Origin of the sequence: uncultured Sphingopyxis sp., from assembly GCF_900078365.1 — a bacterium.
In the GTDB taxonomy this organism is placed as follows: domain Bacteria; phylum Pseudomonadota; class Alphaproteobacteria; order Sphingomonadales; family Sphingomonadaceae; genus Sphingopyxis.
Genome location: NZ_LT598653.1, coordinates 3,811,646 through 3,864,616, shown reverse-complemented (window position 1 = coordinate 3,864,616; position 52,971 = coordinate 3,811,646). Strand labels below are relative to the sequence as shown.

Here is a 52,971-nt window from a genome sequence, read left to right as displayed (position 1 = left end):
TCGCTTAACTATCCGTCCACGACCAATCGGGTGTCGAGTCATCTCTACGTATTAGTCAGGCATCGCCCGGATATATATCACCGCACGAAATCCCTATAGCTTTCGTTATATATCGAAATGCCTTATAAAATCGGCCAGTCTTGACTTCCGTCGATGGTAGAACGGCGGCAGAGCGACGCTCGAACGCACCGCCACCGGGCGATGGCAACCACTTGCCGCGGAGTCAGTGACCCAGGCGCTTCGGCTTGCAGAAACGGGTCATCATCCGGACCCGGGCTCGATCAAGGGGATTCGCCACTCGACGCGCAAGCCTTTGCCCGAAGCAAAGGCGAGCGAGCCATTATGGATGCCGTTGACGGCGGCAACAAATGCGAGGCCCATGCCAAGACCCGGCATGGCCGCGGCCGCGGGCGCGCGATAGAAGCGTTGCAGAACGAGGTCGTGCAATTCGGCCGGGATACCGGGGCCCGTGTCCGAAAGGAGAATGAGGATGTCGCGGCCCGCGGCGCGAGCCTCCAGCGAAACGGCTCCGCCTCCCGGCGTATATTTCATCGCATTGTCGAGCAGGTTGCACGCCGATCGAAACAGGAGCCCGGCGCTTCCGCGGGCGTGGAGGCCGGCGTCGATACGCAGGTCGAACCGCAGATTTCGCTCTTCGGCGATGCCGGCGTAGAGATCGGCCGCGTCGGCGAGAATTTGCGACATATCGACCTCGCGCAGCGTTATCGCGCCGCTGCCCGATTCGAGTTGGGTGACGGTCAGCACCGTATCGAACATGGCCGCGAGGCGCTCGACCTCGTTCAATGCCCGGGCGATGCTGCCGGGCGAAGGCGATTCGCTGGCCGCCATGTCCTCGAGGTGCGACTGCAGCCGCGCCAGCGGCGTTCGCAATTCGTGCGCCACGCTGTCCGATGTGCGCCGAAGCGCGTCCGCCGCGACTTCCAGTCGCCGCAGCATGGCGTTCAGGGTGGCTGCCAGGCGGTCGAGGTCGTCATTCTTTCCGGCGAGAGGAATCCGGTCCGAAAGCGTGCTGCCCATGATCCGCCGGGCGGCCGAATCGAGCGCCTCTATCCTTCGCCCGACGGACCAGCTGATGAGCGCCCCGCCGGCGATAGCCAGCGTCGCGGCGATCGGCAGGAACGAGGCGGCCGCCTGTCCGACCTGTTCCTCGAGGTCGTCCAGATCCTCGATGTTGCGGCCGATGAGAAGCCTGGCGCCATCGCCCAGCCGGTGGTCGAGGATCAGCGCCTCGCGGTCTTCCTCCTGGCCGTCGAGGTGCAGGTCGGCTTCGATCCGAAGCCAGTCTTGCGAGGATCTGGCAGGCCAGCTGGGCAGGTTGCTGGTGACCACGGCTCCGCGCGCGTCGATCAGCGCGTCGAACGGATAGCGCTCGGCCTCCTTGTGCCGCCGCGCCTCGAGCGCCCGGCTTGCCGCCACGATGCCGCCGCGTTCGTAGACAACCGATAATTCGGCGGCTTCCCGATGAAGCTGATTCTTGATGTTATCGGTCGGAGATACAACGTGAAAATAATGAAAGAAATATAGAGATACGACAATCAACGAGCAAAAATATATAGAATATAATAGCGTCAATCTAAATGTCAGGCTGTGGACCAGCTTCATCATTCATTCCAGAGGCCATATCCGGCACCTCTGACGGTATGGATATATTTCTCTCCATTATCCGGGTCGATCTTTTTCCTGATTCTGCGGATATATTGATCGATGACATTGGTATGCGGATCGAAATTATAATCCCAGACCGCTTCCAATATCATCGAACGGGTCACCACCCGTCCCTTGTTCCGCATCAGATATTCGAGCACCCGAAACTCGCGCGACGTAAGCTCGATGGGGACGCCGCCCTTGCGGACCTTATGCGCCGCCAGATCCATGACCAGGTCGCCCACGCCAAGTTCGGTGACGCTTTTCTCGGCCGGTCCTCTCCGCTTGAGCACTTCCAGCCGCGCGACGAGTTCGGAGATCGCGAAAGGTTTGGTCACATAATCGTCGCCGCCCGCTCTGAGACCGGCGACCTTGTCCTCGATCGAACCGAGCGCGCTGAGGATCAGAACGGGAGTCTGGTCGCCGGTGGCGCGAAGCGTATGCAATATCTTCAGGCCATCGACGTTCGGCAGCATACGATCGAGAATGATCGCATGATAAAGTTCGGAGGACGCTCTGATCAGGCCGGCCCGCCCGTCAACCTGGTGATCGACGATATGACCCTGCTGGCGCAGAGCCTTTTGAATATAGGCGCCGAGCGTCGCATCATCTTCGATAAGAAGGATCTGCATTTTGCCCCTCTATCGGCTTTCTGATCGAGCCTTGCAGATGACAATATTTAAATGCGCCGGAAATGCCAATGAAATGTCGGAAGTGCATCAATTCGGTACGACGGACCAAACAAACGTCGACCGGGTCGCGCATTGTCATTCTGTGGGGGGGAAGATGCGTGGAACATTGTTTTTTGGTCGCGGACGAGGGCGTTCTCTGTCGCGAAGGCCTGGTGGCGCTTCTGCAACGGATCAGGCGCAATGTCCGCGTCGTGCAGGCGAATTCGCTCGCCGGGGTGATTGAAATCCTGTCGGATGACCGGTCGGTCGACGTGGCGATCGTCGATCTCGGCCTGTCCGGCCTCGGCGGCATCGACGGAGTTCGCCATCTCCGCACCCATTTCCCGCAAGTGCGCATCGTCGTGACCGCGACGGCGTTGCGGCGGGATTTGATTGTCGATTGCCTCAGGGCCGGCGTTCATGGGTATATTTCCAAGACAATGCCCGCCGAGGAGATTGTGGAGGCGCTGGAAACCATCGACAGCAAAAGGATCTTCGTGCCCTCCGTAATGTCCGAAGAGGGAGAGGAAGTTGGCTTTCGTGAGCCCCCGCGACCTTTGTCGGAGCGTCAACGCGAAGTCCTCGCCGCGCTCGCGACGGGCAAATCGAACAAGGAAATCGCATGGCAGCTGAGGATCTCGGAGGGTACGGTGAAAGTGCATGTCCATGCACTTTTCAGGGCCTTGGGCGTGCATAACCGGGTCGGCGCCGTCGCCGCCTTCATGGATATCGAATCCGCCCCCGCGGCATTGGAACCACCGCTGCCGGGTCTGCTGCATGCCCGCCAGCAAGTCGGACACCGTCGAATCTAAGAGACGGGGACAGGCATTGATTCCGCGGCGCTTCGAAGATGCGCTGACTTAACCGATGCGCCGGGATCAGGAAAAGCACTCCGCGCGCCGCGTGATAGCGGCAAGACGCTCATGTTCCGCAAGCCGCTCCCCACCCCGATGCCGCCATCCTATCGCCCGACCTTGCCTTGCCGCCCTCAATGACTAAGCAGGAGCGAATGGCCGCCACCGCTCCCCGACCCGCCAACAGCAACACCGCCGCGCACGCCGCCCCCGTGGCCGCGACGCCGATGATGGCGCAATATTGGTCGCTGAAGGACAAGGCGGGCGACTGCCTGCTTTTCTATCGCATGGGCGATTTTTTCGAGCTTTTCTTCGACGATGCGAAGGCGGCTGCCTCGACGCTCGACATCGCGCTGACCTCGCGCGGCGAGCATGACGGTGCGCCGGTTCCGATGTGCGGCGTGCCCGTCCATTCGGCCGAATCCTATCTCGCGCGCCTGATCCGCGCCGGGCACCGCGTCGCGATCGCCGAACAGGTCGAAACCCCGGCCGAGGCGAAAGCGCGCGGCGGGTCGAAGGCGCTCGTCGCGCGCGACATCGTGCGTTTCGTAACGGCAGGGACGCTCACCGAAGAAAGCCTGCTCGAAGGGCGCAGCGCGAACCGGCTCGCGGCGCTGGCGCAGGTCGGCAGCGAGGGCGAGATCGCGATCGCCGCCGCCGACATCTCGACCGGGCGCTTCGAGGTCGTCGCCGTACCGGCGGCGGCGGTCGACGCCGAACTCGCGCGGCTCGCCCCGTCGGAGCTGCTGCTGAGCGAAAGCGCCGACGAGCTGCCGATCACCTCGGCGCGGCAGGTCGTGCGCCGGCCTGCATCGGACTTTGCGAGCACGGGCGCGCAAAAGCGGCTCGAAGCCTTCTTCGGCGTCCAGACGCTCGACGGTTTCGGCCAGTTTTCGCGCGGCGAGGTCGCCGCGATGGGCGCGCTCGTCGCCTATCTCGACCATGTCGGCACCGGCGGGCCGACCTTCCTCCAGCCGCCGCTGCGCCATCTCGCCTCGGGGCGGATGGCGATCGACGCGGCGACGCGCGAAAGCCTCGAACTCGTCCGCACGATGACGGGCGCGCGCGACGGCAGCCTGCTCGGCACGATCGACCGCACGGTGACGGCGGCGGGCGCGCGGCTGCTCGCCGACGATCTCGCGAGCCCGCTGACCGACAAGGCGGCGATCCTCGACCGACTCGACCTCGTCGACGCGCTCGCGCGCGACGCCTTGTGGCGCGGCGAGCTGCGCGCGGCGCTCCGCGCGCTGCCCGACGCCGGGCGCGCATTGGGCCGCCTCGTCGCTGGGCGCGGCGGGCCGCGCGATCTCGCGCAGCTGCGCGACGCGCTCGGCGGCGCGCGGCTGCTGCGCGAACATCTGGCACGGCGCGCCGATCTGCCGCCTTTGCTCATGCGCCTGCTGCCGGGGCTAGACGGTCACGGCGCGCTCGTCGACGAATTGACGCGCGCGCTGATCGAAACGCCGCCGGTCGATGCCGCGCAGGGCGGCTATGTCGCCGAAGGCTATGACCATGCGCTCGACGCACTGCGCGAAACCGCGCGCGACGGACGCAAGGCGATCGCCGCGCTCGAAGCGCAATATCGCGAGCGCACCGGCATCGCGTCGCTCAAGATCCGCCACAATGGCGTGCTCGGCTATCATGTCGAGGTGCCCGCGAAGCATGCCGACGCGCTGATGGCGCCCGAATCGGGCTTCACCCACCGCCAGACGCTCGCGGGCGTCGTGCGCTTCAACTCTGCGGACCTCCACGAAGCCGCGAGCCGGGTGACGCAGGCGGGCGTCCATGCGATCGCCGCCGAGGCGGCGCATCTCGAAGCTCTCACCGATGCCGCGATCGGCCGCCGCGAAGCGATTGCCGCCTCGTGCGACGTGCTCGCGCGCATCGACGTCGCCGCCGCGCTCGCCGACCATGCGATGAGCCACAATTGGTGCCGTCCCGACCTTGCCGACACCCCGTGTCTCGACGTCACCGGCGGCCGCCATCCGGTGGTCGAAGCCGCGCTCGCGAAAGCGGGCGAACGCTTCGTCCCCAACGATGTGTCGCTGTCGGAAACCGACCGGCTCTGGCTCGTCACCGGCCCCAACATGGGCGGTAAATCGACCTTCCTGCGCCAGAATGCGCTGATCGTCGTGCTCGCACAAGCCGGCGGCTTCGTCCCCGCCGCGGCGGCGAAGCTCGGGCTCGTCGACCGGCTGTTCAGCCGCGTCGGCGCCAGCGACAATCTCGCGCGCGGGCGCTCGACCTTCATGGTCGAGATGGTCGAAACCGCCGCGATCCTCGCACAGGCGACACCGCAAAGCTTTGTCATATTGGACGAGGTCGGGCGCGGCACCTCGACCTATGACGGGCTCGCGCTCGCCTGGTCGGTGGTCGAGGCGGTGCATGAGGTCAACAAGTGCCGCTGCCTGTTCGCGACGCATTATCACGAGCTGACGCGGCTCGCCGAAACGCTGAACGCGCTCTCGCTCCACCATGTCCGCGCGCGCGAGTGGCAGGGCGATCTGGTGCTGCTCCACGAAGTCGCCGAGGGGCCCGCAGACCGCAGCTACGGCCTCGCCGTCGCGCGCCTCGCGGGGGTGCCCGCGCCCGTCGTCAAGCGCGCCGAAGCGGTGCTCGCGAAACTCGAAGCGGGGCGCGAGGCGACGGGCGGGCTCGCCGCGGGGCTCGACGACCTGCCGCTCTTCGCCGCGACCCTCGCCGCCGAGCCCGCCGCCGCGAAGGACGCGCTGCGCGAGGCGCTCGCCGCCATCGATCCCGACGCGCTCGCGCCGCGCGAGGCGCTGGAGGCGCTCTACGCGCTCAAGCGGCTGCTGGCGGACGAGGGGTAGATGACGATTCCACCTTCCTTATTCCTCACCATCGTGCCCCTGCGAAGGCAGGGGCCCATCTCCTGCCGTGGCGATACGCCACCGGCGGCGATGGAGAACGGCAGCGTAGGTGATAGGCCCCTGCCTTCGCAGGGGCACGGCGGATGAGCGGTCTGTTCGACAGCCTCGACCAGCGCCGCGCGATTATCGACCGGCGCGATCTCGCGGCGCGGCTCGATGCGATCGCCGCCGAAAGCAGCGATTCGGGCACGCGCCGCCGCGCGATGGTCGCGCTGCTTCGGGCGGCGCTCGACGCCGGTCGCGCCGAGGTCGAGCGCCGCCTGCTCGAACGCCCCTCCGCGGGGCGCGTCGCCGCCAATGCGACCGCCTTCCTGATCGACCAGATCATTCGCCTCAGCCATGATTTCACGACCGGCCATCTCTATCCCTCGGCCAACCGCTCGGCGGGCGAGCGCATCACGCTGATCGCGGTCGGCGGCTATGGCCGCGGCGAGATGGCGCCGCACAGCGACATCGACATCGGCTTTTTGACCCCGTTCAAGCAGACGAGCTGGACCGAACAGGTGATCGAGGCGCAGCTTTACACCTTGTGGGATCTCGGGCTGAAGGTCGGCCATTCGTCGCGTTCGCTCGACGAGATGGTGCGCGCGGCGAGGGACGACCTCACGATCCGCACCGCGCTCCTCGAAGGCCGCTTCATCTGGGGCGACCGCGACCTCTACGACCAGGCGTCGGCGCGCTTCGATGCCGAGGTCGTCGCGGGCAATGCGCGGGCGTTCGTGGCCGAAAAGCTCGCCGAGCGCGACGAGCGGCACAAGCGCATGGGTGATTCGCGCTATGTCGTCGAGCCCAATGTGAAGGAAGGGAAGGGGGGGCTGCGCGATCTCCACACGCTGTTCTGGATCGGCAAGTTCATTCACCGCGTGCGCACCGTGCCCGAACTCGTCGATGCGGGGCTGATGTCGGCGCGCGAGCTTCGCCAGTTCGAGCGCGCCGAAAATTTCCTGCTCGCGGTGCGCTGCCATCTCCATATCCTCGCGGCGCGCGCCGAGGACCGGCTGACCTTCGATTTCCAGCGCGAGATCGCGAGCCGCATGAAATTCGCCGACCGCCCCGGCAAGCGCGCGGTCGAACGCTTCATGCAGCTCTATTTCCTCCACGCGAAAAGCGTCGGCGACGTCACCGGCACCTTCCTCGCGCATCTCGACGACCAGATGGCGGCGCGCGGGCGGCGCTTCCTGCCGACGATCCGGCGGCAGCCGGGCAAGCTGCACGGCTTCGTCCTCGACCGCGGCCGCCTCGCGCTGCCGGCGGAGGATTTCTTCGCGAAGGACCCGGTTCGGCTGGTCGAGATTTTCGCGCTCGCCGACAAGCACGGCCTCGAAATCCATCCGCAGGCGATGCGCCAGGCGCGTCACGACGCGAAGCTGATCGAGACGCAGAGCGTGCGGCGCGACCCGCGCGCCAACGCGCTGTTCCTCGACGTGCTGACGTCCCCGCGCGATCCCGAAACGGTGCTGCGCTGGATGAACGAGGCGGGGGTGTTCGGCCGTTTCGTGCCCGATTTCGGCCGCGTCGTCGCGCAGATGCAGTTCGACATGTATCATCATTATACGGTCGACGAGCATACGATCCGCGCGATCGGCCTCCTCGCCGACATCGAACAGGACCGGCTCAAGGACGACCATCCGCTGTCGACGATGATCATGGACCAGATCCATTCGCGCCGCGTCATTTATGTCGCGGTGCTGCTCCACGACATCGCCAAGGGCCGCGGCGGCGACCATAGCGTGCTCGGCGCCGAACTGGCTTTACGAGTATGCCCGCGGCTCGGGCTCAGCGAGGCCGAGACCGAGACGGTGTCGTGGCTCGTGCGCTATCACCTCCTGATGTCGGCGACCGCGTTCAAGCGCGACCTTGCCGATTTCAAGACGATCCTCGACTTCGCGCAGATCGTGCAGAGCCCCGAGCGCCTGCGCCTGCTCCTCGTCCTCACCGTCGTCGATATCCGCGCGGTCGGCCCCGGCGTCTGGAACAGCTGGAAGCGCCAGCTGCTCACCGAACTCTTCGATGCCGCCGAGGAAGTGCTGCGCCTCGGCCACAAGCAGAAGGGACGCGAGGCGCGGATCGCGGCGAAGAAGGACGCCGTCGCCGGGCTGCTCGGGCTCGAGGACAAGGCTCTGGCAAAGCTTATCAAGCGCCTCCCCGAAAGCTATTGGATCGCCGAGCCGGTCGAGGTGATCGCGGCCAATCTGCGCCACATCCAGGCCGCGGGCGACGCGCCGCTCCATATCGCCGCCGTGCCCGACGCGGATCGCGGCGCGACGCTGGTGATGGTGCTCGCCGCCGACCATCCGGGGCTCTTCTACCGCATGGCGGGGGGCATCCACCTTGCCGGCGGCAACATCATCGACGCGCGCATCCACACGACGCGCGATGGGCTCGCGCTCGACAATTTCCTCGTCCAGGACCCGCTCGGCCGGCCTTTTGCCGAGGCTGGGCAGATCGACCGCCTGACCCGCGCGATCGAGGATGCGCTCGCCAACCGCCAGAAGCTGCTACCGAAGCTCGAAGCGCGCGCGCTGCCGCGCACCCGTGCCGAGGCATTCCGCATTGCGCCGAGCGTCTTCGTCGACAACAAGGCCTCCAATCGGTTCACGGTGATCGAGGTCAATGCGCAGGACCGCCCGGCGCTGCTCAACCAGCTCGCCTATGCGCTGTTCCAGTCGAAGGTGACGGTGCATTCGGCGCATGTCGCGACCTATGGCGAGCGCGCGGTCGACACCTTCTATGTCACCGATCTGATCGGCGACAAGATCGACAGCGCGGCGCGCGTGAAATCGCTGGAGAAGCGCCTGCTCGAAGCCGCGGCGAGCCGCAGCGAGGAAGCGGTGGCGGCCTAGGACCTAGAAGTCGAACCCCTGCTGGACCGGAGGAAGCGGCACGCCCTCGAGGTCGAGCATCCGCACCTTCGATTGCGAGCCGCCCGGCGCGGAGAAGCCGCCGATCGCGCCGCCCGACGCCAAGACCCGGTGGCAGGGGATGATCAGCGGCACGGGATTCATCGCCATCGCCTGCCCGACGGCGCGGGCATGTTCGGGACCTGCACCCAGCGCGCGTGCGACCGCGCCATAAGTGGTCGTCTGGCCCCAGCCGAGCGTGCGCACATGGTCATAGACGCGGGAAAAGAAGGGCGGCTGATCGCCGGGATCGACCTCTACCGCGAAAAATTCGGTGCGTTCGCCGGCGAAATAGCGAATTGCCGCGCCGATGACCGCCGCGATTTCAGCCGGTGGCTCGGCCCGGATCGCGCCGGGCAGGCGGCGCAAGATCGAATATTCGGTTTCGGACGCCGCCGGCGCCGGCAGGCGAAGCGCCGTGACGCCCGCGCCCGTCCAGCCGATCGCTGCAACCCCGGCCGCGGTTTCGAAAAGCTGATACTGGCTTTGGCCGGCCATGCCCGTTCTCCATCCGTGCCGGAGATATAGGATGGCATTTTTTCAAAACCATATCGCCGTCCCGCGCCCCGCTCGCTCGCCACCGGCGTGCAACATTGCCGGTTACATTTTGGCGAGGCGGCGCTAGGGGAAATATTCGGGCGCGCATCTTGTGGAAATTTCGAGAGGACAAAGAATGGACAGCGGCAGCAAGGTGCAATTTTCGGATCGCGAGGCCCTGCTTTATCACGAATATGGCCGGCCCGGAAAAATCGAGATCGTCGCGTCGAAGCCGATGGCGACGCAGCGCGACCTCAGCCTTGCCTATTCGCCCGGCGTCGCGGTCCCGGTGAACGCGATCGCCGAGGACCCCGCCAAAGCCTATGATTATACGGTAAAGGGCAACCTCGTTGCGGTGATCTCGAACGGCACCGCGATCCTCGGCCTCGGCAATCTCGGCGCGCTCGCCTCGAAGCCGGTGATGGAAGGCAAGGCGGTGCTGTTCAAGCGCTTCGCCGACGTCGATTCGATCGACCTCGAGGTCGACACCGAAGATCCGCAGCGTTTCATCGAGGCGGTCGAGCTGCTCGCGCCGAGCTTCGGCGGCATCAACCTCGAAGACATCGCCGCGCCCAACTGCTTCATCATCGAAGCCGCGCTGAAGGAACGCATGAACATCCCGGTGTTCCATGACGACCAGCATGGCACCGCGATCATCACCGCCGCCGGGCTGATCAACGCCTGTTATCTGACCGGGCGCGACCTTTCGTCGGTGAAGGTCGTCGTCAACGGCGCGGGTGCCGCGGCGATCGCCTGCACCGAACTGATCAAGGCGATGGGCGTCCGCCACGAAAATGTCATCATGTGCGACCGCAAGGGCACCATTTACCAAGGCCGCACCGAAAGCATGGACCAGTGGAAGTCGGCGCACGCGGTGCCGACCGAAGCACGCAACCTGACCGAAGCACTCGCCGGCGCCGATGTGTTCCTTGGCCTCTCGGCCGCCGGCGCGCTCAAGCCCGAGATGGTCAAGGACATGGCGCCCGCGCCGATCATCTTCGCGATGGCGAACCCCGATCCCGAAATCTCGCCGCCCGACGCGCGCGCGGCGCGGCCCGATGCGATCATCGCGACGGGGCGCTCGGACTATCCCAATCAGGTCAACAACGTCCTCTGCTTCCCCTTCATCTTCCGCGGCGCGCTCGACGTCCATGCCACCGCGATCAACGAGGAAATGAAGATCGCGGCGGCCTATGCGATTGCCGATCTCGCGCGCCAGCAGGTGCCCGAGGAAGTCGCGGCCGCTTACGGGGGACGCGCGTCGAGCTTCGGCCCCGAATATATCATCCCCTCGCCCTTCGACCCGCGCCTGATGGAAATCGTTCCCGCCGCGGTCGCCAAGGCGGCGATGGACACGGGCGTCGCGCAGCGGCCGATCGAGGATCTGGGCGATTATCGCACTCAGCTGCGCGCGCGGCTCAACCCGACGACTTCGGTCCTGACGCTCGCCTATGAGGCCGCGCGCAACAATCCGAAGCGCGTCGTCTTTGCCGAAGGCGAGGAAGAGGTGGTGCTGCGTGCGGCGATCCAGTTCCGCGACGGCGGTTACGGCATTCCGGTTCTCGTCGGGCGCGAAGGGCTGCACGACAAGCTCCGCGCGATGGGCGTCGCCGACGCCGAAAGCTTCGAAGTCCACAACAGCGTCAATTCGCCGCATGTGCCGCAGATGGTCGACATGCTCTACGAGCGGCTCCAACGCCGCGGCTACCTCCGCCGCGATGTCGAGCGCATGGTCAATCGCGACCGCAACATCTTCGGCTCGCTGCTGCTCAAAATGGGGCTCGGCGATGCGATGATCACCGGCACGACGCGCACCTATTCGCAGACGATGCGCGAAATCCGGCGCGTGATCGACCATGCCGAGGGCAAGACGCCGTTCGGCATCCACGTCCTCGTCGATCAGCATCACACGATCTTCATGGCCGACACGACGGTCAACGAGCGGCCGACCGCCGAGATGCTCGCCGACATCGCCGAACGCACCGCGCAGGTCGCGCGGCGCATGGGGCACGAACCGCGCGTCGCCTTCCTCTCCTATTCGACCTTCGGCAATCCCGAGGGGAGCTGGCTCGACAGCATCCGCGAATCGGTGTCGATCCTCGACCGGCGTCAGCCCGGCTTCGAATATGAAGGCGAGATGGCGCCCGACGTCGCGCTTAACGAGAAGGTGATGAAAAACTATCCCTTCTGCCGCCTGTCGGGACCGGCGAACGTGCTGATCATGCCGGGGCTGCAGTCGGCGAACCTGTCGGCGAAGCTGCTACGTGAGCTCGGCGGCGGCGCGGTGATCGGCCCGATGCTCGTCGGCATGGAACATCCGGTGCAGGTCGCGACGATGGCGTCGAGCGCGTCGGATCTCGTCACGCTGGCAGTGCTCGCGGCGGGCGGGATCGCGCAGTAAGGACAGCCCGACAAATAGCCGTCGCCCCCGCGAAGGCGGGGGCCGCCGGCACCCTTGCACGAACCCGATAGCGGCCCCCGCCTTCGCGGGGGCGACGATCGCTTTACCGCCCGCCGGGCGCGCCGGCACCCGGCGCGCCGACCGCGCCGATATTGCCGAAAATATCCTCGAAGAAGCTGCGCTCGCGGCCGAGCGTCGGGGTCTTGTCGCCGTTGGGGCTGATCTTGCGCACCAGTTCGAGCCCGGTGCGATCGACCGCGGCGACATTGCCCGCCTCATCGAAGCGGACGCGCAGCACCTGCTGGTCGATCGGACGCGGCCGCGCGAAGGCGAGCTGGCGCGTTTCGCGCGAGACATAATAATATTCGTCTGTACCGAACTGGCCGACGAAGGTCGGGCGGCCAAGCGTCTTTTCGACCGACTCGCGGTTGTCGACGCCGGGGGTGATCGCTTCGGTCAGCGTCGGATCGACGACATAGCCCTGCCGCCCCTTGAGCTGCGCGCAGCCGCTGGTGGCGAGCAGAACGGCGAGGCCGAGCATGACAAGGCGCGCGCGCGGTGCGGGAAGCGAAAGGATCGAATGCGGCATCAAATATCTCCGTTGCGCCCGTCCGCCGCTGTCCCGGCGGTCGGCGCTGGCTCTCGCGCCTCTTAACCGCAAGCGGTGAGCGCACACAAGCCGCTTGTGCCGCGGCAAAGCTTGCCACAAGCTGACCGAGGCCCCTTTTCGGGCGGGTCGAATGAGCCTAAGCGAATCGCCATGTTTTCTTCGCTCCGCAAATTGTTCCAATCCGAACCCGATCCGCGTGAGGCGCGCCGTCCGCTGTGGGACGCCGTCGTCGCCACCGCGCGCGCGCCGCACTGGTATGCGCAGGGCACGGTGCCCGACACGCTCGACGGCCGCTTCGACATGGTCAGCCTCATACTCGCGCTCGTGCTCCACCGGATCGACGAACACCCCGGACAGGCGCTCGCCGGCGTCCAGCTCACCGAATTGTTCGTGAACGACATGGACGGGCAGATGCGCCAGATCGGTTTCGGCGACATGGTCGTCGGCAAGCAGGTCGGGCGGATGATGAGCGCGCTCGGCGGCCGTCTCGGCGCCTATCGCGCCGCCGACGGATCGGCGGAATTGCGCGAGGCGCTGATCCGCAACCTGTGGCGCGGCAATGCCCCCTCCGAAGCAGGGCTGGCGCATGTACTGGCCGAAGTCGCGGCGCTCCGCGCGGCGCTCGCGGCGACGCCGGTGTCCGAACTGGTCGTCGCCGGCCGGCTGGACGGAGCGCGGGCATGACCGCCCCCGAATTCTCGCTGATCGTGACGCTCGCCGATGCCGCGCATGGCCGGACGATCGCGGTGGAAGCCGACGCCGGCGCGCGCGAAGCCGTCGCCCGCCGGCTCGGCCTTGTCGCGCTCGACCGCTTCGTCCTCGCTGCCGAAGTGCGTGCGATCGCGGGCGGGATCGCGGCCAAGGGCGAAGTGACCGCCGACGTCGTGCAGGCGTGTGCCGCGACCGACCTGCCCGTCCCCGCGACGATCGCCGAACCCTTCGACCTGCGCTTCCTGCGCGACGTCGATGCGCCGGCGAGCGAGGAGGAAGAGATTGAGATCGGCAGCGACGACCTCGACCTGCTGCCGCTCGAAGGCGACCGGATCGATTTGGGCGAAGCAGCAGTGCAGACGCTGTCGCTCGCGCTCGATCCCTTTCCGCGCCACCCCGACGCCGACCGCATCCTCACCGAAAAGGGCGTGCTCAGCGAAGAGTCCGCAGGGCCGTTCGCCGCGCTGGCAAAGCTGCGCGGCAAGCCCGGCGCCTAGCGGCTCTCGTCGGGCGCGGGTTTCGCCTCGTCCTCGACCAGATCGGCGACGGCGGCGTCGAGCCCCGACTCCTCTTTCGCTTCCGGCGTTTCGGCAGCGGATTCCTCGGCCGCCTTTTCGTCGCGCGTCGGGGGCAGTGCGCCGCCGAGCGCATTCGCCAGGCCTACGAGTTGTTCGCCGATCACCTTGTCGACCGCGGGCGCGATCTCGGCGACCTTGAAGCGCATATAGCCGCCGACGACATAGTCGAAGCGCAGCGCGCTGCCGGTCGGGGTTTCCTTGATCTGGATCGTCAGCGTGGCGTCGAGCGCCTCGCCCTGCAGCGGGCCGAAGGCGCCCGACAGGCGCAGCAGCTCGTTCGGCTTGGCGAAGAGTATCCGCGCGTGCTGAACGCTGCCGACGCCCGACCCGGTGTCGGGCAGTTTCTCGCAAAAGCAGCCGCCGGCCTGCGAATCGAGCCAGAAGTTGGCGGCGTCGCCCGACCAGCTGTGATCCTTCGACCACCAGTTCTGCGGCATGCGGAGCATTTTCCACACGTCTGCCGGGGTTGCGGGGACCTGTGCGGTGTGCGCGACGGTGAAGCCGATCTCGCCCTGATCGATGACCTTGGCGTGCGCCGGCGCGGCGCAAAGGGCAGCAGGAAGCAGTGTGGTCAGCAGACCGGTCTTGAGAGTCATGGCTCGTCCCCCTTGCCGCCGGCCGGCTTCGTCGTTGCGAGCGAAGCGAAGCAATCCAGGGCGGCGTTGCACCGCTCTGGATTGCCACGCGCCCTTGGCGCTCGCAATGACGATTATCGTCGAGGGAAGAGCCGTTAGCCGGCTGTCGCGAGGATCGTTTCGATCGCGTCGTTGACCTGGTCGATCGGCGCCATGCCATCGACGTGCGTCACGATGCCGCGCGCTTCGTATATCGGCAGGATCGGCGCGGTCTTGGCGCGATATTCGGCCATGCGCGTGCGCACCGTTTCCTCATTGTCGTCGGGGCGGCGCTTGAATTCATCGCTGCCGCAAACGTCGCAGACATTCTCCACCTTCGGGAGCTTGTAGCGGTCATGATAGCCGGCGCCGCATTTGGCGCAGCTGAAGCGGCCGGTGATGCGGTCGACGAGCGCGTCTTCCTCGACCTGCAGCTCGATCACATGGTCGAGCTTGCGGCCGCGGTCCGACAAAATGACGTCGAGCGCGTCGGCCTGCGCCGCGGTGCGCGGATAGCCGTCGAAGATCACCGAGACGTCGGGGCCGAGCGCGTCGAGCCGCTCGCCGATCAGGCCCGAGACGATCGCGTCGGAAACGAGCTCGCCCGCGTCCATCACCGCCTTCGCCTGAAGGCCGATCGGGGTTCCCGCCTTGACCGCGGCGCGCAGCATGTCGCCGGTCGAGAGCTGGACCATGCCATGCTCGTCCTCGAGCCGCGAAGCCTGCGTACCCTTGCCCGCTCCCGGCGGACCAAGCAGAATGATGTTCAGCGTCATGGGGACCCCTGTTTGCCCTACCGTGTCGCGAGTGCCGTAGCGGGCGCCTTAGCGCCGCGCAACGCCGCCTTTCAATTTCGCCTTCTTGATGAGGTCGCCATATTGATGCGCGAGCATGTGGCTCTGGATCTGGCTGATCGTGTCGATCGTGACGTTGACGACGATCAGAAGGCTGGTGCCGCCCAGTTGGAAGGGCAGCCCCGACTGCGCGATGAAATATTCGGGCACCAGACAGATGATCGCGAGATAGGCCGCGCCGATGACGGTGATGCGCGTCAGCACGAAGTCGAGATAGGTCGCGGTGTTCTTGCCCGGGCGGATGCCGGGGATGAAGCCGTTCTGCTTCTTGAGATTGTCGGCGGTTTCTTCGGGATTGAAGACGACCGCGACGTAGAAGAAGCAGAAGAAGATGATGCCCGCGGCATAGAGCGCCATATAGAGCGGCTGACCGTGCGCGAGATACTGGTTCAGCGTGATCAGGAAATCGCCGGTCGCGGTGTCGCCCTGGACATTCTGGCCCATCATCTGCGTCACCGTCAGTGGCATCAGCAGCAGCGACGAGGCGAAGATCGGCGGGATGACGCCGGCGGTGTTGACCTTCAAGGGCAGGTGGCTGCGATCGGCCTGCATCACGCCGCGCTGCGTCGCGCGCTTCGGATATTGAACGAGGACGCGGCGCTGCGCGCGTTCCATGAAGCTGATGAAGGCGATGATGACGACCGCGCCGCCGATGACGGCGAAGATCGTGCCGCCGCCCATCGAGCCTTCGCGGACCTGCGTGAACATCTGCGCGAAGCTGCGCGGCAGCTGCGCGAGAATGCCCGCCATGATGATCAGCGAGACGCCGTTGCCGATGCCGCGGCTGGTGATCTGCTCGCCGAGCCACATCAGGAACAGCGTGCCGCCGACGATGCTGATGACCGCGCCGATGCGGAACATCATGCCGGGGTCGACGACCGCGGCGATGCCCTGGCTCGCACCGAGCGTTTCGAGCCCGACGGCGATGAAATAGCCCTGGATCGCGGTCAGCGCGACGGTGCCGTAGCGCGTGTACTGGTTGAGCTTCTTGCGCCCGCTCTCGCCCTCTTTCTTGAGCGCGGCGAGGCTGGGCGACAGCGCCGCCGCCAGCTGCACGACGATCGACGCGGTGATATAGGGCATGACGCCGAGCGCGATGATGCTCATGCGCTCGAGGCTGCCGCCCGAGAAAGTGTTGAAGATGTCGAGGACGCCGCCCGACGCCGCCTGCGAATAGAGGTTCGACAGCGCGACCGGATCGACCCCGGGCAGCGGCACGAACGACAGGAAGCGGAAAACGATCAGCGCGCCGATCGTGAACCAGATGCGGTTCTTGAGTTCGGTCGCTTGACCGAACTTCGAAAAGTTCAGGTTGGATGCAAGCTGGTCGGCGCGAGAGGCCATGGGTGTTTTCCTCGGATAGTCCGGACCGCGCCCCCCGCGACCCGGCGCCTATGTGCGTTCGACGGTCGCGAAGCGCAAGGGGAAAGGCCTATTATGAGGTGGGGCGGAGGCGATCGGGCCTTTCGCTCACCTGAAGCCCCTCCCCTTCAGGGGAGGGGTTGGGGTGGGGGCTGTCGCCCTTGCGCAAGGCCGATGGCCCCACCCCGCTCGACTAAGGCCCGGCTACGCCGGACCAAGTCTCACTGCCCCTCCCCTGAAGGGGAGGGGTTTAGGAGATTATTCCGCCTTCGCTTCAGCCGGAGCCGCGGGCAGCTCGACCTTGCCGCCGGCCTTTTCGACCGCTTCGATCGCGCCCTTCGACGCGCCGGCGACCGCGAAGCTGACCTTCGCGGTCAGTTCGCCCTTGGCGAGGAGGCGGACGCCGTCCTTGCCGCCGCGGGCGACGCCAGCGGCCTTGAGCGCGGCGTGATCGACGGTCTTCTTGGCGTCGAGCTTCTTTTCGTCGATCAGCTTCTGGATCTGGCCCAGATTCACGATCGCGAAGTCCTTCGCGAAGATGTTGTTGAAGCCGCGCTTCGGGATGCGCATGTGGAGCGGCATCTGGCCGCCCTCGAAGCCATTGATCGAAACGCCCGAGCGGCTCTTCTGGCCCTTCTGGCCGCGGCCGGCGGTCTTGCCCTTGCCCGAGCCGATGCCGCGTCCGACGCGCATGCGGCCCTTGCGGGCGCCATTGTTGTCACGAAGTTCGTTAAGCTTGATAGTCATGTCTTGCACTCGCTTTCGCTGTGTTCGCGCTATGGACCGAAAGCCACTTTGTCTTTTGGCCTAGTCCGGTTCGATTTCACTCGACGGCAGAAAGCCGGGATAGGGCCCGGCCTTCTCCATCACGATGGCCTGGGCGACATAGCCGCGGCCATCGACACTGGTGATCGAGGGGCTGCCGTGAAGCTGCCATCCCCGGTTGAGCAGCCCCTCGACCCGCGCGCAAAAGGCGGCGTCGTCGGGACCGGTCAACAGGCGATAGAGCTTCACTGCCGTTCAGCCCTCGACGACTTCCACCATGTGGGGAAGCTTGCGGATCATGCCGCGCACTTCCGGGGTGTCGACCAGTTCGACCTCGCGGTGCATCTTGCCCAGGCCGAGGCCGGTCAGGATGGCGCGCTGGCTCTTGGGACGACGGATCGGCGAACCGATCTGGCGGATCTTGATCTTCTTGTCGGCCATGGTCTTACTCCGTCACCGCCGCGGCTTCGGCCTCGGCTGCGCGGTCGGACGCACCGCCACGCTTGATCAGGTCCGAAACCTTCTTGCCGCGACGCTGCGCGACCGACTTCGGGCTGGTCTGTTCGCCGAGCGCTTCGAAGGTCGCGCGGATCATGTTGTAGGGGTTCGAGGTACCGACCGACTTGGTCACCACATCGGCAACGCCCAGCGATTCGAACACGGCGCGCATCGGGCCACCGGCGATGATGCCGGTACCGGCGGGCGCCGAACGCAGCGTCACATTGCCCGCGCCGAACACGCCGCGACCGTCGTGGTGCAGCGTGCGGCCGTCGCGCAGCGGAACGCGGATCATCGCCTTCTTCGCGGCAGCGGTCGCCTTCGAAATGGCTTCGGGCACTTCGCGCGCCTTGCCATGGCCGAAACCGGCGCGGCCCTTGCCATCGCCGACGACGACGAGCGCGGCGAAACCGAAGCGCTTGCCGCCCTTCACCGTCTTCGAAACGCGGTTGATGTGGACGAGCTTTTCGATGAGCTCCTCGCCGCCATCCTCGTCGCGCGGGCGACGGTCGTCGCGGCGGCCACGGCCACCGTCACGTCCGCCACGACCGCCATCGCGGCCACCGCCACGGCCGCGGCGCGGAGCCTGGCCTTCGGTCGGGGTCGGCGCCTCGGGGGCGGCGCCTTCGGCGTTCTGAATTTCGTCTGCCATGATTAGAACTCCAATCCGCCTTCGCGAGCCGCGTCGGCCAGCGCCTTGATGCGCCCGTGGAACAGGAAGCCGCCACGGTCGAACACGACCTGCGTCACGCCCGCCTTCTTGGCGGCGGCGGCGAGGCGCTTGCCAACGTCGGCAGCGGCCGCCGTGGTCGCGCCGGTCTTGCCGCGAACATCCTTGTCGAGCGTCGAGGCCGAAGCGAGCGTCTGCCCGGCAGCGTCATCGATGAGCTGTGCGTAGATGTGACGGCCCGAACGATGCACCGACAGGCGGGCACGGCCAGCGGCGCGCTGGCGGAGGGCGGTACGAACGCGCTGACGGCGTTTTTGGAAAGGGGTAAGATGTGCCATGGCTTACTTCTTCTTGCCTTCTTTGCGGAAGATGTACTCGCCGCGATATTTGATGCCCTTGCCCTTATAGGGTTCGGGCTTGCGCCAACGGCGGATTTCCGCCGCGACCTGGCCGACCTTCTGCTTGTCGATGCCGCTGATCTCGATCGTCGTATTGTCCGGCGTCTTAATCTCGATGCCTTCGGGCACCGCGAAATCGACATCGTGGCTGTAGCCGAGCTGCAGCTTCAGATTCTTGCCCTGTGCGTTGGCGCGATAGCCGACACCGGTGATTTCGAGCACCTTGGTGAAGCCCTCGGTCACGCCCGTGATCAGGTTCTGGACCAGCGTGCGCTGCATGCCCCAGAAAGCGCGCGCTTCACGCGTGTCGTTCGCGGGCTGAACCGAGATGCTGCCTTCGCCGACTTCATAGTTGATGAGGTCGGACAGCGGCATCGCCAGCGTGCCCTTCGGACCCTTCACCGACAGCTCGCCGCCGTCGATCGCGGCGGTGACACCGCCGGGGATCGTGACTGCCTTTTTACCGATGCGCGACATCAGAACACCTCCGCCAGCACTTCGCCGCCGACATTATGCTCGCGGGCTTCGGCGTCCGAGAGAACGCCGCGCGGGGTCGACACGATGGTGATGCCGAGGCCGTTGCGCACGATCGGCAGTTCTTTCGAACCCGAATAGATGCGGCGGCCCGGCTTCGAGACGCGGGCCACGTGGCGGATCGCCGGCTGGCCTTCGAAATATTTGAGCTCGATGCGGATGCCCTTGTGCTGGCCCTTCGCGCCCAGCGCTTCTTCGCTGTAGCCGCGGATATAGCCTTCGCGCTGGAGAACATCGAGAACGCGGACGCGCAGGGTCGAGGCGGGAGTCAGGACGCTGTCCTTCTTCGCCTGCTGGCCGTTGCGGATGCGGGTGAGCATATCACCCAGGGGATCGGTCATTGCCATCTTGTCAGTCCCTTACCAGCTCGACTTCACAACACCGGGGATCAGGCCCTTGTTAGCCAGATCGCGGAGCTGGATACGGCACAGCCGGAATTTGCGATAATAGGCGCGCGGGCGGCCCGTCAGCTCGCACCGGTTGCGGATGCGGGTCGGGTTACCATTGCGCGGGATTTCCGCCATCTTGAGGCGCGCGATCAGACGCTCGCCATCGTCGAGCGACGTGTCCGCCGCAATCGCCTTCAGCTTCGCGTAACGGCCGGCATATTTCTTCACCAGCTGCTTGCGACGCTCGTTCTTGTTCACCGAACTCAGTTTCGCCATGACTTAAGTTCTCTTTCCTTCTTGAAAGAGCCTGCCTGGTCCCGAAGGATCAGGCGGCTTCCTTTTCCTGCGCTTCGATCGGGAAGGGGAAGCCGAACAGCTTGAGCAGTTCGCGGGCTTCTTCGTCCGTACGGGCGGTGGTGGTGACGATCACGTCCATGCCGCGCACCTGGTCGATGCGGTCATAGTTGATCTCGGGGAAGATGATCTGCTCTTTCAGGCCCATGGCATAGTTGCCACGGCCGTCGAAGCTGGTCGCCGACACGCCGCGAAAGTCGCGGATGCGCGGCATCGCGATCGTGATCAGGCGATCGAGGAATTCATACATGCGTTCGCGGCGCAGGGTGACCTTGCAACCGATCGGCATGCCTTCGCGCAGCTTGAACTGGGCGATCGACTTCTTCGCCTTGGTCACGACGGGCTTCTGACCGGCGATCAGTTCCATCTCGGCAGCGGCCGCTTCGACCTTCTTCTTGTCCTGCGTGGCTTCGCCGACGCCCATGTTGAGCGTGATCTTCTCGATCTTCGGCACTTCCATCGCATTCTTGTAACCGAATTTCTCGGTCATCGCCTTGACGATCACATCGTCGTAGCGCTTGCGCATGCGCGGGGTGTAATTGTCAGCCATTGATCGTCTCCCCGGACTTCACGGCCACGCGGACCTTCTTGCCGTCCTTGGTTTCAAAACGAACGCGCGTCGGCTTGCCGGTCTTGGGATCGGCGAGCGCGACCTTGCTTGCGAACAGCGGCGCTTCCTTGCGTTCCAGGCCGCCCTGCGGGTTGGTCTGGCTCGGCTTGCGGTGGCGCGTGATGACATTGACGCCCGCGACGACGACCTTGCCGTCCTTCGGCAGGCTCTGCGTCACTTCGCCGGTCTTGCCCTTGTCCTTGCCGGACAGGATGACGACCGTGTCGCCCTTCTTGATCTTGTTCGCCATGGTCAGAGCACCTCCGGCGCCAGGCTGATGATCTTCATATAGCCGCGGCCGCGCAGTTCGCGGACGACGGGGCCGAAGATACGGGTGCCGATCGGCTCTTCGTTCTTGTTGACGAGCACGGCGGCGTTGCTGTCGAAACGGATCACCGAGCCATCGGCGCGGCGCACGTCCTTCGCGGTGCGGACGATGACGGCGCGATGCACGTCGCCCTTCTTCACCTTGCCGCGCGGCTGGGCTTCCTTGATCGACACGACGATCACGTCGCCGACGCCGGCGGTGCGACGCTTCGAGCCGCCGAGCACCTTGATGCACTGGACGCGCTTCGCGCCGCTGTTGTCGGCGACTTCCAATTGTGACTGCATCTGAATCATCGATGCATTTCCTTCTTCCTTGGCCTACCGGGATGCCCCGGCGGTTCCGTGAAAATCCAGACCCGCCCTGTTTCGAGAGCGGCCCCCGCCTGCGCGGGGGCTCCGGTCGCCTGCGCTTACGCTTCGGCGACCTTCGGCTTGCTGTGGGTGTCGACCTTGTCGAGCACCTTCCAGGTCTTCAGCTTCGAAATCGGCTTCGTTTCCTCGATGCGGACGGTTTCGCCAGCCTTGACGGCATTGTCCTCATCGTGGGCGTGATATTTTTTCGAGCGGCGGATGATCTTGCCGTACAGAGGGTGCTTCACCTTCCGTTCGACCTTCACCACGACGGTCTTGTCGCCCTTGTCGGACACCACCGTGCCGGTCAGAATGCGCTTCGGCATCGATAGTCTCCTTACTTCGCGGCCGAGCGCGCGCGCTCGGTCTGCTGCGTCTTGATGCGGGCGATCGAGCGCCGCACTTCCTTGACGCGCGAGGCCTTTTCAAGCTGGCCGGTGGCCGCCTGGAAGCGGAGGTTGAACGCCTCGCGCTTCAGTTCGCCAAGCTGTTCGGCGAGCTGGTCGTCGGTCTTGGCCTTGAAATCTTCGGTCTTAGCCATGTCCTTAGCCCTCCAGGTGCGAGGTGTCGCCGAGGCGGGCGATCACCTTCGTCTTGATCGGCAGCTTCATCGCGGCGCGTTCGAACGCCAGCGCGGCCACGGGGCCCGGAACGCCGTCGAGTTCGAACAGGATGCGGCCCGGCTTCACCCGCGCGGCCCAGAATTCCGGCGAACCCTTGCCCTTACCCATACGGACTTCGGCAGGCTTCGACGACACGGGGACGTCGGGGAAGATGCGGATCCACAAACGGCCCTGACGCTTGATCGCACGGCTGATCGCGCGGCGGGCCGCTTCGATCTGGCGCGCGGTGATGCGCTCGGGTTCCATCGCCTTCAGCCCGTAGGAGCCGAAGTTCAGGCTGGTACCGCCCTTGGCATTGCCATGGATGCGGCCCTTGAAGGCCTTGCGGAACTTGGTTTTTTTCGGTTGCAGCATGTCAGCAGTCCTTAGCGGCGATCTTCACGGGCCGGACGGACACCGGTCGTCTGCGCATCGAGCATCAGACGGTCGGTCGCCATCGGGTCGTGACCAAGGATCTCGCCCTTGAAAATCCAGACCTTGATGCCGCAGACACCGTAAGCGGTGTGCGCTTCGGCCTCGGCATAGTCGACATTGGCGCGCAGCGTGTGCAGCGGCACCCGGCCTTCGCGATACCATTCGGTGCGCGCGATTTCCGCGCCGCCCAGACGGCCGGCGCAGTTGATGCGGATGCCCTCGGCGCCGAGACGCATCGCCGACTGAACGGCGCGCTTCATGGCGCGGCGGAACGCGACGCGGCGTTCGAGCTGGTCGGCAATGCCCTGGCCGACGAGCTTGGCGTCGACTTCGGGCTTGCGGATCTCGACGATGTTCAGCGACACGTCGCTGCCCGTCATCTCACCCAGCTTCTTGCGCAGCTTTTCGATGTCCGCGCCCTTCTTGCCGATGATGACGCCCGGACGGGCGGCATAGATCGACACGCGGCACAGCTTCGCCGGACGTTCGATCACGACCTTCGAGATCGCTGCCTGCGGCAGGGTCTTGAACACATATTTGCGGATCTTGAGATCCTCGACAAGCATGCGGCCATAGTCCTGGCCCTCGGCGAACCAGCGGCTGTCCCAGGTGCGGTTGACCTGCAGGCGCAGGCCGATCGGATTGCTCTTCTGGCCCATCTTACGCCTCTTCTTCCTGTTCGCGCACGACGATGCGGATGCGGCTGAACGGCTTGACGATCCGGGTCGACTTGCCGCGGCCACGCGCGTGCCAGCGCTTCATCGAGAGCGACTTGCCGACGCTCGCTTCCTTGACGACGAGCGCGTCGACGTCGAGGTTGTGGTTGTTTTCCGCGTTGGCGACGGCGCTGGCGAGAACCTTGCGCACATCGACGGCCATCGCCTTCTTCGAGAAAGCGAGAACGTTCATCGCGTCTTCGACCTTGCGGCCGCGGATCAGCGCGGCAACGAGGTTCAGCTTCTGCGCCGAGCCGCGAATCTGCGTGCCGACCGAGAGCGCCTCATTGTCCGCAACGCGGCGGGGGGACTTTTCCTTGCCCATTAGCGTTTGCCCTTCTTGTCAGCCGCGTGGCCGGGGAAGAAGCGCGTCGGCGCGAATTCACCCAGCTTCATGCCGACCATGTCTTCATTGACCGACACCGGCACGAACTTGCGGCCGTTGTAGACGTTGAAGGTCAGCCCGACGAACTGCGGCAGGATGGTGGACCGGCGCGACCAGGTCTTGATCGGGGCAGTGCTGCCGCCGTCCTGGGCCGTTTCGGCTTTCTTGAGGAGATGGAGGTCCACGAACGGACCCTTCCAGACCGAGCGAGCCATGGCTTACCTCTTCTTCTTCGCGTGACGCGACCGGATGATCATCTTGTCGGTCGACTTGTTGTGACGGGTACGGGCACCCTTGGTCGGCTTGCCCCACGGGGTCACCGGATGACGGCCACCCGAGGTGCGGCCTTCACCACCGCCGTGCGGGTGGTCGACCGGGTTCTTCGCGACACCGCGAGTCAGCGGACGCTTGCCGAGCCAGCGGTTGCGGCCGGCCTTGCCCAGGTTGGTGTTCTGGTTGTCGGGGTTCGACACCGCACCGACCGTGCCCATGCACTCGCCGCGGATGTAACGCTGTTCGCCCGAACCGAGACGCACGATGACGAGGCCGCGGTCACGACCGACGACCTGTGCATAGGTGCCCGCCGAACGGGCGATCTGACCGCCCTTGCCCGGCTTCATCTCGATATTGTGGACGATCGTGCCGACCGGCATCTGCGACAATTCCATCGCATTGCCCGGCTTCACGTCGGTCTTCTTGCCCGCGACGACGGTGTCGCCGACACCCAGGCGCTGCGGCGCGAGAATGTAGGCGAGTTCGCCGTCTTCATATTTCACGAGCGCGATGAACGCCGTGCGGTTCGGGTCATATTCCAGACGCTCGACGGTGGCCGGCATGTCCCACTTGCGACGCTTGAAGTCGATGAAGCGGTACTTCTGCTTGTGGCCGCCGGCGATACCGCGCGAGGTCACATGGCCCTTGTTGTTGCGGCCACCGGTCTTGCGCTTGCCTTCGGTCAGCGCCTTGACGGGCTTGCCCTTCCAAAGCGACGATTTGTCGACGAGGATCAGGCCGCGCTGCGCGGGGCTGGTCGGATTATAGGATTTAAGTGCCATTTTTTCTGCCTCTTCCTACAATCAGACGCCCGTGGTGACGTCGATCGACTGGCCTTCGGCCAGGCGAACGATCGCCTTCTTCACGTCGCTGCGGGTGTAGGGCTTGCCCTTCCAGCGCTTGGTCTTGCCCTTGGTGACGAGCGTGTTCACGCTCAATACCTTGACATCGAACAGCGCCTCGACGGCGGCCTTGATGGCGGGCTTGGTCGCGTCGTTCGCGACCTTGAACACCACCGCGTCATTTTCGCTGAGCAGCGTCGACTTTTCGGTGATCACCGGAGCGAGGATCACGTCATAGTGACGCGCGTCGATGGTTTTTGCCTTAGCCATTGCAGCGGGCCTCCAGCTTTTCGACCGCCGCGCGGGTCAGGACCAGCGTGTCGGCACGGATGATGTCATAGACGTTGGCGCCAATGGCGGGCAGCGCGTCGACACCGATGAGGTTGGCCGAAGCCATGGCGAAGCTTTCATGCACCGCGTCGCCGTCGATGAAGAGCGCGCGATTGCCGAGTTCGAGCTTGCCGAGCTTGCCGGCGAGCGCCTTGGTCTTCGCGTCCTTGAGCTCGAGCGTGTCGAGAACGACGAGCTTGCCGCCCTTCGCCTTGTCGCTCAGCGCCATCTTCAGACCGAGGGTACGGATTTTCTTGTTCAGCGAGTGACCGAAGGTGCGGGCCCGGGGACCATGCGCCTTGCCACCGCCGATGAAGATCGGCGCCTTGCGATCGCCGTGACGGGCGGTACCGCCGCCCTTCTGGCGACCGAACTTCTTGCCGGTGCGGGCAACGTCGCTGCGCTCGCGCGCGGCGCGGGCGGGGCCGCGGCGCTTTTCGAGCTGCCAGGCGACGACGCGGTGCAGGATGTCGGCACGCGCATCGACGCCGAAGACGTCGTCGTTAAGATCGATGTCGGCGCCAGCCTTGCCATCGAGGGTCTGAACCTTGACCTTCATGATCAGGACTCCTGTGCGCCGTCGGTGGCCGCGGTGTCGACGACGGTTTCTTCGACCGGCGTTTCGACCGGCGCGTCAGCCGGGGCTTCGTTGCTGTTGGCCGCGCTCTTGATGCCCGCCGGATAGGGGGCCTCGGGGTGGCGCGGCAGCTTCACCGCATCGCGGACGAGCAGCCAGCCGCCCTTCGAGCCAGGGACCGAGCCCTTGACGAAGAGAAGGCCGCGCTCGACGTCGGTGCGGACGATTTCGAGATTCTGCTGGGTGCGGTTGCGCGCGCCCATGTGGCCGGCCATCTTCTTGTTCTTGAAGACGCGGCCCGGATCCTGGCGGTTACCGGTCGAACCATGCGCACGGTGGCTGATCGAAACACCGTGGGTCGCGCGCATACCGCCGAAACCCCAGCGCTTCATCGCACCGGCAAAGCCCTTGCCCTGCGTCACGCCCTGGATGTCGACGATCTGGCCGGCGACGAAGTGGTCGGCCGACAGTTCGGCGCCGACGTCGAGCGTCGCGTCGTCGGCGACGCGGAATTCGACGAGCTTCGCCTTCGGCTCGACTTCGGCCTTGCCATAAGCGCCGCGCTGCGGCTTGGCGACGTTCTTGGCCTTGGCCGAACCGGCACCCAGTTGAACGGCCACATAGCCGTCGCGTTCTTTATCGCGCACGGAGACGACCTGGCAGCCTTCGAGGCTCAGGACGGTGACGGGCACGTGGCGGCCGTCGTCCTGAAACAGGCGGGTCATCCCCATTTTCTTCGCGATCACGCCTGTACGCATGATCCATACTCCTAAACAGAGGCCGGGCGGACCATTCCGCACGGCTTGCGGGACCCGTTGAGGCAATGCCCCAATGGAACCCTCCCAGCCCAAAATTTCGATGCTTCGCCCCGTCCGGGCTGAGGTGCCGCCACCCCGAAGGAGAGCGGCGAGACGGGGGACGCAGCCCGGACCATGATGCTTCGGAAAGAAGCCGTCCGGCGGTATCCACCCTATCGCGATGCAGGCGCCGAAGCGTCCTGCCGATAGAGACCCCCGCTTTCGCGGGGGCTGCGTTGGCCTTAGGCCAACTTGATTTCGACGTTCACGCCCGCGGCGAGGTCGAGCTTCATCAGCGCATCGACCGTCTGCGGGGTGGGCTGCACGATGTCGAGCAGCCGCTTGTGGGTGCGCACCTCGAACTGCTCGCGCGACTTCTTGTCGACATGCGGACCGCGGTTCACGGTGAATTTTTCAATACGCGTCGGAAGCGGGATCGGACCGCGAATGAGAGCGCCCGTGCGACGTGCCGTATCGGCGATGTCGGTGGTGGCCTGATCGAGCACGCGGTGATCAAAGGCCTTCAGGCGAATGCGAATATTCTGCGTTTCCATGACTGTTCCAGTCGAATCCCGTCTAACGATGCGAAAGAGCCGAAATGGCCTGCTCCGACTTCCGCACGGAAGCCGGATCGGCCATCAAAAACCTTTAAGCTACGAGCCGCGCGAATCGGTCCGAATCGCGCGGCTCGCGGCCCTATATTACTTTGTGACGGTCGCCACAACCCCTGCGCCGACCGTGCGGCCGCCTTCGCGAATCGCGAAGCGGAGACCCGGGTCCATGGCGATCGGAGCGATCAGCTTGACCGACAGCTGGACGTTGTCGCCCGGCATGACCATCTCGGTGCCCTCGGGAAGGATGACCTCGCCGGTGACGTCGGTGGTGCGGAAGTAGAACTGCGGACGATAGCCGTTGAAGAACGGCGTATGACGGCCACCTTGCTGGCGCCGATCGCCATGGAAGAAGGCGTGCGGAAGTAGAACTGCGGACGATAGTTCGCGAAGAACGGCGTGTGACGGCCGCCTTCGTCCTTCGACAGGACGTACACTTCCGAGGTGAACTCGGTGTGCGGCGTGATCGAGCCGGGCTTCGCCAGAACCTGGCCGCGCTCGACTTCCTCACGGCCGACGCCGCGGATCAGCGCACCGATGTTGTCGCCGGCCTGGCCCTGGTCGAGCAGCTTGCGGAACATTTCGACGCCGGTGACGACGGTCTTCTTGGTGTCCTTGATGCCGACGATTTCGACTTCTTCACCCACCTTGACGATGCCGGTCTCGACGCGGCCGGTGACGACGGTGCCACGGCCCGAGATCGAGAACACGTCTTCGATCGGCATCAGGAAGGGCTTGTCGAGCGGACGCTCGGGCTGCGGAATCCATTCGTCGACGGCGGCCATCAGCTTCAGGATCGCGTCCTTGCCGATGTTGTCGTCGCGGCTTTCGAGCGCGGCGAGCGCCGAGCCAGCGATGATCGGAATATTGTCGCCGTCGAAGTCGCGCTTCGAAAGCTCTTCGCGGATTTCGAGTTCGACGAGTTCGAGCAGCTCGGGATCGTCGAGCTGATCGACCTTGTTGAGGAAGACGACCATGGTCGGAACGCCGACCTGCTTCGCGAGCAGGATGTGCTCCTTGGTCTGCGGCATCGGGCCGTCAGCGGCCGACACGACGAGGATCGCGCCGTCCATCTGGGCGGCACCGGTGATCATGTTCTTCACATAGTCGGCGTGGCCCGGGCAATCGACGTGCGCATAGTGGCGGCCGTCGGTTTCATATTCGACGTGCGCGGTCGAAATGGTGATGCCGCGTTCGCGCTCTTCGGGCGCCTTGTCGATGTTCGCGAAGTCGACGGCGGCGTTGCCCGCGATGTTTTCGGCGAGCACCTTGGTGATCGCTGCGGTCAGCGAGGTCTTGCCATGGTCGACGTGACCGATGGTGCCGATGTTGCAGTGCGGCTTCGTCCGCTCAAATTTAGCCTTAGCCATGATATGGAACCTTCTTGTTCATGTGTTTGCGTTGATCAGTCCTGGACGAGCCTGCTGAATCAGGCGCCGCCCTTAGAGGGTCTTGCCGCGCGGTGCAAGCCCGCGCGGCTTCGACCTTATCAGGCCATCTTGGCCTTCACTTCTTCCGCCACGTTGTTCGGCACTTCTTCATAGTGCGAGAACTGCATGGAATATTGCGCGCGGCCCTGGGTGAAGGAACGCAGCTGGTTGACGTAGCCGAACATATTGGCAAGCGGAACCATCGCTTCAACCACCTGGGCGTTGCCCCGGCTGTCGGTGCCCTGGATCTGGCCGCGGCGGCTGTTGAGGTCGCCGATGACGTCGCCCATGAACTCTTCGGGGGTGACGACTTCGACCTTCATCACCGGTTCGAGCAGCTTGATGCCGGCCTTCGCCGCCACTTCGCGCATGGCCGCACGGCCCGCGATTTCGAACGCCAGCGCCGACGAGTCGACGTCGTGGTAGGCGCCGTCGGTCAGACGGATTTCGAAATCGATGATCGGGAAGCCGATCATGTGACCGTTTTCGGCCGACTCGCGCATGCCCTTTTCGACCGACGGGATATATTCGCGCGGAATATTGCCGCCCTTGATCTCGTCGACGAAGGTGATGCCCGACCCGCGCTCGCCCGGGGCGACGCTGACCTTGACGCGGCCGAACTGGCCCGAGCCGCCCGACTGCTTCTTGTGGGTGTAGTCGACGTCGACCGGCTTCGCGAGCGATTCGCGGTACGCCACCTGCGGCGCGCCGACGTTCGCCTCGACCTTGAACTCGCGCTTCATGCGATCGACGAGGATGTCGAGGTGAAGCTCGCCCATGCCCTTGATGATCGTCTGGCCCGATTCATGGTCGGTCGACACGCGGAACGAGGGATCCTCGGCAGCCAGGCGGCTGAGGGCGATGCCCATCTTTTCCTGGTCGGCCTTGGTCTTCGGTTCCACCGACAGCTCGATGACCGGCTCGGGGAATTCCATCCGCTCGAGGATGATCGGCGCATTGTTGGCGCAGAGCGTATCCCCGGTGGTGGTTTCCTTGAGGCCGGCGAGCGCGACGATGTCGCCCGCGAATGCTTCCTCGATGTCTTCACGCGAGTTCGCGTGCATCAGGAGCATACGGCCGATCTTTTCCTTCTTGTCCTTGACCGAGTTCAGATAGCTGCCCTTGGTCAGCGTACCCGAATAGATGCGGGCGAAGGTGAGCGAGCCGACGAACGGGTCATTCATGATCTTGAACGCAAGCATCGACAGCGGCGCCGAGTCCGACGTCGCACGCGAATCGGGTTCGTCGGTGTCGGGGTTGATGCCCTGGACGTCTTCGATGTCGAGCGGCGACGGCAGATAGTCGACGACCGCGTCGAGCAGCGCCTGCACGCCCTTGTTCTTGAACGACGAGCCGCACAGCACAGGGACGAACGACTGGTTCAGCGTGCCCTTGCGGATCAGCGCCTTCAGCGTCGCGACGTCGGGCAGCGTGCCTTCGAGATAGGCTTCCATCGCCTCATCGTCCTGTTCGACGGCAAGTTCGACGAGCTTTTCGCGATATTCGGCGGCCTTGTCCTTGAGATCGGCGGGGATCTCTTCATAGAAGAATTCGGCGCCCAGGCTTTCGTCCTTCCAGATGATCGCGCGCTCGTTGACGAGGTCGACGAGGCCCACGAAGTCGCTTTCGGCGCCGATGGGCAGGTACAGGACCGCCGGCGTCGCGCCGAGGCGATCGATGATCGTCTGCACGCAATAATAGAAATTGGCGCCGGTGCGATCGAGCTTGTTGATGTAGCACATCCGCGGAACTTTATACTTGTCCGCCTGGCGCCACACGGTTTCCGACTGCGGCTCGACGCCGGCCACGCCGTCGAACGCGGTGATCGCGCCGTCGAGGACGCGAAGCGAGCGTTCGACTTCGATCGTGAAGTCGACGTGTCCGGGGGTGTCGATGATGTTCAGGCGATGCTCGGGACCCTTGCCCTCATCGGCCTTCCACAGGCAGGTGGTGGCGGCCGACGTGATCGTGATGCCGCGTTCCTGTTCCTGCTCCATCCAGTCCATCGTCGCGGCGCCGTCATGGACTTCGCCGATCTTGTAGGACTTGCCGGTGTAATAGAGGATGCGCTCGGTCGTCGTGGTCTTGCCGGCGTCGATGTGCGCCATGATACCGAAATTGCGATAGCGTTCGAGCGGATGGCTGCGTGCCATGGTCTTTTCCTTGGATTTGGGGGGAGGCCGTTTGGGCCACCCCCGATATAGGAACGATTGTTACGATTGCGAGGCGAGCTCTTACAAGAGGGGGCCGCCCCGCCGGCGCTTACCAGCGGTAGTGGCTGAAAGCGCGGTTCGCTTCGGCCATGCGGTGCGTGTCTTCGCGCTTCTTGACCGCGTTGCCGCGGTTGTTCGACGCGTCGAGCAGTTCGCCCGACAGGCGCGCGGCCATCGTGGTTTCGCTGCGGTTGCGCGCGGCGGTGATCAGCCAGCGGATCGCGAGCGCCTGCGCGCGGTCCGGACGGACTTCGACCGGAACCTGATAGGTCGCACCGCCGACGCGGCGGCTGCGGACTTCGATGTTCGGACGGATGTTCGCCAGTGCTTCGTGGAACACGCCGAGCGGTTCCTTCTTGGCGCGGGCTTCGACCGATTCGAGCGCACCGTAAACGATGCTTTCGGCGACGGACTTCTTCCCGTCCAGCATGACGCTGTTCATGAATTTCGACAGCACGACATCCCCGAAACGGGGATCGGGCAGGATTTCGCGGCGTTCAGGACGACGACGACGAGCCATAGGATATTCCTTTACAACAGCATCCCGGCGCAAAGGCAGCGCGGGATGATCAAATAGCCGAAAAAGCGGTCCTTACTTGGGACGCTTCGCGCCGTACTTCGAACGGCTCTGCTTGCGGTCCTTCACACCCTGCGTGTCGAGCACGCCGCGCAGGACGTGGTAACGCACACCGGGAAGGTCGCGCACACGGCCGCCGCGGATCAGCACGACGCTGTGTTCCTGGAGGTTGTGGCCTTCGCCGGGGATGTAGGTGATGACTTCGCGGGCATTGGTCAGGCGGACCTTCGCAACCTTGCGGAGCGCCGAGTTCGGCTTTTTCGGAGTCGTCGTATAGACACGGGTGCAAACGCCGCGCTTTTGCGGGTTTGCTTCCATCGCCGGGACCTTGGACTTCACCTTCTGGAGAGTCCGGCCCTTGCGGACCAGCTGGTTGATCGTGGGCATGAATGCTTCACCTTTATGTGTCCGCCCATCAAAGCGAACGGTTACTGTACCGCGGTGGATGAAGCTCCGGCCGCTAACCCGCCCAAATTGGCGGAAAACGGCCGACCTGATAACAGCAAAAGACCCCGGCAGATCGGACTGATCTTCCGGAGGCTCCATCCGCGCCAGCAATGTTCAAGCGCTGTTGCAACTGAAAGAGGCAGCAAACCGCCCTTTTCGGTCGAGCGCGCCCCTAGACCCGATTCCCCCGATGGTCAAGGGGTGGCCGGTCAAGAGGCAGGCAATATTGTTGCGCAAGGCGGAGCGGGCTATCGCGGGCCATGCCCACCGTCCGCCACACCAGCTTCGCCCCGCATGTCGCGCCCGACACGCGGTTGCTGATTTTGGGAAGCCTGCCCGGCGCGCGCTCGCTGGCCGCGCGGCAATATTATGCGCACCCGACCAACCAGTTCTGGCGCCTGCTGGGCGAGGTGGTGGGCCGACCGCTCGCCGATATGCCCTATGACGACAGGCTGGCCGCCCTGCGCGAAGCGAAGGTCGGCCTCTGGGATGTGATCCGCAGCGCCGAACGCCACACGAGCAGCGACAGCCATATCCGTGAAGCCGAAGCCCACGACCTCGCGGCGCTGGTCGCGGGGCTGCCCGATTTGCGCATGATCGCCTTCAACGGCGGCAAGGCCGCGTCGATCGGGCGGAAACAGCTTCTGCCGATCGAGGGCGTCGCGCTCGTCGATCTGCCGTCGAGCAGCGCCGCGCATACGTGTGGCTACCCGGTAAAGCTGGAGCATTGGTTGCGATTACGCGTGGCATTGGCGAAGTAGAATCCTCCCTGCCGCAAAGCAGTGGGGAGGGGGACCATCCGAAGGATGGTGGAGGGGCAGCAACGCAAACCATAGCCCCTCCGTCAGCGCTTCGCGCTGCCACCTCCCCATCGCTACGCGACAGGGAGGATCAGATTCAGTCGACCACTTCGCCGCGCGCCATCACGAAATCGACCTTCTTGAGCACGCGCACGTCGGCGACGGGGTCGCTCGCCACCGCGATGATGTCGGCGCTCTTGCCCGGCGCGATGGTGCCGATCTGGTCCGACAGGCCGAGCAAGTCGGCGGCGTTCACCGTCGCGGCCTTGATCGCCTCAACCGGCGTCATGCCGTGCTGGACCATCAGTTCGAACTCGTCGCCGTTGCGGCCGTGCTTCGAGACACCGGCGTCGGTGCCGAAGGCGATGCGCACACCCTTGGGCACGAGCGTTTCGAGGCTTTTGCCGGTGATCGAGATGCGCCATTTGATCTTCGCCAGCACGTCGGGTTCGTAAGCGTCGGGATTGGCGGCGAGGCGTTCCTTGTAGCCGTTCACGGTCGAGAGCGTCGGGATATAATAGGTTTTCGATTTCGCCCACGCCGCGATCGTCACATCGTCGAGGATCGTGCCATGTTCGATCGAATCGGCGCCGGCGTCGATCGCGAGGCGGATGCCGTCGGCGCCGTGCGCATGCACCGCGACCTTCTTGCCGAACAGATGCGCGGTTTCGACGATCGCCCGCGCCTCGTCGTCGAACATCTGCTTGCCGAGCCCCGCCCCGATGCGGCTGTTGACCCCGCCGGTCGAGGCGAATTTGATCACATCGGCGCCGCGCCCGATCTGGAGCCGCACCGCGCGGCGGCAATCATCGGCGCCGTTGCAGGTGTTGCCCGCGCCCGCGAAGAAGGGGCGAAGCTCGTCGCGATAGCCCAAGGAGCCGTCCATATGCCCCGCGCTGCCCGAGATGCTGGCACCGGCATCGACGATGCGCGGCCCCTGCACCTTGCCCGCGAGGATCGCGTCGCGGAGCGCCAGCGTCGCCCCGTCGCCGTCGCCGAGGTTGCGCACGGTGGTGAAGCCCGCGCGCAGCGTCTTCATGCCGTTGACCTCGGCATTGAAGGCCTGTGCGGCGGGGCTGAGCGTGATTTCCTCGAGTTGGCCGGCGATGCCGCCCGCATCGCTGGTCAGATGGACATGGCTGTCGATGAGGCCGGGGAGGACATATTTGTCCTTGAGGTCGATCAGCGTCGCGCCGGGGTCGGCCGGCTGGAAACCGTCGGCGATGCTCACGATCCTGCTGCCCTCGACAATGATCGTCGAAGCGCCGCGCGCGGGCTTGCCCGGTTCGGCGAGCAGGTGGCCGGCGTGGATCACGGTGCGCGCGGGCGCCTGCGCAGCGACAGGAGCGGCAAGCATTGTGCCGAGCAATAGGAGCGGGAGGAAAGTCGTCGGTTTCATTTGGCATCCCCTTTTTGATCCGTTCGTCCTGAGCCTGTCGAAGGGCCGTTCTTATCTGCGACGTTAAAGAGGAAGAACGGTGCTTCGACAAGCTCGGCACGAACGGATTTGAGGGGTAGTCTGCCTTGCCCATCGCCGACGACGCCGGTAAGCGCCGCCCCATGCCCGCCCCGCTCGACCATATCGACAGCTGGATCTTCGATCTCGACAACACGCTTTATGCGCCCTCGGCGAAGCTGTTCGACCTGATCGACGAGCGCATGGGCGCCTTCATCATGCGGCTGCTGAATGTCGACGCGGTCGAGGCGCGGCGGGTGCAGAAGCGATATTTCCACGATCATGGCACGACGATGGCGGGGCTGATGCGCCACCACGGCGTCGATCCCGAGGATTTCCTCGTCGACGTCCACGACATCGCTCTCGATCGGCTGAGCGTCGATCCGCGCCTCCGCGCCGGGCTCGAGCGGCTACCGGGACGCAAGCTGGTCTTCACCAACGCCGACGCCGATTATGCCGCGCGCGTGCTCGATGCGCGCGGGATCGCCGACCTGTTCGACGGCATCTGCGACATCCGCGCCACGCGCTATACGCCCAAGCCCGACGCAGCCGCCTATGACATGATGGTCGCGCACCTCGGCGTCGATCCGGCGAAGAGCCTGTTCGTCGAGGATATGGCACGCAACCTGACCCCGGCGAAGCGGCTGGGGATGACGACCGTGTGGCTGGACAATGGCAGCGAAAGCGGCCATCGGGACCACCTGCCGGACCATGTCGATTTCCACGCGACCGACATCGCCGACTGGCTCGATACCTTGCCTTCATCTTGGGGAATTTCATGACGACCGACCTGCAGAGCACGATCGAAGCCGCGTGGGACGCGCGCGAAACGCTGGGGCTGACCACGACCGGCGCGGTGCGCGAGGCGGTCGAGAGTGCGCTGGCGGGGCTCGACGACGGTAGCTATCGCGTCGCCGAGCGCGACGCGGGCGGCACGTGGCAGGTCAACCAGTGGCTGAAGAAGGCGGTGCTGCTGTCGTTCCGCCTCAACGATATGGAAATCATCGAGGGCGGCGCCGGCGGCGCGACCTGGTGGGACAAGGTGCCGTCGAAATTCGCCGGCTGGGGCGAGAACCGTTTCCGCGACGCGGGTTTCCGCGCCGTGCCCGGATCGATCGTCCGCCGCGGCGCCTTCATCAGCAAGGGCGCGGTGCTGATGCCGAGCTTCGTCAACATCGGCGCCTATGTCGGCGAAGGGTCGATGGTCGACGCCTGGGCGACGGTCGGCAGCTGCGCGCAGATCGGCGCCAACGTCCATCTGTCGGGCGGCGCGGGGATCGGCGGCGTATTGGAGCCGCTGCAGGCCGGACCGGTGGTGATCGAGGACGGCGCCTTCATCGGCGCGCGCGCCGAGGTCGCCGAGGGCGTGATCGTGCGCGAGGGCGCGGTGCTGTCGATGGGCGTCTATCTCGGCGCGTCGACCAAGATCGTCGACCGTGCGACGGGCGAAGTCTTCATCGGCGAAGTGCCCGCTTACTCGGTCGTCGTACCGGGGTCGCTGCCGGGCAAGCCCTTGCCCGACGGGACGCCGGGGCCGTCGCTTTACTGCGCCGTCATCGTCAAGCGCGTCGATGCGCAGACGCGCGCCAAGACCGGGATCAACGAGCTTCTGCGCGACTGATAGCAGCGGGCGACAGGCAAGGAACCTTGTCGGCGGTCCAGTCGATATCATAGGTGGCGGGCACGACCCGGCTGGCGGGATCGTGCGGCTTCGCGACCTCGGGCTTGTAGGACACCCACGCCATGCTGTTGTCGAAACCCGCGATCCGACCGTTGTCGCGCCGCGCGCTGGCGGCGTCGATTTCGGGCTGTTCGACGCGCAGGCCGCGAACCATGCGGATCGCACCGTCGCGAAGATCGAAGGCGCGGTAATAATTCTTGCCGAAAATGCGCGTGTCATATCCCGATTTGAACGACCAGTTCGCCGCGTTCGTCGTCGCCGGCAGCCGCAGCGTCGTCACCTGGCAGTCGAATTCGGGGGCGCTGTAATAGGGCAGATCCTGATCCTGGTCTGCGGCGCGGGCGCGCCGTTCGGGCGGGCTGAAACCGCCGCCGGGCAACGCATAGGATTTGTCGCCATCGCCGTCATCGTCCCAATCGACCGTCCAGGTGCCGGTGACGGTCAGGATGCTGGCCTCCGCTTTCTGATCATAGCGCCATGTGACGTCGTCGACCGTTTCCCACGTCGCGCCGATCAGCTGCTGGCGCATGCCGTCGCGCAGCTGGTCGGGAGTCAGCCCGGACAGCTGGACCTGCTGCACGAGTCCGGGCAGGCCGCGGACAATCATCTTGTTCGTCACCTTCGCGGGCTTGTCGAAGCCGGCGCGCGCGTCGATCTCGTACAGCGTGATTTCGTTCGGCCGGCTCGCCATCCGCCATTCGATATTCTTGAGCGCGCTGCCCCGTTCGGTGAGCGGCAGGACCCAGCGATAGGCGATCACGGGCGTCGTACCGGGCCCGGCCACCGGCGGCAGCGTGCCGTCGAGCCAATAGGTGGTGCCATCGATCCGCGCGCGCACGAGGACATGGTCGAACATCCCGGGATTGGGCAGCCGCTCGTCGAGGCCGTCGTCGCCGCCGCTGTTGTTGGCGAGCACAGCCTCGGCCTCGATCCCGAGCCGCGCGAGCAGCGCCAGAAGCAGCGCGGTCTTGCCCTTGCAATCGCCATAGCGGCGCTGCCACGTCTCCTCGGCCGTCGCAGGGGTCAGATTGCCGTTGCCGAGGCCGACGTAGATGTACCGCACATCCCGCTGGACGAGCCCCAGCGCCGCGCGGGCGCGATCGAGGGGCTCGGCGTGCGCCGCTGCGATGCGCGCGGCCTCCCGGTCGAGCGCCGATCCGTCGTCGATCCGCGCCGCCTTGGCGAACAGCGGGGCGAAATGGCGCGAAATCGTCGCCCAGTCGGCAAAGTCGGTGAATTCGACGATGCGTTGCCACTGATAGCGCCCCGGCGCATCTTTCGGCGGCGTCAGCATCGCCGGATTGTCGAAGCTGAAATCGACTCCGTCGGCGCGCGGCCGGGCGACCGGCGCCATGTCCGGGGTCATCCGGATGTTCGGTTTCAGCCCCTTGTCCCAGCTCAATCCCAGCCGGTATCGGCCGGGCGCGGGGCTGGGGCCGAGGAAAAGCAGGCCCGAATCATTCTTGCCCAAGGTGGGATCGGCGTGCCGGGTCGTCAGGCCGACCTCAAGCTCGTCGCCGACGCGCAGGTCGGGAACGCGAAGCACCGCGGTCAGGATGCCGTCGAGCATCGCGGCCTCGAGCTGGTCCTCGCGGCGCAAAATCTCGAACGACGATTTTTCCAGAACGTCGATCGTCTCGCCGTCGCGGTGAACCTTGATGAAATGCACGACCGGGGCCCCCGATGCGGGATTCCAGGCGGTCTGGATATTGCCCATCTGCAGTGCGTTGGGATGGAGGATGCGGATGCGATAGCCGAGATATTGCGCCTGGCCCTCCGCATCGAGATGGATCAGCGCGTCCTGGCGCCGCACGAAAATCAGCCCGCTGGCATCGGCGGGAACGGGCATCAGTTCGGACGGAGTCGCCCAGTCGGGGACCGGTCCCCGCTCGATTCGTTCGTCTTGAGCCTGAACCTGAGCCTGCGCCAAAGCGGCGCCCAACATCATCGAGACAAATATCCGCACCATAACCCCCCGTTATCGGGAGCAATCATGTCGCGAATTGCGCGCGATGCAAGCAAAGACGATACCGTTCCCGAAGTATCGGGATCGCCCGGCGACCGCGAGAGTCGTGTCGCGGCCCTGCAGGCGCGCGATCAGCGTTCGCTGAGATAATAGCGTTCGCGCGCCGACAGATCGTCATTGAGGTCATAGACGATCGGCTGGCCGGTCGGGATTTCGAGGCCGGTGATGTCGGCGTCCGAAATGCCCGAGAGATGCTTGACGAGCGCGCGCAGGCTGTTGCCGTGCGCCGAGATCAGCACCGTCTTGCCCGCGGCGAGTTCGGGGACGATCGCGGCTTCATAATAAGGAAGCACGCGCTCGATCGTGTCTTTGAGGCTTTCGGCCGAGGGGATCGCGATGCCGGCGTAGCGCGGGTCGGCCGACAGGTCCCATTCGGAACCGGCTTCGAGCGGCGGCGGCGGGATGTCGAAGCTGCGGCGCCAGATCTTCACCTGTTCGTCGCCGTGCTTCGCCGCGGTCTCGGCCTTGTCGAGCCCGGTGAGCCCGCCATAGTGACGCTCGTTGAGGCGCCAGTCCTTGGTGACGGGGAGCCAGAGCCGGCCCATCGCTTCGAGCGCAAGGTTCAATGTCTTGATCGCGCGCGTCTGGACCGAGGTGAAACTGGTGTCTGGGGCGATGCCCTTCGCCTTCATCAATTCGCCAGCGGCGACGGCCTCGGCCGCGCCCTTCTCGGTGACATCGACATCCCACCAGCCGGTGAAGCGGTTTTCGAGATTCCACTGCGACTGGCCGTGACGGATGAGGATGAGCTGGGGCATTTCGGATCCTTGCGCTGGAGGAGGTGTGCCGCCCTTTAGCGCGGCTTTCCACCGAACGCCAACCGCCCCCTTGAAATGGTTTCGGCCGCACCCAGATTCGCCTCATCCGGCCGCCGAAACGGGGCCGGGTAGCGATCGCGGCGCGCGCCGCGGTCCCTTCGCTTCGCTTTCACAAGGAAGGAATGACTCATGCGTAACAGCTTCGACTGGACCCCCTATCGCCGTTCGACCGTCGGGTTCGACCGATTGTTCGATTTCCTCGAAACCGGTGGTTCGGGCGCCGAAAATTATCCGCCCTTCGACATCGAAAGGCTTGCCGACGATCATTTCCGCATCACCGTGGCGGTCGCGGGATTCAAGTCCGACGAGATCGACATCACCGCGCAGCAGAATATGCTGACCGTCAGCGGGCGCAAGGCGCCCGTCGCCGAAGGCGAGGAGCGCCAGCTCCTTTACAGCGGCATCGCGACCCGCGCGTTCGAACGCCGCTTCCAGCTCGCGGACTTCGTGCGCGTGAGCGCGGCGGACCTCGCCGACGGGTTGCTGACGATCGACCTGGTGCGCGAAGTGCCCGAAGCGATGAAGCCGCACAAGATCACGATCGGTGGCGCCACGCCGGTGATCGAGGACAAGAAGGCGGCATAAGCACCGGCCGATTTGGCTTGATGATGCGGGGTCCGGAGTCCCTTCCGGACTCCGTTTTCGTTTCTAGAGCGCGCGCGTCATGAAGCGGCTGAACGGATCGGGCTTGTAGCCGGCGAAGGGCGCGCACTCCTCGAAACCATGGCGCCGGTAGAGCGCCAGCGCGGGTTCGAACGCCGGGCTCGATCCGGTTTCGAGGCTGAGGCGGTCGAGGCCGCGGGCGCGCGCTTCGGCGAGGATATGCGCGAGCATGCGCACCGCAACGCCCTGCCGCAGGAAGGCGTCGGCGGTGCGCATCGACTTGATTTCGCCGTGACGGCCGTCGAGCCGCTTGAGCGCGCCGCAGCCCGCGAGGTCATCGCCGCGGTGGATCGACCAGAAGGTCACCTCGCCCGCGCGCAGCCCGTCGAAATCAAGGAAATGACAGCTTTCGGCGGGCGAATTGGCGAGCATGCCCGCGAAATGCTGCTCGAGCAGCGCGCGGATCGGGCCGCCCGACAGATCGTCCTCGACGATCCGCCAGGCGTCGCTCACAATAGCTGGTCCAGCGTCTGGAGGCAGGCATGCGCGAGCAGCTTCGAGCGTTCGGGCGACCAGCCGCGCGCCGGGTCGGGCAGGTCGCGATTGTCCTTGAACGGCATTTCGAGCGTCATCGACACCGCACCGAAACGCTCGGCGAGCTGCGTCGTCGACATCGAGAGATTCGCCTGTCCCGGCGCCGATTCCTCATAGCCGAGATCGACCTGGAAATCGGGGGTGTTCGCCGCGAGCGCGGCCTCGAACGCCTTATACTTCTCGGTCTGTTCCGGCTTAAGCGACGGAATGCCCTCGAACCCCGCGAGGAAGACCGCGGGGATCGCTTCGTCGCCGTGGACGTCCATTGCCCAGTCGACGCCGGTTTCGTCCATCGCGCCCCGGACGGCGAGCACTTCGGGGCTGCGCTCGGCGGTCGGATTGTCCCATTCGCGGTTGAGGTTCACCCCGGCAAAATTGGTGCGAAGATGGCCGCGGCGCGAGCCGTCGGGATTCATGTTCGGGACGATATGGAAGCGGCATTTCTGGAGCAGCGAGCGCGCGTGCGGATCCGCCGGATCGGTGAGCTTTTCGAGCGCGCCTTCCATCCACCATTCGGCCATCGATTCGCCCGGATGCTGGCGCGCATAGAGCCAGACCTGCGTGTCGCCGCTGCCCATTTCGAGGCAATCGATCGGCTGGCCTTCGAGGCTGGTGCCGAGGCAGCGATAGGTGACGCCTTCACATTCGGCGATCTGGGCGATCAGGTCGTGGTGGCGTTCCATCGAATAGGGCGCGAAATAGGCGATGTAGAGGATCGGACTTTCGGCGGTGTGCTGGATCGTCAGCGTGCCGGCATCATAGCTCGTGTCGAGGCGGAACCAGGTTTCGCGGTCGCTGCTCGCGCAGGCGGCGTAGCCCGGCCAGCCATCGGGATAGGCCGATGTGGCAAGTCCCGTGATCGCGAGCTCGAGCGCGTCGCCGACCGCGCACGACACGCGGAAGTGGAACCATTGGAAAAAGTCCGATTCACGATCCTTGCGAATCGAAAGGCGCGCCGACGTGCCGTCGACATTTTCCACGACGATATTGCCGCTGTCGAAAGCGGCGTTGATGGTGATGGTCATTTGACGCTGATAGTGCGTCCCGATTCGCCGGGGAAGTCCTTGAATAGGGCTTCAGCCAATTTCGCCGCGGCGAGGCTCGGCTGGTTGGCGGGCGCCTTGACCGGAACCGCGGTCAACGCGCGGCCTTCCCACAGTGCCTTGCCGGAGGCGGCATCGTCGATGCGGACGAACAGCTGGAGATCGGCCATCCGCTTCGGACCACCGCCGAGATTGATGCCGATCCCGAGCCCGACCCCCGAACCGTAGCTGCCGGTCGAACCGCCGACTCCGACCGACACGGGCGAGCGGCGACCCTCCGGCAGCTGTTCGGCGCGATCGAAGGAAATGCGGACAAGAAGCGGCGCGCGTTCGCCCGCGCCCGCCGCGACCAGCCCCTGGCGCCCGAGCTGCTGCTCGACCGCGGTGCGATAACTGTTCCATTCGAGCGAGGGCATCGCCGCACTAGGAGCCGCGCCATCCGCCGCCGGACCATCGAGCGGCGCGGTCGCGATGGCATAGCGCGTGCCCGGCGCCCAGCCGGCGACCGCATTGGTATGGAAACGGGTGACTTCGACCGGCGGCACCGCCGTCGCACAGCCAGCCATGGCGAACGCCGCTGCGACAGGCAGGGCGACGGAAAGAGGACGCGTCATCGGCGCATCATGCGCCAGCATTTATGGCTTGGCAATGAACGGGATGGGGCCGATCCTCCCCGCGGCGAAGCCGTGGGGAGGGGGACCGCCGCCGCAGGCGGTGGTGGAGAGCGCCACCAGCCCCTCCGTCAGCCCTACGGGCTGCCACCTCCCCATCGCTTCGCGACAGGGAGGATCAAAGCGATCAACGATAGAAGATATGGTTGTCGATCTGCGCGATGCGCGTCTTGCGCCAGCCCGGCGAAACGTAGCGCGCGTGGAAGAAGAGTGCGCCGGGCGCGCGGTTCTTCCAGGTGCCGTCGCGCGCGATCTGGGCGATGGCGACGGCATTGTCCCACTGCGCGCCCTTGCGGATCGCGGGCATCCGGCCGCCGCGCACGAAGCTGAACTGGCTTTTCTGGTGAACGACGCCGCACAGGCTCTTGGGGAAGCGGCCCGAATTGGCGCGGTTGATCACGACATGCGCGACCGCGAGCTGGCCGGGGAGCGATTCGCCGCGCGATTCGAAATAGACCGCGCCGGCGAGGCAGCGCAGCTCGGGGTCGATTTCGGCAGGCGCGGGCGTCGCCGCGACGAGTTCGGCGAGCGAAGCGGCGGTGACCGGCGCCGGGGTCGGCGCGGGATCGGCTTCGGTTTCGATTTTGATGCTGTCTTCGACCGGCGCCTCGGCTTGGGTCGGAAGCTCCGCCTCTCCCTCGACCTCCGGCGCGTCGGCGCCCGGGAGGATGATGGCGGGGATATTGGCGTCGGCGGCAAGATCGCTTGCAAAGCCCGGTTCCGCCAGAAGCAGCATGGAGGCGGCGGTCATGCCGACGGCAGCCATGCCGGCCACGTTCAAAATGCGACTCATAGTGTCCGTCAAAAGGGCGGCCGATGAACCGAACCTCTCAAACCAGGCGGGGGGACTATGGTCCAGTATCGCCGCCTGCGGTCATCGTCCGACTGCGTGTCCAATCCGTTTGCCCGGGCGCTTGCAAAGCCGTGCAACCCGCGGATCGACCTACGCGTTATCGAATGGGCGCCAGCTATTGTGCGCCGCAACAGAGTCAAGTTAACGCGGCCCACTCCGCGACGAGTCGTGGCGCATCTGCGATATCCAGTTCGACGATCCACAAATCGGGATCGGCCTTTCGCCGCCGTTCCTGATAGTTTTTGCGCGATTCACCATCTTTTGCGTCGTTCGCGCCGACCGCCTCCCAGATATAGTGACCGCCGGGGCCAAAGCGCCGTTCGAGGAGCGGGCCGGGCTCGCCGCGGTCGCTACACTGGACGAGAATGATTCCCGAGGTGTCGTCGCCCTTCGCCAGCACGGTCGCGAAGCCGCCCGCCGCTTCGGTGCGTCGAAGCAGCAGATCGACGAGGAAGCGGCTTTTGAGGCGGGTCATGTCAGCTTGTACCCCTGCGAAGGCAGGGGCCCATCACCCAACCTGCCGTCATCAAGTGACGGCGATGGCGATCGCTAGGGCAGGAGATGGACCCCTGCCTTCGCAGGGGCGCGGGTGGCCCTACCTTAGGCCGCGTCACGCGTTTCGGTGTCGGCGAGCAGCGCATAGAGCGCCTCGTCGCTCTTCGCGCCACGCAGCCGGTCGGCGATCGCCTCGTTGCGCAGCATCCGCGACACGCCCGCGAGCGCCTTCAGATGGTCGGCGCCGGCGTCGAGCGGCGAGAGCAGGACGAAGAGCAGGTCGACCGGCAAGCCATCGACCGCATTGAAATCGATCGGCCTCGCCAGTTGCAGGAACAGGCCGCGCACGCCGCCGAGGTCGGCCATCTTGGCGTGCGGCAGCGCGATCCCGCGGCCGAAGCCGGTCGAGCCCAGACGCTCGCGTTCGAGCAGCGCCTCGCTGACTTCGCCGGCGTCGAGGCCGAGCGAACGGCTGGCGAGATCGCCGACAAAGGGGAAAAGCGCCTTTTTCGAATCGAGCTGAACATGCGCGCGCACGGTCGCCGGATAGAGAAGGGAAGAAAGATTCATCGTCTGGTCAAATCTTGTTAAACGCCGGCCGCCGCCAGGAACATATGCTGGCAAGCGGTCGTGGATCTGTCGCGGCAGGCCCCCGCCATCCCGGCTTCGGGCATCGTTGGGCGCGGCCCTTAAGCCGGATGGCGGAGAAAATCCAGCCCTATCGTGGTTCGACCCAGCCGATCGTCCCGTCGTCGCGGCGATAGACCATGTTGTGCGCGCCCGTCTTGCTGTTGACGAAAAGCAGGGCGTTGGTGTTGCGCAGGTCGAGCATCATCACCGCGTCGGACACGCTGCTGCTGGGGATGTCGACGCGCGTTTCGGCGATGATCGCGGGCGCATCGCCCGCATCCTCGTCGTCGGAGTTCGCGTCGAAAACGGTGTAGCTGGCGTTGTCCGCGATCTCGTCGACCGTCGGCGACGGCTGCGCGGGACCGTTGTTGCGGTCCTTCAATCGTCGCATATAGCGCCTGAGCTGCTTTTCGATGCGTTCGGCGGCGCCCTCGAACGCGACATGCGCGTCCTGCGCCTGGCCGTGGCCCTTGAGCACGAGCCCCTGCATCACATGCGCGACGATGTCGCACTGGAAACTGTCGTGCGGGCCTTTCCCGAAAGTCGCGTGCGCCCCGATCGCGCGCGAGAAATATTTGTCGGCAATCGCGTTCATCCGGTCCGACACATGCGCCTGGAGCGCTTCGCCGGTTTCGATCTGGTGGCCAGAGACGCGGATTTCCATTTTTCTTCTCCTTCTATGGCCGGTGCGACGATGGGAGAGTCGTCACACCGTATCGAGCCACAGCGGCTGGTTCAGCCCTGCGACAAATTCGGCGTGGCGCGCGAGTTCGGCGGCCGACGCCATATGGGGACGGGGTTCGCGATAGGGGCGGTCGCCGCCCCGCGGTGCCGCGGGAGTCGCGGCCGCGGACGGCGCGGCGTTCGGCGTCGAGGCCGCGAGTCCGAGGCCGATCTGCCGCCCGCCGGTCATTTCGATATAGAGATGCGCGAGCAGTTCGGCGTCGAGCAGCGCGCCATGCTTGACGCGGTGGCTGCGGTCGATGCCGTAGCGCGTGCAGAGCGCGTCGAGGCTGTGCTTGGCGCCGGGGTGGAGCTTGCGCGCCATCTGCACGGTGCAGCACATGCGCGCCATGTCGAGCGCGGGGCGGCCGGCGCGCGCGAGTTCGGCGTTGACGAAACCGAAGTCGAAGGCGGCATTGTGCGCGACGAGCGGCGCGTCGCCGAGGAATTCGAGCAGCTCGTCGACGCGCGCGCTGAACAGCGGTTTGTCCGAGAGGAACTGGATCGACAGGCCATGCACCGCTTCGGCGGCGGCGGGCATGTCGCGCTCGGGATTGAAATAGGCGTGGAAGGTGACGCCGGTTTCGCGGCGGTCGACCAGTTCGACACATCCGATTTCGACCAGCCGGTCCCCGTTTCTGGGATCGAAACCCGTGGTTTCGGTATCGAAAATAATCTCGCGCATCGAGGCTTTAATCTGGACCCTATCGGGCGTGGAAACAAGAGGCGATGAAGCGAATTTGACGGTGTGTCTCGCTTTTGGGACGGCCCGTTTCGATGATGAAATCGGCGCGCGCACGCTTGACGCGGTCGGGGACCTGCAGGCGGCGGATCGCCTTCAGCTTCGCCGCGGTCATGCCGGGCCGGCGCATCACGCGCCTCCGCTGCATCCACGCGGGCGCCGAGACGACGGCGATCGCGCCGACGCGCCGCCAGCCGCCCTTTTCGAAAAGCAGGGGAATGTCGAGCACGACGACCTCGCGCGCGCGGTGGCGCGCGAGGAAACGCTTCTGCGCCTTGCCGACCGCCGGGTGGACGATCGCTTCCAGCGCCGCAAGCTCGTGGGTGTTGCCGAGGACCAGCGCGCCGAGTTTCTGGCGATCAACCCCCTGCGGGCCGGTGGTGCCGGGAAAACGCGCCTCGATCGCGGCGACGAGCGCGCCGCCGGGGCCCTGCAGCCGGTGAACCTCGGCATCGGCGTCGAACACCGGGACGCCCTCGGCCAAGAACATCGCCGCCGCGGTCGACTTGCCCATCCCGATCGAGCCGGTGAGCCCGAGGATGAAGGGGCGGCGCAGCCGCGAGCCGGGACGCGGGCGATGCGTCATGCCAGCAGCAGCGCGCGCAATTCCTCGTCGCGGCCCTCGGGCGGGGCTGCGCCGAAGAAGAGCTCGAAAGCGAGCGCGGCCTGGCCGATCAGCATGTCGAGTCCGTCGACGGTATCGAGCCCGCGCGCCGCGGCGGCTTTGAGCAGCCCCGTCTGGAGCGGCGAATAGACGAGATCGTAGACGATCGCGTCCTCGGGAAGCGGCGCGAGGTCGAGGGTGAGCGGCGGCTGGCCCGCCATGCCGAGGCTGCTCGAATTGACGAGCAGCGATACGGGGGGGAGCGGGGCGTCGAGTGCGACGACCTCGCCCTTGAGGCCGAAAGTGGCGAGCAATCCCATGGCCTTGAGCGGCGAGCGGTTGAAGATCGTCACCTTGCCGACGTTGGCGCGCGCGAGCGCGAAGAGCACCGCGCGCGCCGCACCGCCCGCGCCGACCACCGCGACCGGCGCGCCTTCGAGATCGAGTTCGGCGAGCGGGGCGTAGAAGCCGGCGGCGTCGGTGTTGGTGCCAATGACAGACCCGTCTGGCTGGCGAACGATCGTGTTCATGGCTCCGATGGTCCCGCGAATATTGCCCGGGTCATCGACGAGATCCATGACTGCTTGCTTGTGCGGCATGGTCACGTTGCAACCGCGCCAATCGGCGTCGGCGCAAGCTCCAGCGATATAATCGGCAAGCTCATCGACGGGTACGTGGAATCGCCGGTAATCGCCCGGAAGGCCAAGCGCCTTGAGCCAGAAATTATGAATCAGCGGCGATTTCGACTGGGCGATCGGGTCGCCGATCACTTCGGCATATGGCGCGCTCATTGCGGCGCCAATCCGGCCGCGCGGAGCCACGCCAGCAGGGGAAGCATCGGCATGCCGACGATGGTCCAGGGGTCGCCCTCGACCCGGTCGAACAATTGCACGCCCGCTCCTTCGATTTCGTAACAGCCGACGGTCCAGCGGATGCTGTCCCAATGCCGCGCGACATAGTCGGCGATGAAGGCGTCCGACAAGGGGCGCATCCACAGCTTTGCTTCGCCGACCGCGCGCCAGACCGGGGCGCCGTCGCGCGCCGCGACCGCGGCGCTGAACAGCCGGTGGCGCGTTCCCGCCATGCGGCGGAGATGGCAGGCGGCGTCCTCGGGGCTTTCGGGTTTCGTCAGCATCGATCCGTCGTCGAGCGCGAGGGTCGAATCGGCGCCGAGCACGGTGACGCCGGGAAGCCGCGACGAGATTTTGACAGCCTTCGCCTCGGCGAGGGCGTCGGCGATGTTGCGCGGCGTCTGGCCGGTCGCGAGCAGCGAGGCGGTGAGCGCCTCCTCGTCGACGTGCGCGGCGCTGGTTTCGAAGGTCAGCCCGGCGGCGCGGAGCATCGCGGCGCGACCGCTGCTTTGCGAGGCGAGGAGGAGGCTCATGCGTCGGCCCGGTCTTCGACGAGCTTGATCACCGCGGCGGCGGTTTCCTCAATCGAGCGACGCGTCACGTCGATCACCGGCCAGCCATTGTCGGCGAACATCCGCCGCGCATAGGCAAGTTCCGCCTTGACGCGATCGTCGTCGACATAGGCGGTTTCGGGCGCCTGATTCAGCGAGAGCAGACGGTTGCGGCGCACCTGCACGAGCCGGTCGAGCCCGGTGGTCAGCCCGACGATCATCGGACGCTTCAGGTTGAACAGCGCGTCCGGCGGCGGCGATTCGGGAACGATCGGGATGTTCGCGGTCTTGAAGCCGCGGTTCGCGAGATAGATGCTCGTCGGCGTTTTCGAGGTCCGCGACACGCCGGCGAGGACGATGTCGGCCTGTTCCCAATTTTCCCAGCCGATGCCGTCGTCGTGCGCGACGGTAAATTGAATCGCCTCGACGCGCGCGAAATAGGCGGCATCGAGGACGTGCTGGCGGCCCGGGCGCGCCTTCGCCTCCTGCCCGAGCATCCGCGACAGGGCGTCGGTCACTGCGTCGAGCGCGGCGACGGTGGGGAGGCCGTGCGCCCCCGCGCGCCGTTCGAGGCTGGCGCGCAGTTCGCCGTTGACGAGAGTGAAGAGGATCATGCCGGGGCTGGCCTGCACTTCGGCCATGATGCGGTCGAGATGCGATTCGGAGCGCACCATCGGCCAGAAATGGCGCACCACCTCGACATCGTCGAACTGCGCGATCGCCGCCTTGGCGATATTTTCGAGCGTCTCGCCCGTGGAATCGGATATGAGGTGAAGGTGAAGCCGGCCCATCACCGCAGCTTTCGGGCGCAGGGGAGAAAAAGGCAATACCAACCGTCGCCCCCGCGAAGGCGGGCGCCGCCGTCGGCCTTGCGCGCCCTTTCGAGCGTCCCCGCCTTCGCGGGGGCGACGATTTGGCTGCTGTGGATAAGTTTGGCAAAAGCACCGGGACAATTTCGGCACGCGGGATTCATCCCCCGCGGTGCCGATTCCGGTCCATCGCTTATCCACAAGGGATGAATTTTATCCACAGGCTGTGAATTAGGGGCAAAGCCGCCCGCGACTCCGTGGCGCGACCGGCGACCCAGGGAGTCAAGCTGTTGGCAAAAGGGACGCCCCGGCCTAAAGCCGCCTTGTCCGCCGACCAACAAACCACCACAATCATCTTTAAATATATATGAAGAGAGAAAGAAGGGCCGCGTGAAGGCGTCACCGAAGACACTGCTCGCGACGCTGCGCGGGGTACGGCAGGAACGTCCGTCACTCTGGCTGATGCGCCAAGCGGGACGCTACCTCCCCGAATATCGCGCGCTGCGGGAAACCAAGGGCGGTTTCCTCGAGCTCTGCTACGACCCTGAGGCGGCGGCCGAAGTGACGTTGCAGCCGATCCGTCGCTTCGGGTTCGACGGATCGATCCTCTTTTCGGACATTCTCGTCATTCCGCACGCGCTCGGCCAGCATCTCTGGTTCGAGGCAGGCGAGGGGCCGCGGCTGGCGCCGCCGCTCGTCGATGAAGCGATTGGCTCGCTAGAAGCTGCGCCTCAGCGGTTGGGTCCTGTTTATCAGACTGTGGAGAGAGTTTCACGAGCTCTTCCGCCGGAAACGACCTTTCTGGGCTTCGCTGGAAGTCCCTGGACGGTTGCGACCTATATGGTGGCGGGGCAGGGTTCGAAGGACCAAGCCGCAGCTCGGCGTATGGCTTATGGTGATCCAAGCGCATTCGAGACCATTATCGGCGCCATCATTGACCTCACGGTCTCTTATCTGGCTGGGCAGATTGAATCGGGCGTCGATGCGGTGCAATTGTTCGACAGCTGGGCGGGCAGCCTTTCTCCCGCCCAATATGAGCGATGGGTGATCGCGCCCAATGCCGAGATCGTGCGCCGCTTGCGCGCGCTCCATCCCGACACGCCGATCATCGGCTTTCCGAAGGGCGCGGGCGGCAAGCTCGCCGCCTATGCCGACGAAACCGGCGTCGATGCGATCGGTCTCGACGAGACGGTCGATCCCGTCTGGGCCGACGCGGCCTTGCCGGCGCATCTGCCGGTGCAGGGCAATCTCGACCCGCTCGCCCTCGTCGCGGGGGGCGGCGCGCTCGATGCGGCGATCGACCGCATCCTTGCGGCCTTCCCCGATCGTCCCCATATCTTCAATCTCGGCCATGGCATCGTGCCCGACACGCCGATCGCGCATGTCGAGCATCTGATCAAACGCGTTCGCGGCGGATAATCTATGGAACTGGCAGGTTTTTTGGGGGCGACGATGCTTTGGATCAAAGCCGCGCATATCATTTTCGTGATCTTCCTGATGGCCGGCCTGTTCATGATGCCGCGCTTCTTCGTCTATCATCATCAGGCGCCCGTCGGGTCCGACGAGGACAAGAAATGGATCGAGCGCGAGGACCGGCTGCGGCGGATCATCCTCAATCCGTCGATCATCATCGTCTGGATCTTCGGCCTGATGCTCGCTTTCCATGGCGATTATTGGCGCGAAGGCTGGTTCATCGCCAAATTGCTGCTGGTGGTCGGGCTCTCGGGCTATCATGGCTGGCTGATCGGCTATTTCAAGAAACTGAGGAAGGGCGAGCGTCCGCTCAGTGAAAAACGGCTGCGGATGCTCAACGAGGTGCCCGGCATCGCAGCGGCGATCATCGTCATCCTCGTGGTCGTGCGCCCCTGACCCCGGAAAGACCTACTCGCCCCGGCGCAGCCCGATTGACTTGATACCGAGCCGGTTATAGGGGCGATTCAACCCCGTTCCATACGGGCGGCGCGTCCCCCGCGCCGATGCTATCGAAACGGTCGTCCCCCGGCCGGATAGGCACCCCAGCGGTGCGATAAATTTGTGTCCTATTTCTCCCGAAGACCTATCTGGAATCCATCCAATGCACCTTAAAGAACTCAAGACCAAGGCGCCCGCCCAGCTCGTCGAAATGGCCGAGGAACTGGGCGTCGAGGGCGCCTCGACGCTGCGCAAGCAGGACCTGATGTTCTCGATCCTGAAGGAACTCGCCGAAGAGGGCGAGGAAATCATCGGGTCGGGCACGATCGAGGTTCTCCCCGATTCCTTCGGTTTTCTGCGCTCGTCGGACGCCAACTATCTTGCCGGCCCCGACGACATCTATGTCTCGCCGAACCAGGTCCGCAAATATGGCCTGCGCACCGGTGACACGGTCGAGGGCGAAATCCGCGCGCCGCGCGACGGCGAACGCTATTTCGCGTTGACCAAGCTGATCAAGGTCAATTTCGACGATCCCGAAGCGGTGCGTCACCGCGTCAATTTCGACAATCTCACCCCGCTCTACCCGAACCAGAAGCTGTCGCTCGATACCGTCGACCCGACCGTCAAGGACAAGTCGGCGCGCGTCATCGACCTCGTCAGCCCGCAGGGCAAGGGCCAGCGCGCGCTGATCGTCGCGCCGCCGCGCACCGGCAAGACGGTGCTGCTGCAGAATATCGCCAAGGCGATCACCGACAATCATCCCGAGGTTTACCTCATCGTCCTTCTCGTCGACGAACGTCCCGAGGAAGTCACCGACATGCAGCGCAGCGTGAAGGGCGAGGTCGTCTCCTCGACCTTCGACGAGCCCGCGACGCGCCACGTCCAGGTCGCCGAAATGGTGATCGAAAAGGCCAAGCGCCTCGTCGAGCACAAGAAGGATGTCGTCATCCTGCTCGACTCGATCACGCGTCTCGGCCGCGCCTACAACACCGTCGTCCCCTCGTCGGGCAAGGTGCTGACCGGCGGCGTCGATGCCAATGCGCTCCAGCGTCCGAAGCGTTTCTTCGGCGCCGCGCGCAACATCGAGGAGGGCGGCTCGCTGTCGATCATCGCCACAGCACTGATCGATACCGGCAGCCGCATGGACGAAGTGATTTTCGAGGAATTCAAGGGCACGGGCAACTCGGAGATCGTGCTTGATCGCAAGGTCGCCGACAAGCGCATCTTCCCGAGTCTTGACGTCGGCAAGTCGGGCACCCGCAAGGAAGAATTGCTCGTCGAGAAGGACAAGCTTTCGAAGATGTGGGTGCTGCGCCGCATCCTCATGCAGATGGGAACCGTCGATGCGATGGAATTCCTGCTCGACAAGATCAAGGATTCGAAGACCAACGAGGATTTCTTCGATAGCATGAACCAATAAGCGGCGCCGGTGGCCGTTCTCGAACATGCGTTGCTTCATGTCCGTGAAGGGCGCGAAGCCGAATTCGAGGCGGCCGTGGCCGAAGCGCGGCCGCTGATCGAGGCATCGCCGGGCTTTGTTTCGTTCGAAATTCGCCGCCCGACAGCAACCGGACATGCTTATCTGCTTTTGGTGAAGTGGAGGTCGGTTGCGGATCATCGCGACGGCTTCCGGCAATCGGACCGCTACCAGCAGTGGCGGGCGTTGCTGCATCCCTTTTATGACCCTATGCCAGAGGTCAGCTATTTCGGAGAGTCGCTGTGATTTTGGAATTTCTGACTCAGACCACGGCGCACGCCGGCGGTTTCGGCGGTCCCGCCGGGATGTGGGACGCGATCGTCAACGATTTTTCGAACATCACCGAACCCGCGGCCTTCGCCGCCTTCCTGCAGGTGCTGATGATCGACATCGTGCTGGCGGGCGACAATGCGATCGTCGTCGGCGCGCTCGCCGCGGGTTTGCCCGCCGACCAGCGCCGCAAGGTGATCATGATCGGCGTGCTCGCCGCGCTGGTGCTGCGGATCGCCTTCGCACTCGTCGTGACGCAGCTGATGCAGATCGTCGGGCTGATCTTCGTCGGCGGGCTGCTGCTCGTCTGGGTCGCGTGGAAAATGTGGCGCGAGCTGCGCGAAGGCGCGCATTCGGCAGGATCGCCCGAGATCGCAGGCGACGAGCATTCGGGCCTGAAACCCGCAAAAAGCTTTGCCGCCGCCGCCTGGGCGGTCGCGGTCGCCGACGTCAGCATGAGCCTCGATAACGTCCTCGCGGTCGCCGGTGCGGCGCGCGAGCACCCCGGCATCCTCATCGTCGGGCTGATCTTCGCGGTCGCGCTGATGGGCGTCGCGGCGAATATCATCGCCAAATATATCGAACGCTATCGCTGGATCGCCTACATCGGTCTTGCGGTGATCGTCTATGTCGCGGTCAAGATGATCTACGAAGGCTGGATCGACCCGAGCGTCGGCATCGGTACGCTGTTCGGCTGATCGATTTGGCAGTTTGAAATATATGGGCCAGCCCCGTCGGGGGCTGGCTTTTTCCTGTCGGCTTCCCATCTCCCGACCATGCCTCAGCTTCACATGACCCGCGTTGCCGTCGGCTGTTCGGACTATCCGTCGCTCGAGGCGCGGATCGCCAACTATTCTGAGGCCGGCGAAATCCGTTTCACGACGCGGTTCCGGCCCAAGCGCGCCGACGAGCTGATCGGCGGCAAGCTGCATTTCATCGTCAAGCACACGCTCGTCGCGCGCGTCGAAATCCTGCGCTTCGACGATCGCAGCGACGGGCGGGTCGATATCGTGTGCGTCGCCACGCTCGAGCGGGTGCATCCGCAACCGAAGCGTGCGCATCAGGGATGGCGCTATCTGACCGAAGCCGACGCACCCAAGGGTATCGACGATGCGAGCGGTATCGGCGAGCTGCCACCCGAACTGTATCGCGAGCTCGCCGAACTCAGCCTGATCTAGCCTGGAAAAGCGGGGCGGAAGCTGTCAGCGCGCGCCATCGCCCAGTAACGGGCGCTTGCGACCGATCGGGGATCTTCGAGGAGGATTCTACGATCGTAGAATGAATAGATGCGGTCGATCGAGTCCGAACGCGCCGAATTGAGGCGCTCGTGGAGATGGTGCGGCCGGATTTCCCATGGATTGTCGAGGCCCATCGCGCAGCTGATGTCCCATAGCGCCGAGACGGTCGCGGCCTGAAAGCGGCGGACGCGCTCGGCCTTGTCCTCGACGACGAGGCCGCTCTGGCGGCCGGGATCCTGCGTTGCGACGCCGGTCGGGCACATGTCGGTGTGGCATTTGAGCGACTGGATGCAGCCCAGCGAGAACATGAAGGCGCGCGCGGCGTTCGACCAGTCGGCGCCGAGCG

At 65.3% G+C, this 52,971-nt stretch carries 64 protein-coding genes and 1 pseudogene (1 of these 65 running past the window's edge); 16 read left to right on the top strand and 49 right to left on the bottom strand.

The genetic code is table 11. From position 1 onward, the window contains the following. Positions 1-261 precede the first annotated feature (261 nt). Positions 262-1,626, bottom strand: coding sequence for a HAMP domain-containing sensor histidine kinase (locus QZL87_RS17995; protein ID WP_295321762.1), 1,365 nt, complete (start codon positions 1,624-1,626; stop codon positions 262-264). Beyond that, a complete protein-coding gene (locus QZL87_RS17990; RefSeq protein ID WP_295321759.1) occupies positions 1,623-2,297 on the bottom strand; it encodes a response regulator transcription factor in 675 nt (224 codons plus the stop codon). Before QZL87_RS17990 ends, QZL87_RS17995 begins: the two co-directional genes overlap by 4 nt. Before the next feature lie 158 nt (positions 2,298-2,455). Between QZL87_RS17990 and QZL87_RS17985 the strand changes: the two genes are divergently transcribed. From QZL87_RS17985 to QZL87_RS17975, 3 genes are all read left to right on the top strand, one after another. Further along, positions 2,456-3,148: a response regulator transcription factor gene (locus tag QZL87_RS17985; RefSeq protein ID WP_295321757.1), complete on the top strand. Its 693-nt coding sequence runs from the start codon at positions 2,456-2,458 to the stop codon at positions 3,146-3,148. A 269-nt stretch (positions 3,149-3,417) separates the two neighbouring features. After that, positions 3,418-6,021 carry a DNA mismatch repair protein MutS gene (gene mutS, locus QZL87_RS17980; RefSeq protein ID WP_295327035.1) on the top strand — a complete coding sequence of 868 codons (2,604 nt, stop codon included), beginning with the start codon at positions 3,418-3,420 and terminating at the stop codon, positions 6,019-6,021. 143 nt (positions 6,022-6,164) lie between these two features. Next, complete coding sequence (locus QZL87_RS17975) at positions 6,165-8,924, top strand: [protein-PII] uridylyltransferase (RefSeq protein WP_295321754.1); 2,760 nt, start codon at positions 6,165-6,167, stop codon at positions 8,922-8,924. A gap of 3 nt (positions 8,925-8,927) precedes the next feature. On the opposite strand, the gene QZL87_RS17970 is transcribed toward QZL87_RS17975, so the two are convergent. After that, positions 8,928-9,479: a methylated-DNA--[protein]-cysteine S-methyltransferase gene (locus QZL87_RS17970; protein WP_295321751.1), complete on the bottom strand. Its 552-nt coding sequence runs from the start codon at positions 9,477-9,479 to the stop codon at positions 8,928-8,930. Positions 9,480-9,654: 175 nt separating this feature from the next. Between QZL87_RS17970 and QZL87_RS17965 the strand changes: the two genes are divergently transcribed. Next, positions 9,655-11,919: an NADP-dependent malic enzyme gene (locus QZL87_RS17965; protein ID WP_295321749.1), complete on the top strand. Its 2,265-nt coding sequence runs from the start codon at positions 9,655-9,657 to the stop codon at positions 11,917-11,919. A 103-nt stretch (positions 11,920-12,022) separates the two neighbouring features. On the opposite strand, the gene bamE is transcribed toward QZL87_RS17965, so the two are convergent. Beyond that, the gene (bamE, locus tag QZL87_RS17960; protein ID WP_295321747.1) at positions 12,023-12,508 is read right to left on the bottom strand and encodes an outer membrane protein assembly factor BamE; all 486 of its coding nucleotides are present in this window, start codon (positions 12,506-12,508) and stop codon (positions 12,023-12,025) included. Between the two features lie 171 nt (positions 12,509-12,679). Here bamE and QZL87_RS17955 point away from each other — a divergent pair, with 171 nt between their 5' ends. Then, a complete protein-coding gene (locus QZL87_RS17955) occupies positions 12,680-13,213 on the top strand; it encodes a ubiquinol-cytochrome C chaperone family protein (protein WP_295321745.1) in 534 nt (177 codons plus the stop codon). Continuing rightward, a complete protein-coding gene (locus QZL87_RS17950; RefSeq protein ID WP_295321743.1) occupies positions 13,210-13,737 on the top strand; it encodes a DUF177 domain-containing protein in 528 nt (175 codons plus the stop codon). Before QZL87_RS17955 ends, QZL87_RS17950 begins: the two co-directional genes overlap by 4 nt. Here QZL87_RS17950 and QZL87_RS17945 read toward each other — a convergent pair. The 29 genes and pseudogenes from QZL87_RS17945 to rpsL form a co-directional block, all read right to left on the bottom strand. After that, positions 13,734-14,414 carry a hypothetical protein gene (locus tag QZL87_RS17945; RefSeq protein WP_295321741.1) on the bottom strand — a complete coding sequence of 227 codons (681 nt, stop codon included), beginning with the start codon at positions 14,412-14,414 and terminating at the stop codon, positions 13,734-13,736. The two genes, QZL87_RS17950 and QZL87_RS17945, sit on opposite strands and share 4 nt — an antisense overlap. Positions 14,415-14,548: 134 nt before the next feature. After that, positions 14,549-15,208 (bottom strand): adenylate kinase, encoded by a 660-nt coding sequence (locus tag QZL87_RS17940; RefSeq protein WP_295321738.1) that lies wholly within the window; start codon positions 15,206-15,208, stop codon positions 14,549-14,551. A gap of 48 nt (positions 15,209-15,256) precedes the next feature. After that, positions 15,257-16,630 (bottom strand): preprotein translocase subunit SecY, encoded by a 1,374-nt coding sequence (secY, locus tag QZL87_RS17935; RefSeq protein ID WP_295321736.1) that lies wholly within the window; start codon positions 16,628-16,630, stop codon positions 15,257-15,259. Positions 16,631-16,906: 276 nt separating this feature from the next. Continuing rightward, positions 16,907-17,395 carry a 50S ribosomal protein L15 gene (gene rplO, locus QZL87_RS17930; RefSeq protein WP_295321734.1) on the bottom strand — a complete coding sequence of 163 codons (489 nt, stop codon included), beginning with the start codon at positions 17,393-17,395 and terminating at the stop codon, positions 16,907-16,909. Positions 17,396-17,455: 60 nt separating this feature from the next. After that, on the bottom strand, positions 17,456-17,662 hold the full coding sequence (locus QZL87_RS17925) for a DUF1737 domain-containing protein (protein ID WP_295321731.1): 207 nt from the start codon (positions 17,660-17,662) through the stop codon (positions 17,456-17,458). 6 nt (positions 17,663-17,668) lie between these two features. Further along, complete coding sequence (gene rpmD, locus QZL87_RS17920) at positions 17,669-17,854, bottom strand: 50S ribosomal protein L30 (RefSeq protein ID WP_037515666.1); 186 nt, start codon at positions 17,852-17,854, stop codon at positions 17,669-17,671. Between the two features lie 4 nt (positions 17,855-17,858). Beyond that, a complete protein-coding gene (gene rpsE, locus QZL87_RS17915) occupies positions 17,859-18,563 on the bottom strand; it encodes a 30S ribosomal protein S5 (protein ID WP_295321730.1) in 705 nt (234 codons plus the stop codon). Between the two features lie 2 nt (positions 18,564-18,565). Continuing rightward, the gene (gene rplR / locus QZL87_RS17910; RefSeq protein WP_037556384.1) at positions 18,566-18,919 is read right to left on the bottom strand and encodes a 50S ribosomal protein L18; all 354 of its coding nucleotides are present in this window, start codon (positions 18,917-18,919) and stop codon (positions 18,566-18,568) included. 3 nt (positions 18,920-18,922) lie between these two features. Beyond that, positions 18,923-19,456 (bottom strand): 50S ribosomal protein L6, encoded by a 534-nt coding sequence (rplF, locus tag QZL87_RS17905; protein WP_295321729.1) that lies wholly within the window; start codon positions 19,454-19,456, stop codon positions 18,923-18,925. Further along, a complete protein-coding gene (gene rpsH, locus QZL87_RS17900) occupies positions 19,456-19,860 on the bottom strand; it encodes a 30S ribosomal protein S8 (protein WP_037556380.1) in 405 nt (134 codons plus the stop codon). The genes rplF and rpsH overlap by 1 nt, the downstream gene beginning before the upstream one ends. A gap of 12 nt (positions 19,861-19,872) precedes the next feature. Then, entirely contained in the window at positions 19,873-20,178 is a 306-nt protein-coding gene (gene rpsN / locus QZL87_RS17895; RefSeq protein ID WP_037556379.1) for a 30S ribosomal protein S14, read from the bottom strand. 49 nt (positions 20,179-20,227) lie between these two features. Next, positions 20,228-20,806 (bottom strand): 50S ribosomal protein L5, encoded by a 579-nt coding sequence (gene rplE / locus QZL87_RS17890; RefSeq protein ID WP_037556378.1) that lies wholly within the window; start codon positions 20,804-20,806, stop codon positions 20,228-20,230. Next, a complete protein-coding gene (gene rplX / locus QZL87_RS17885; protein ID WP_037556376.1) occupies positions 20,799-21,116 on the bottom strand; it encodes a 50S ribosomal protein L24 in 318 nt (105 codons plus the stop codon). Before rplX ends, rplE begins: the two co-directional genes overlap by 8 nt. Before the next feature lie 2 nt (positions 21,117-21,118). Then, positions 21,119-21,487 (bottom strand): 50S ribosomal protein L14, encoded by a 369-nt coding sequence (gene rplN, locus QZL87_RS17880; protein WP_011543078.1) that lies wholly within the window; start codon positions 21,485-21,487, stop codon positions 21,119-21,121. Positions 21,488-21,603: 116 nt separating this feature from the next. Further along, a complete protein-coding gene (gene rpsQ / locus QZL87_RS17875) occupies positions 21,604-21,870 on the bottom strand; it encodes a 30S ribosomal protein S17 (RefSeq protein WP_295321728.1) in 267 nt (88 codons plus the stop codon). Between the two features lie 11 nt (positions 21,871-21,881). Then, positions 21,882-22,085, bottom strand: a complete 204-nt coding sequence (gene rpmC, locus QZL87_RS17870; RefSeq protein ID WP_037556372.1) for a 50S ribosomal protein L29 — start codon at positions 22,083-22,085, stop codon at positions 21,882-21,884. 4 nt (positions 22,086-22,089) lie between these two features. After that, positions 22,090-22,521 carry a 50S ribosomal protein L16 gene (gene rplP / locus QZL87_RS17865; protein WP_037515653.1) on the bottom strand — a complete coding sequence of 144 codons (432 nt, stop codon included), beginning with the start codon at positions 22,519-22,521 and terminating at the stop codon, positions 22,090-22,092. An 11-nt stretch (positions 22,522-22,532) separates the two neighbouring features. Beyond that, positions 22,533-23,240 carry a 30S ribosomal protein S3 gene (rpsC, locus tag QZL87_RS17860; protein WP_295321727.1) on the bottom strand — a complete coding sequence of 236 codons (708 nt, stop codon included), beginning with the start codon at positions 23,238-23,240 and terminating at the stop codon, positions 22,533-22,535. Between the two features lies 1 nt (position 23,241). Further along, positions 23,242-23,622, bottom strand: coding sequence for a 50S ribosomal protein L22 (gene rplV, locus QZL87_RS17855; protein ID WP_011543083.1), 381 nt, complete (start codon positions 23,620-23,622; stop codon positions 23,242-23,244). Continuing rightward, on the bottom strand, positions 23,622-23,897 hold the full coding sequence (gene rpsS / locus QZL87_RS17850; protein ID WP_120221708.1) for a 30S ribosomal protein S19: 276 nt from the start codon (positions 23,895-23,897) through the stop codon (positions 23,622-23,624). Before rpsS ends, rplV begins: the two co-directional genes overlap by 1 nt. A gap of 3 nt (positions 23,898-23,900) precedes the next feature. Continuing rightward, a complete protein-coding gene (rplB, locus tag QZL87_RS17845; RefSeq protein WP_037556366.1) occupies positions 23,901-24,737 on the bottom strand; it encodes a 50S ribosomal protein L2 in 837 nt (278 codons plus the stop codon). Between the two features lie 21 nt (positions 24,738-24,758). Continuing rightward, positions 24,759-25,067, bottom strand: coding sequence for a 50S ribosomal protein L23 (locus QZL87_RS17840; RefSeq protein WP_037556365.1), 309 nt, complete (start codon positions 25,065-25,067; stop codon positions 24,759-24,761). Next, positions 25,060-25,686, bottom strand: a complete 627-nt coding sequence (gene rplD / locus QZL87_RS17835) for a 50S ribosomal protein L4 (protein WP_295321726.1) — start codon at positions 25,684-25,686, stop codon at positions 25,060-25,062. The genes QZL87_RS17840 and rplD overlap by 8 nt, the downstream gene beginning before the upstream one ends. A gap of 2 nt (positions 25,687-25,688) precedes the next feature. Next, a complete protein-coding gene (gene rplC, locus QZL87_RS17830; RefSeq protein WP_054590453.1) occupies positions 25,689-26,462 on the bottom strand; it encodes a 50S ribosomal protein L3 in 774 nt (257 codons plus the stop codon). Between the two features lie 281 nt (positions 26,463-26,743). After that, positions 26,744-27,055 (bottom strand): 30S ribosomal protein S10, encoded by a 312-nt coding sequence (gene rpsJ / locus QZL87_RS17825; protein WP_003042199.1) that lies wholly within the window; start codon positions 27,053-27,055, stop codon positions 26,744-26,746. A gap of 147 nt (positions 27,056-27,202) precedes the next feature. Then, a pseudogene (gene tuf, locus QZL87_RS17820) lies at positions 27,203-28,482 on the bottom strand (elongation factor Tu). Positions 28,483-28,601: 119 nt separating this feature from the next. Then, a complete protein-coding gene (fusA, locus tag QZL87_RS17815; protein ID WP_295321725.1) occupies positions 28,602-30,695 on the bottom strand; it encodes an elongation factor G in 2,094 nt (697 codons plus the stop codon). 109 nt (positions 30,696-30,804) lie between these two features. Further along, positions 30,805-31,275, bottom strand: coding sequence for a 30S ribosomal protein S7 (rpsG, locus tag QZL87_RS17810; RefSeq protein WP_033074359.1), 471 nt, complete (start codon positions 31,273-31,275; stop codon positions 30,805-30,807). A 72-nt stretch (positions 31,276-31,347) separates the two neighbouring features. Then, positions 31,348-31,719, bottom strand: coding sequence for a 30S ribosomal protein S12 (gene rpsL / locus QZL87_RS17805; RefSeq protein ID WP_037556358.1), 372 nt, complete (start codon positions 31,717-31,719; stop codon positions 31,348-31,350). Positions 31,720-32,039: 320 nt separating this feature from the next. Here rpsL and QZL87_RS17800 point away from each other — a divergent pair, with 320 nt between their 5' ends. Beyond that, positions 32,040-32,540, top strand: a complete 501-nt coding sequence (locus QZL87_RS17800) for a DNA-deoxyinosine glycosylase (protein WP_295321724.1) — start codon at positions 32,040-32,042, stop codon at positions 32,538-32,540. Positions 32,541-32,676: 136 nt separating this feature from the next. On the opposite strand, the gene QZL87_RS17795 is transcribed toward QZL87_RS17800, so the two are convergent. After that, entirely contained in the window at positions 32,677-33,978 is a 1,302-nt protein-coding gene (locus QZL87_RS17795; RefSeq protein ID WP_295321723.1) for an amidohydrolase family protein, read from the bottom strand. Between the two features lie 161 nt (positions 33,979-34,139). On the opposite strand from QZL87_RS17795, the gene QZL87_RS17790 reads away from it, so the two are divergent. Continuing rightward, a complete protein-coding gene (locus QZL87_RS17790) occupies positions 34,140-34,817 on the top strand; it encodes a pyrimidine 5'-nucleotidase (protein WP_295321722.1) in 678 nt (225 codons plus the stop codon). Then, positions 34,814-35,656 carry a 2,3,4,5-tetrahydropyridine-2,6-dicarboxylate N-succinyltransferase gene (gene dapD / locus QZL87_RS17785; RefSeq protein ID WP_295321721.1) on the top strand — a complete coding sequence of 281 codons (843 nt, stop codon included), beginning with the start codon at positions 34,814-34,816 and terminating at the stop codon, positions 35,654-35,656. Before QZL87_RS17790 ends, dapD begins: the two co-directional genes overlap by 4 nt. On the opposite strand, the gene QZL87_RS17780 is transcribed toward dapD, so the two are convergent. Both QZL87_RS17780 and gpmA read right to left on the bottom strand, forming a co-directional pair. After that, positions 35,634-37,685, bottom strand: coding sequence for a DUF3857 domain-containing protein (locus tag QZL87_RS17780; protein ID WP_295321720.1), 2,052 nt, complete (start codon positions 37,683-37,685; stop codon positions 35,634-35,636). The two genes, dapD and QZL87_RS17780, sit on opposite strands and share 23 nt — an antisense overlap. A gap of 128 nt (positions 37,686-37,813) precedes the next feature. After that, positions 37,814-38,500, bottom strand: coding sequence for a 2,3-diphosphoglycerate-dependent phosphoglycerate mutase (gene gpmA, locus QZL87_RS17775; protein ID WP_295321719.1), 687 nt, complete (start codon positions 38,498-38,500; stop codon positions 37,814-37,816). A gap of 189 nt (positions 38,501-38,689) precedes the next feature. Between gpmA and QZL87_RS17770 the strand changes: the two genes are divergently transcribed. After that, positions 38,690-39,145, top strand: a complete 456-nt coding sequence (locus QZL87_RS17770; protein WP_295321718.1) for an Hsp20 family protein — start codon at positions 38,690-38,692, stop codon at positions 39,143-39,145. A gap of 63 nt (positions 39,146-39,208) precedes the next feature. Here QZL87_RS17770 and QZL87_RS17765 read toward each other — a convergent pair whose 3' ends face one another. From QZL87_RS17765 to QZL87_RS17710, 12 genes are all read right to left on the bottom strand, one after another. Beyond that, the gene (locus QZL87_RS17765; protein WP_295321717.1) at positions 39,209-39,676 is read right to left on the bottom strand and encodes a GNAT family N-acetyltransferase; all 468 of its coding nucleotides are present in this window, start codon (positions 39,674-39,676) and stop codon (positions 39,209-39,211) included. Then, the gene (locus QZL87_RS17760; RefSeq protein WP_295321716.1) at positions 39,673-40,782 is read right to left on the bottom strand and encodes a M14-type cytosolic carboxypeptidase; all 1,110 of its coding nucleotides are present in this window, start codon (positions 40,780-40,782) and stop codon (positions 39,673-39,675) included. Before QZL87_RS17760 ends, QZL87_RS17765 begins: the two co-directional genes overlap by 4 nt. Continuing rightward, positions 40,779-41,414, bottom strand: coding sequence for a DUF4136 domain-containing protein (locus QZL87_RS17755; protein WP_295321715.1), 636 nt, complete (start codon positions 41,412-41,414; stop codon positions 40,779-40,781). Before QZL87_RS17755 ends, QZL87_RS17760 begins: the two co-directional genes overlap by 4 nt. 184 nt (positions 41,415-41,598) lie before the next feature. Next, a complete protein-coding gene (locus QZL87_RS17750) occupies positions 41,599-42,222 on the bottom strand; it encodes a cell wall hydrolase (RefSeq protein ID WP_295321714.1) in 624 nt (207 codons plus the stop codon). A gap of 238 nt (positions 42,223-42,460) precedes the next feature. Continuing rightward, positions 42,461-42,799 (bottom strand): DUF1491 family protein, encoded by a 339-nt coding sequence (locus QZL87_RS17745; RefSeq protein ID WP_295321713.1) that lies wholly within the window; start codon positions 42,797-42,799, stop codon positions 42,461-42,463. A gap of 125 nt (positions 42,800-42,924) precedes the next feature. Beyond that, positions 42,925-43,389, bottom strand: coding sequence for a PTS sugar transporter subunit IIA (locus QZL87_RS17740; RefSeq protein WP_295321712.1), 465 nt, complete (start codon positions 43,387-43,389; stop codon positions 42,925-42,927). 148 nt (positions 43,390-43,537) lie between these two features. Then, positions 43,538-44,113, bottom strand: a complete 576-nt coding sequence (gene raiA / locus QZL87_RS17735; RefSeq protein WP_295321711.1) for a ribosome-associated translation inhibitor RaiA — start codon at positions 44,111-44,113, stop codon at positions 43,538-43,540. 42 nt (positions 44,114-44,155) lie between these two features. Next, positions 44,156-44,857 carry a DNA polymerase III subunit epsilon gene (gene dnaQ, locus QZL87_RS17730; RefSeq protein WP_295321710.1) on the bottom strand — a complete coding sequence of 234 codons (702 nt, stop codon included), beginning with the start codon at positions 44,855-44,857 and terminating at the stop codon, positions 44,156-44,158. Between the two features lie 19 nt (positions 44,858-44,876). Beyond that, positions 44,877-45,500 carry a dephospho-CoA kinase gene (gene coaE, locus QZL87_RS17725; RefSeq protein WP_295321709.1) on the bottom strand — a complete coding sequence of 208 codons (624 nt, stop codon included), beginning with the start codon at positions 45,498-45,500 and terminating at the stop codon, positions 44,877-44,879. Next, positions 45,497-46,309, bottom strand: coding sequence for a shikimate dehydrogenase (gene aroE / locus QZL87_RS17720; RefSeq protein ID WP_295321708.1), 813 nt, complete (start codon positions 46,307-46,309; stop codon positions 45,497-45,499). Before aroE ends, coaE begins: the two co-directional genes overlap by 4 nt. Continuing rightward, positions 46,306-46,902 carry a Maf family protein gene (locus tag QZL87_RS17715; protein WP_295321707.1) on the bottom strand — a complete coding sequence of 199 codons (597 nt, stop codon included), beginning with the start codon at positions 46,900-46,902 and terminating at the stop codon, positions 46,306-46,308. Before QZL87_RS17715 ends, aroE begins: the two co-directional genes overlap by 4 nt. Beyond that, a complete protein-coding gene (locus tag QZL87_RS17710; protein ID WP_295321706.1) occupies positions 46,899-47,711 on the bottom strand; it encodes a pyruvate, water dikinase regulatory protein in 813 nt (270 codons plus the stop codon). The genes QZL87_RS17715 and QZL87_RS17710 overlap by 4 nt, the downstream gene beginning before the upstream one ends. A gap of 408 nt (positions 47,712-48,119) precedes the next feature. On the opposite strand from QZL87_RS17710, the gene hemE reads away from it, so the two are divergent. The 6 genes from hemE (at position 48,120) to QZL87_RS17680 (ending at position 52,565) form a co-directional block, all read left to right on the top strand. Next, the gene (gene hemE / locus QZL87_RS17705; protein WP_295321705.1) at positions 48,120-49,148 is read left to right on the top strand and encodes a uroporphyrinogen decarboxylase; all 1,029 of its coding nucleotides are present in this window, start codon (positions 48,120-48,122) and stop codon (positions 49,146-49,148) included. A gap of 33 nt (positions 49,149-49,181) precedes the next feature. Then, positions 49,182-49,598, top strand: coding sequence for a CopD family protein (locus QZL87_RS17700; RefSeq protein ID WP_295321704.1), 417 nt, complete (start codon positions 49,182-49,184; stop codon positions 49,596-49,598). A gap of 205 nt (positions 49,599-49,803) precedes the next feature. Beyond that, the gene (gene rho / locus QZL87_RS17695; RefSeq protein WP_136176184.1) at positions 49,804-51,060 is read left to right on the top strand and encodes a transcription termination factor Rho; all 1,257 of its coding nucleotides are present in this window, start codon (positions 49,804-49,806) and stop codon (positions 51,058-51,060) included. A gap of 9 nt (positions 51,061-51,069) precedes the next feature. Beyond that, positions 51,070-51,363 carry an antibiotic biosynthesis monooxygenase gene (locus QZL87_RS17690; RefSeq protein WP_295321703.1) on the top strand — a complete coding sequence of 98 codons (294 nt, stop codon included), beginning with the start codon at positions 51,070-51,072 and terminating at the stop codon, positions 51,361-51,363. 59 nt (positions 51,364-51,422) lie between these two features. Then, positions 51,423-52,085: a TerC family protein gene (locus QZL87_RS17685; RefSeq protein ID WP_295327033.1), complete on the top strand. Its 663-nt coding sequence runs from the start codon at positions 51,423-51,425 to the stop codon at positions 52,083-52,085. Positions 52,086-52,178: 93 nt separating this feature from the next. After that, positions 52,179-52,565, top strand: coding sequence for a DUF1489 domain-containing protein (locus tag QZL87_RS17680; protein WP_295321702.1), 387 nt, complete (start codon positions 52,179-52,181; stop codon positions 52,563-52,565). On the opposite strand, the gene QZL87_RS17675 is transcribed toward QZL87_RS17680, so the two are convergent. Next, on the bottom strand, positions 52,562-52,971 hold the 3' portion of the coding sequence (locus QZL87_RS17675; RefSeq protein WP_295321701.1) for an FMN-binding glutamate synthase family protein. The gene runs 1,174 nt beyond the window's last position; the window shows 410 of its 1,584 coding nt (coding positions 1,175-1,584); the start codon falls outside the window, past its right edge — the gene reads right to left on this strand; the stop codon is at positions 52,562-52,564. The two genes, QZL87_RS17680 and QZL87_RS17675, sit on opposite strands and share 4 nt — an antisense overlap.

What these genes read in the sequence shown, in the direction of transcription:
- QZL87_RS17710 (WP_295321706.1), bottom strand. Translation starts at nt 47,711, where the DNA reads ATGGGCCGGCTTCACCTTCACCTCATATCCGATTCCACGGGCGAGACG.
- rpmC (WP_037556372.1), bottom strand. Translation starts at nt 22,085, where the DNA reads ATGGCTAAGACCGAAGATTTCAAGGCCAAGACCGACGACCAGCTCGCC.
- QZL87_RS17840 (WP_037556365.1), bottom strand. Translation starts at nt 25,067, where the DNA reads ATGGCTAAGGCAAAAACCATCGACGCGCGTCACTATGACGTGATCCTC.
- rpsL (WP_037556358.1), bottom strand. Translation starts at nt 31,719, where the DNA reads ATGCCCACGATCAACCAGCTGGTCCGCAAGGGCCGGACTCTCCAGAAG.
- QZL87_RS17790 (WP_295321722.1), top strand. Translation starts at nt 34,140, where the DNA reads ATGCCCGCCCCGCTCGACCATATCGACAGCTGGATCTTCGATCTCGAC.
- rpsQ (WP_295321728.1), bottom strand. Translation starts at nt 21,870, where the DNA reads ATGCCGAAGCGCATTCTGACCGGCACGGTGGTGTCCGACAAGGGCGAC.
- QZL87_RS17800 (WP_295321724.1), top strand. Translation starts at nt 32,040, where the DNA reads ATGCCCACCGTCCGCCACACCAGCTTCGCCCCGCATGTCGCGCCCGAC.
- rpsH (WP_037556380.1), bottom strand. Translation starts at nt 19,860, where the DNA reads ATGGCAATGACCGATCCCCTGGGTGATATGCTCACCCGCATCCGCAAC.
- QZL87_RS17950 (WP_295321743.1), top strand. Translation starts at nt 13,210, where the DNA reads ATGACCGCCCCCGAATTCTCGCTGATCGTGACGCTCGCCGATGCCGCG.
- QZL87_RS17750 (WP_295321714.1), bottom strand. Translation starts at nt 42,222, where the DNA reads ATGACCGCCGCCTCCATGCTGCTTCTGGCGGAACCGGGCTTTGCAAGC.
- fusA (WP_295321725.1), bottom strand. Translation starts at nt 30,695, where the DNA reads ATGGCACGCAGCCATCCGCTCGAACGCTATCGCAATTTCGGTATCATG.
- QZL87_RS17760 (WP_295321716.1), bottom strand. Translation starts at nt 40,782, where the DNA reads ATGACCATCACCATCAACGCCGCTTTCGACAGCGGCAATATCGTCGTG.
- rplC (WP_054590453.1), bottom strand. Translation starts at nt 26,462, where the DNA reads ATGCGTACAGGCGTGATCGCGAAGAAAATGGGGATGACCCGCCTGTTT.
- bamE (WP_295321747.1), bottom strand. Translation starts at nt 12,508, where the DNA reads ATGCCGCATTCGATCCTTTCGCTTCCCGCACCGCGCGCGCGCCTTGTC.
- QZL87_RS17680 (WP_295321702.1), top strand. Translation starts at nt 52,179, where the DNA reads ATGACCCGCGTTGCCGTCGGCTGTTCGGACTATCCGTCGCTCGAGGCG.
- rplV (WP_011543083.1), bottom strand. Translation starts at nt 23,622, where the DNA reads ATGGGCAAGGAAAAGTCCCCCCGCCGCGTTGCGGACAATGAGGCGCTC.
- QZL87_RS17715 (WP_295321707.1), bottom strand. Translation starts at nt 46,902, where the DNA reads ATGAGCCTCCTCCTCGCCTCGCAAAGCAGCGGTCGCGCCGCGATGCTC.
- QZL87_RS17780 (WP_295321720.1), bottom strand. Translation starts at nt 37,685, where the DNA reads ATGGTGCGGATATTTGTCTCGATGATGTTGGGCGCCGCTTTGGCGCAG.
- rplD (WP_295321726.1), bottom strand. Translation starts at nt 25,686, where the DNA reads ATGAAGGTCAAGGTTCAGACCCTCGATGGCAAGGCTGGCGCCGACATC.
- QZL87_RS17970 (WP_295321751.1), bottom strand. Translation starts at nt 9,479, where the DNA reads ATGGCCGGCCAAAGCCAGTATCAGCTTTTCGAAACCGCGGCCGGGGTT.
- rpsN (WP_037556379.1), bottom strand. Translation starts at nt 20,178, where the DNA reads ATGGCGAAACTGAGTTCGGTGAACAAGAACGAGCGTCGCAAGCAGCTG.
- rplE (WP_037556378.1), bottom strand. Translation starts at nt 20,806, where the DNA reads ATGGCTGACAATTACACCCCGCGCATGCGCAAGCGCTACGACGATGTG.
- rpsC (WP_295321727.1), bottom strand. Translation starts at nt 23,240, where the DNA reads ATGGGCCAGAAGAGCAATCCGATCGGCCTGCGCCTGCAGGTCAACCGC.
- rplF (WP_295321729.1), bottom strand. Translation starts at nt 19,456, where the DNA reads ATGTCGCGCATCGGTAAAAAGGCAGTCACGATCCCCGGCGGTGTCACC.
- coaE (WP_295321709.1), bottom strand. Translation starts at nt 45,500, where the DNA reads ATGACGCATCGCCCGCGTCCCGGCTCGCGGCTGCGCCGCCCCTTCATC.
- rplX (WP_037556376.1), bottom strand. Translation starts at nt 21,116, where the DNA reads ATGGCGAACAAGATCAAGAAGGGCGACACGGTCGTCATCCTGTCCGGC.
- QZL87_RS17685 (WP_295327033.1), top strand. Translation starts at nt 51,423, where the DNA reads ATGTGGGACGCGATCGTCAACGATTTTTCGAACATCACCGAACCCGCG.
- rplR (WP_037556384.1), bottom strand. Translation starts at nt 18,919, where the DNA reads ATGGCACATCTTACCCCTTTCCAAAAACGCCGTCAGCGCGTTCGTACC.
- rpsJ (WP_003042199.1), bottom strand. Translation starts at nt 27,055, where the DNA reads ATGGAAACGCAGAATATTCGCATTCGCCTGAAGGCCTTTGATCACCGC.
- rho (WP_136176184.1), top strand. Translation starts at nt 49,804, where the DNA reads ATGCACCTTAAAGAACTCAAGACCAAGGCGCCCGCCCAGCTCGTCGAA.
- rplP (WP_037515653.1), bottom strand. Translation starts at nt 22,521, where the DNA reads ATGCTGCAACCGAAAAAAACCAAGTTCCGCAAGGCCTTCAAGGGCCGC.
- QZL87_RS17740 (WP_295321712.1), bottom strand. Translation starts at nt 43,389, where the DNA reads ATGAATCTTTCTTCCCTTCTCTATCCGGCGACCGTGCGCGCGCATGTT.
- QZL87_RS17995 (WP_295321762.1), bottom strand. Translation starts at nt 1,626, where the DNA reads ATGATGAAGCTGGTCCACAGCCTGACATTTAGATTGACGCTATTATAT.
- secY (WP_295321736.1), bottom strand. Translation starts at nt 16,630, where the DNA reads ATGGCCTCTCGCGCCGACCAGCTTGCATCCAACCTGAACTTTTCGAAG.
- QZL87_RS17975 (WP_295321754.1), top strand. Translation starts at nt 6,165, where the DNA reads ATGAGCGGTCTGTTCGACAGCCTCGACCAGCGCCGCGCGATTATCGAC.
- dnaQ (WP_295321710.1), bottom strand. Translation starts at nt 44,857, where the DNA reads ATGCGCGAGATTATTTTCGATACCGAAACCACGGGTTTCGATCCCAGA.
- QZL87_RS17940 (WP_295321738.1), bottom strand. Translation starts at nt 15,208, where the DNA reads ATGACGCTGAACATCATTCTGCTTGGTCCGCCGGGAGCGGGCAAGGGT.
- rpsG (WP_033074359.1), bottom strand. Translation starts at nt 31,275, where the DNA reads ATGGCTCGTCGTCGTCGTCCTGAACGCCGCGAAATCCTGCCCGATCCC.
- QZL87_RS17700 (WP_295321704.1), top strand. Translation starts at nt 49,182, where the DNA reads ATGCTTTGGATCAAAGCCGCGCATATCATTTTCGTGATCTTCCTGATG.
- gpmA (WP_295321719.1), bottom strand. Translation starts at nt 38,500, where the DNA reads ATGCCCCAGCTCATCCTCATCCGTCACGGCCAGTCGCAGTGGAATCTC.
- mutS (WP_295327035.1), top strand. Translation starts at nt 3,418, where the DNA reads ATGATGGCGCAATATTGGTCGCTGAAGGACAAGGCGGGCGACTGCCTG.
- QZL87_RS17955 (WP_295321745.1), top strand. Translation starts at nt 12,680, where the DNA reads ATGTTTTCTTCGCTCCGCAAATTGTTCCAATCCGAACCCGATCCGCGT.
- dapD (WP_295321721.1), top strand. Translation starts at nt 34,814, where the DNA reads ATGACGACCGACCTGCAGAGCACGATCGAAGCCGCGTGGGACGCGCGC.
- aroE (WP_295321708.1), bottom strand. Translation starts at nt 46,309, where the DNA reads ATGAGCGCGCCATATGCCGAAGTGATCGGCGACCCGATCGCCCAGTCG.
- rpsS (WP_120221708.1), bottom strand. Translation starts at nt 23,897, where the DNA reads ATGGCTCGCTCGGTCTGGAAGGGTCCGTTCGTGGACCTCCATCTCCTC.
- QZL87_RS17795 (WP_295321723.1), bottom strand. Translation starts at nt 33,978, where the DNA reads ATGAAACCGACGACTTTCCTCCCGCTCCTATTGCTCGGCACAATGCTT.
- rpmD (WP_037515666.1), bottom strand. Translation starts at nt 17,854, where the DNA reads ATGGCCGACAAGAAGATCAAGATCCGCCAGATCGGTTCGCCGATCCGT.
- QZL87_RS17965 (WP_295321749.1), top strand. Translation starts at nt 9,655, where the DNA reads ATGGACAGCGGCAGCAAGGTGCAATTTTCGGATCGCGAGGCCCTGCTT.
- QZL87_RS17755 (WP_295321715.1), bottom strand. Translation starts at nt 41,414, where the DNA reads ATGACGCGTCCTCTTTCCGTCGCCCTGCCTGTCGCAGCGGCGTTCGCC.
- QZL87_RS17770 (WP_295321718.1), top strand. Translation starts at nt 38,690, where the DNA reads ATGCGTAACAGCTTCGACTGGACCCCCTATCGCCGTTCGACCGTCGGG.
- QZL87_RS17945 (WP_295321741.1), bottom strand. Translation starts at nt 14,414, where the DNA reads ATGACTCTCAAGACCGGTCTGCTGACCACACTGCTTCCTGCTGCCCTT.
- rplN (WP_011543078.1), bottom strand. Translation starts at nt 21,487, where the DNA reads ATGATTCAGATGCAGTCACAATTGGAAGTCGCCGACAACAGCGGCGCG.
- rplO (WP_295321734.1), bottom strand. Translation starts at nt 17,395, where the DNA reads ATGACTATCAAGCTTAACGAACTTCGTGACAACAATGGCGCCCGCAAG.
- raiA (WP_295321711.1), bottom strand. Translation starts at nt 44,113, where the DNA reads ATGGAAATCCGCGTCTCTGGCCACCAGATCGAAACCGGCGAAGCGCTC.
- rpsE (WP_295321730.1), bottom strand. Translation starts at nt 18,563, where the DNA reads ATGGCAGACGAAATTCAGAACGCCGAAGGCGCCGCCCCCGAGGCGCCG.
- QZL87_RS17745 (WP_295321713.1), bottom strand. Translation starts at nt 42,799, where the DNA reads ATGACCCGCCTCAAAAGCCGCTTCCTCGTCGATCTGCTGCTTCGACGC.
- rplB (WP_037556366.1), bottom strand. Translation starts at nt 24,737, where the DNA reads ATGGCACTTAAATCCTATAATCCGACCAGCCCCGCGCAGCGCGGCCTG.
- QZL87_RS17990 (WP_295321759.1), bottom strand. Translation starts at nt 2,297, where the DNA reads ATGCAGATCCTTCTTATCGAAGATGATGCGACGCTCGGCGCCTATATT.